Genomic DNA, 56,625 nt, shown 5'->3' on the forward strand with positions numbered 1-56,625 from the left:
TCCAGCAGGATGGTGGAGGTGTTGCGGGCGATCCGGCGCGCGAAGGCGTCCGGGAGGCCCAGCTCGTGGTCGAAGGGGAGGACCGTGACCGAGTCCGCGCCGCCCACGCCCGCCGCCATGCAGGCCACGGTGGTGCGCAGCATGTTCACCCAGGGGTCGCGGCGGGTCATCATCACCGGCGAGGTCACCACGTGCTGGCGCTGCGCGCCTGCGGCCGGGGCACCCGAGGCTTCGGCGATACGGGCCCACAGGCGGCGGGCCGCGCGGAGCTTGCAGATGGTGAGGAACTGGTCGGCGGTGGCCGCGTAACGGAACTCGATCTGGCCCAGCGCCGCCTCGACGCCCAGACCGGCCTCGGTGAGGGCGCGCAGGTAGGCGACGCCCGTGGCCAGGGACAGACCCAGCTCCTCGGCCGCACTGCCGCCCGCCTCGTGGTACGGCAACGCGTCCACGGTCAGGGCTCGCACGTGCGGGTAGTCCGCGACGGCCTTGGCCAGCTCCACGGCTTCCGCGAGGTCGAGCGCTTCGCCGGTACGGGCCTCGTGCGCCAGCGGGTCCGCGCCCAGCGACGCGTGTACGGCGTCCGCGGCGATGCCGCGCTCGGCGTACAGGGCCAGCAGCGCCCGGCCCGCGTCGGCGTACTCGGCTCCGGCGTCGAGGGAGACGGGGGCGAGGTCGAGGTAGACGCCGTCCAGGGCGCGGGCCAGGCCCTCGACCGGGACACCGCCCTGGCCGACGGCCAGCCAGAGCGAGGTGACCCCGTTCTCCAGGTCGGCCAGGACCGCCTCGTTGACCCGTACGGGGTCGGTGCCGAGGTGGCGCTGGCGGACGTCCCAGCCGGACGCCGCGTTCCCCTCCGCTCTGCCCCCGCGCACGAAGGGGGCGAAACCGGGGTAGCCGGAGAGCCCCGAGGGGCCGGTGGAGCCGTCGGCGTCCGTTGCGGGCGCGGTGTACAGCGGGCGGGTGGTGAGCCCGTCCTCGAGCTTGGTGGACAACGCTTCTTCCGCGGCCTCGCCGGAGGCTTCCTTGCCCGACTTGCGCAGCACGCCCTCTACCAGGCGCTGCCACTGCTCATGCGTCGCGTCAGGGAACTCGGCGGCCAAGGAGAGCCCGTCGTCAGGCAGGACCGTCATGGCTCGAATGCTAGGGGGGCGTTTGTGAACGACCAATAACTACTGGATGTGATCTCCCCCTCTCAATTGAGGTGGGAGGGGTCACGAAAGAGCGGACCGTCTCGGCTGCCCCGAAGAGTACGGCGGGCCCCGCGCGCGGGGCCCCGATGCGGTCGGGGGTGCCGGGGGTGCCTCTGCCTTGTGGTCGGTGCGGCTCAAAGACCCGGGGCTCAGCCCCGGACCCCGCGCCTCGAAGCCGGCCGGTCCGGAGCTGACCGGGGTGGGGGAACGGCCCCACGCAGCGGGAGGGCGCGGCCGTGGCGGGCGCATTGCGGGGGCGTGAAATCCAGCCACGGTTTTCGGCCGCCCCGAGGGGGGCCGTCGGGTGGGTGCGGGAAGGGAAAGGCCTGGTCACGGGGGATGGGCGGGGTGAGGTGCGGGTTTGTGACGGCGTCGGGGATGTGGGTTGACCGGGGGCGGGGGCGCTGACACGCTCCGGGACATGTCCGCGAACGAACTCCTCGCCCCGCGGCTCCACACCCCCGGCTCCTGTACCGCGCCGGGTGCGTGTCCGGGCCGCTGTAGCGCCCCGCGTCAGGCCTGAGCTCCGAACGGGGCCCTCGCCCCGCACGAGGCTCGAGCTCCGCAGGGAGCCCGCGCCCCCGCGAGGCCTGAGTCCTGGACGGGATCCGAGCCCCCGCGTGAGGCCTGACCCGGCATGGACCCGCACCCCGCGTGAGGCCCGAGGTTCGCAAGGGACCGCGCCCCGCGTAGGGCTCAAGTCCCGCAAGGAGCCGCGCCAGCGTCGGGCTTGAGCCCCGCACGGACCTGCGCCCCCGAGTGAGGCCTGAGCCCCGCACGGGACCGGCCCCGCACGGGACCCGCCTCCCGTCGGGCCTGAGCCCCGGCACAGGACTCGCCCTGCGTGAGGCCAGAGCCCCACGGGCCCCCGCGTCGGGCCTGAGCCCCGTACGGCCCCCCGCATGGGACCGGCCCGTACGGATCCGGGCCCCTTCGTTCGGCCGGGCCGGGCCCGTGAGCCCGGGGCCGTCACCGCCCCGAGGACCCGCGTCACCGTACCCGCGTCACCGTTCCGCGTACCCCTCTAGCCCTCTTCCTTCCGCTGCGGAAACAACCGCCGCAGCCCTGTCCAGGGAGCCCCCATGACCACTGCCACTGCCCCCACCTCGACCACCGTCACCCGGATCGGCGGCCGCATCGGCGCCGAGATCGGCGGCGTCAAGCTCGGCGGAGACCTCTCCGACGCGACCGTCGCCGAGATCCGGGCCGCGCTCCTCGCCCACAAGGTCGTCTTCTTCCGCGGCCAGGACCACCTCGACGAGGCGGGCCACGAGGCCTTCGCCCAGCTGCTCGGCGCACCCGTCGCGCATCCCACCGTCCCCTCCGCGGACGGCCGTTACGCCCTCGGCATCGACTCGCACCACGGCGCCCGCGCCAATCAGTGGCACACCGACGTCACCTTCGTTCCCGCCTACCCCGCCTTCTCCATCCTGCGCGCCGTCACCGTCCCTCCGTACGGCGGCAACACCCTCTGGGCCAACACGGCCACCGCCTACAGCAACCTCCCGGAGCCCCTGCGCACCCTCGCCGACGGTCTGCGCGCCCTGCACTCCAACGAGTACGACTACGCCGCCCTCAAGCCCGACGCCGTGCCCGAGGCTCTGGCGCAGTACCGGGAGGTGTTCACCTCGACCAAGTTCCTCACCGAGCACCCGGTGGTCCGCGTCCACCCCGAGACCGGCGAACGGACCCTGCTGCTCGGCAACTTCGTCCAGCGCATCGACGGTCTCACCGGCCGGGACTCCCGGGCCGTCCTCGACCTGTTCCAGGCCCACATCGAGAGCCCCGAGAACACCGTCCGCTGGCAGTGGCGGGCCGGCGACGTCGCCATCTGGGACAACCGGGCCACCCAGCACTACGGAGTGGACGACTCCGACGACCACGAGCGCACCCTGCGCCGCGTGACGGTGGACGGCGACGTCCCGGTCGGCCCCGACGGCCGGCCCTCGCGGCTGATCACCCCGGAGGCGGTCCCGGACCCGGCCTTCGGCATCGCCTCCGGCGCTTCCACCACCGTCTGACCGTCCCGCAAGGAGCCCCTCCCGTGCCCAGTCTTCTCGCCATCACCGGCAGCCCCTCCGCCCACTCCCGTACCGCCGTGGTGGCCGACCACGTGCTGCGCCGCCTGGCCCACTCCGGCTTCGGGACCGCACACCTCTCCGTACGCGAACTGCCCGCCGCCGACCTGCTCGCCGCCCGCCGCGGTGAGCCGGAGATCCGCCGGGCGCTCGAAGCCGTCGCCGAGGCGGACGGCCTGGTCATCGCGACCCCGGTCTACAAGGCCTCGTACACCGGTCTCCTCAAGGCCTTCCTCGATCTGCTCCCGCAGGACGGGCTGGCCGGCAAGACGATCCTGCCGCTGGCCACCGGCGGCAGCCTCGCCCACGTGCTGACCATCGACTACGCCCTGCGCCCCGTCCTCTCGGCCCTCGGCGCCCGGCACGTCACCGCCGGCCGGTTCGTCCTCGACTCCACCGTCGAGCGGGGCAACGGCCCCGACCGGCTGCGGCCCGAGGCGGAGCTGGACCTCTACCAGGCCGTGGACGAGTTCGCCGACGCCCTGCGCTCCGTCCCCGCCGGCGCGCTCGCCGCCGCCCCGTAACCCGCATCCCGCAACCCGCACCGACAAGGAACCGTCATGGCCGCAGCCTTCACCTCGACCTCCACCTCCCGTCGCCAGTTCCTCACCCTGCTCGGCATCTCGGCGGCCGCGGTGAGCTGCGGCACGGCCACCGCCAACGGCGGCGGTTCGGGCTCCGGCTCGGGCTCGCAGATCAAGACCCTGAAGTACCAGGGAGCGGTCGGCTCCGTCTCGCTCCCCGAACTCGCCGCCGACCTCGGCTACCTCGAGGACCTCAAGCTCGAATGGGTCGGCAACACCATCAGCGGCCCGCAGGACATCCAGTCCGCCGCCACCGGCCAGACCCACTTCGGCAGCGCCTTCAACGGCGCCGTCATCAAGCTCGCCGCCGGCAACGCCCCGATCAAGGCCGTCATCTCCTCCTACGGATCCGACCAGTACTCCTACGGCGGCTACTTCGTCCTGGAGGACAGCCCGATCCGCTCCGCCCGCGACCTGATCGGCAAGAAGGTCGGCATGAACACCCTGGGCGCGCACTACCAGGCCCTGCTCGACCTCTACCTGAGCCGCAACGGCCTCTCCAAGGCGGACGCGGGCAAGGTCGAGCCCCTGGTGGTGCCCCCCGTCAACACCGAACAGGCCCTGCGCCAGAAGCAGGTCGAAGTCGGGGTGCTCACCGGGATCCTGCGCGACAAGGCCCTGGCCACCGGCGGCATCCGCCCGCTGTTCACGGACGTCGAGCTGCTGGGTCCGTTCAGCGCGGGCACCTACATCATGACCGAGCGCTTCATCAAGCAGAACCCGGACACCGTGCGGACCTTCACGACCGGCGTCGCCAAGGCCATCGAGTGGTCCCGTACGACCCCGCGCGAGGAGGCCGTCGCGCGGATGACGGAGATCGTGAAGGAGCGCGGGCGCAACGAGGACACCGCCGCCCTGCAGTACTGGCACTCCTACGGGATCGCCGAGCACGGCGGCCGGATTCCCGACAAGTCCTTCCAGCTGTGGCTCGACTGGCTCGGCGAGCGCGGCGAGATCAAGAAGGGCCAGTTCAAGCCCTCCGACCTCTACACCAACGAGTTCAACGGTTTCGGAAAGGGCTGACCGGACATGGCGAAGATCGTGTTCGAGGGGGTGGGCAAGACCTTCCCGGCCAAGAACAAGAACCGGGGCAGGGAGGAGTTCACCGCCCTCGACGGCATCGACCTGGAGATCGAGGCGGGTGAGTTCGTGGTCGTCGTGGGCCCCAGCGGCTGCGGCAAGTCCACCCTCCTGGATCTCCTCGGCGGCCTGTCCCGGCCGACGTCGGGGCGGATCCTGCTCGACGGCAAGCCGATCACCGGGCCGGGTCTGGACCGGGGCATCGTCTTCCAGCAGTACGCGCTGCTGCCGTGGCGGACGGCGCTCGGCAACGTCGCATTCGGCCTGGAGGCCACCGGCGTACCGAGGCGCGAACGAGCCGATCGGGCAAGGGAGTTCCTCGATCTGGTCGGACTGGGCGGATTCGAGGACCGGCACCCGCACGAGCTGTCCGGTGGCATGCGCCAGCGCGTCGCCATCGCCCGCTCGCTGGCGTACGACCCGGACGTGCTGCTGATGGACGAGCCGTTCGCCGCGCTCGACGCGCAGACCCGCGAGTCCCTCCAGGACGAACTGCGCCGCATCTGGCAGCGCACCGGCAAGACCGTCGTCTTCATCACGCACGGCATCGAGGAGGCGGTCTACCTCGGCCAGAGGGTCGCCGTCATGACCTCCCGCCCGGGACGCGTCAAGGAGATCGTCCCCGTCTCCTTCGGTGAGCGCAGTGCCGGTCTGCAGGGCGAGGAGCTGCGCTCCAGCCCGGAGTTCGCCCGCTACCGCCACGAGGTCTGGACCCTGCTCCACGACGAGGTGGCCCGCGCCCAGCAACTGGAGAAGGAGGAGGCCACCGTATGAGCACCGGAACCGACACCACCGTCGCCACTGCCGCTGCAGAAGCGCCCGTCGAAGCCCCCGTGCCGGAGACCGCCGTACGGGCCCCGGCCGACGCGGTACGCGACGCCGCGCCCCCGGCGGCCTCCGATGCAGGGGAGAGCCCCCGTCCGGCCCGGGCTGCAGCCCGGCAGCCCCTCCGGGCCGTGGGCCGGTGGCTGCGGGCCGCCGCCCTGCGTTCGGCGGCCGTCCTCGCCCTGCTCGCCGTATGGGAGTGCGCACCCCGGCTCGGCCTGGTCGACGCCACCTTCCTGCCGCCCTTCAGCGTCGTGGCGCAGGCATGGTGGGATCTCGTGGGCAACGGTCAGCTCGCCGAGCACACCTCGGCCAGTCTCACCCGCTCCTTCGGCGGCTTCGGGATCGCCGTGGTCGTCGCGGTCCCGCTCGGCCTGCTCATCGGCTGGTACAGGCCGGTCGCCGCACTGCTCGGCCCGCTGCTGGAGCTGTTCCGCAACACCGCGGCCCTCGCCCTGCTGCCGGTCTTCGTGCTCCTGCTCGGCATCGGCGAGACGTCGAAGATCTCGATCGTCGTCTACGCCTGCGTGTGGCCGATCCTCCTGAACACCATCAGCGCCGTCGGCAACGCCGACCCCACCCTCGTCAGGCTGGCCCGCTCGATGGACCTGTCCACCCCGCGGCTCTTCCAGAAGGTGATCCTCCCCGCCTCGGTGCCGGTCATCTTCACCGGGATCCGGCTCGCCGGCGCCGTCTCCATCCTCGTCCTCGTCGCCGCCGAGATGATCGGCGCGAAGGCGGGTCTCGGGTACCTGATCAACGCCTCACAGTTCAACTTCGCGATCCCGCAGATGTACGCGGGGATCATCACCATCTCCGCCATCGGCGTGGCCTTCAACCAGCTGCTGGTCACCGTCGAACGCCGCCTCAGCCTCTGGCGCGTCCCGGCCGCCTGACGGCGTTCGCCTCCCGGTGGGGGCGGCGGCGGACCGGAGCGCTGCCCGCGGCCCCGGCCTCCCGCTCCGAGGCCGGGCCCGCGGCCCGCCCACCGCCCTGCCCGTCCACCCGGCTCCCGCCGGTCACCCGTGCCCGCCACGCAGCTCGCCCCGTTACGCCTTCGAACCCCAGGACCGGACATGACCGCACCCCGCACCCTCCACCTCAACGCGTTCCTCATGAACGCCGGCCACCACGACGCCGCCTGGCGCCATCCCGACAGCACCCCCGAACGGGCCACCGACCTGCGGTACTTCCAGGAACTGGCCCGCACCGCCGAGCGCGGCAGGCTCGACTCGATCTTCTTCGCCGACGGGGTCGCCCTGTGGGGCAAGGCCCGCTACAACGCCCTCGGCGGATTCGAGCCGATCACCCTGCTCTCCGCGATCGCCGCCGTCACCGAGCACATCGGGCTCATCGCCACCGTCTCCACCACCTTCAACGAGCCGTACAACCTGGCCCGCAAGTTCGCCTCCCTCGACCACATCAGCGGCGGCCGCGCCGGCTGGAACATCGTCACCTCCGGCACCGTCGACGAGGCCCGCAACTTCAACCGGGACGAGCACCTCGAACACGCCCGGCGCTACGAGCGCGCCCGCGAGTTCCTCGACGTAGCCACCAAGCTCTGGGACAGCTGGGAGGACGACGCGATCGTCCTCGACAAGGAGCGCGGCATCTACGCCGACACCGACAAGCTCCACCCCGCCGCCCACCGCGGCGAGCACTTCGGCGTCGCCGGACCGCTCAACGTGCCGCGCTCCCCGCAGGGATACCCGCTCCTCGTGCAGGCGGGCTCCTCCGAGGACGGCAAGGAGTTCGCCGCCCAGTACGCGGAGGCCGTCTTCACCGCGCAGCAGACCCTCGCCGACGGCCAGACCTTCTACAAGGACCTCAAGTCCCGGCTCGCCCGCCACGGCCGCGCCGAGAGCGACCTGCTCGTGCTGCCCGGCATCGCCCCCGTCATCGGCTCCACCGAGGCGGAGGCGAAGGCCCTGGAGCAGCAGCTCACCGACCTCCAGATCCCCGAGTACGGGCTCGCCCAGCTCTCCGGGATGCTCGGCGTCGACCTCACCGGCCTGCCCCTCGACGGCCCGCTGCCCGATCTCCCCGAGGAGCGGGACATCAACGGCAACAAGAGCCGCTTCACCCTCGTCGCCGAGCTCGCCCGCCGCGACGGGCTGACCCTGCGCGAGCTGATCGCCCGCCTCGGTGCGGGCCGCGGCCACCGCACCTTCGCCGGCACCCCCGAGCAGATCGCCGACCAGCTCGAGGAGTGGTTCACGCAGGGCGCCGCCGACGGCTTCAACATCATGGCCCCGATCCTGCCGACCGGCCTGACCGACTTCGTCGACCACGTCGTGCCGATCCTCCAGCGCCGCGGCCTCTTCCGCACCGAGTACACCGGTAGCACCCTCCGGGAGAACTACGGCCTGCCGCGCCCCGCCAACCGGTACACGAGGGAGCCGGCATGAGCGGTCACCTGGCCGACGTCCTCGTCGTCGGCGGCGGGCCCGCCGCCACCTGGGCCGCCCTCAAGGCGGCCCGGGCCGGGGCCCGTGTGGTCCTCACCGACAAGGGCTACTGCGGTACCAGCGGCGCCACCGCCGCCGGCGGCACCGGCGTCTGGTACGTCCCGCCCGAGCCCGCCGCCCGCGAGGCGGCCATGGCCAGCCGCGAGGGCCTCGGCGGATACCTGGCCGACCGCCGCTGGATGACCCGGGTCCTCGACGAGACCTACGAACGGATCAACGAGCTGGCCGTCGACGGCCGCTACCCCTTCCCCACCGGCCCGGACGGCCAGCCGCTCCGGGGCGGCCTCCAAGGCCCCGAGTACATGCGGCGGATGCGCATCCGGATCCGCCGCGCCGGAGTGCGGATCCTGGACCACAGCCCGGTCACCGAACTGCTCACCGACGCGGACGGCGCCGTCGCCGGGGCCGCCGGGTACCGCCGCCAGGCCCGCGAGGCGTACCGGGTCCGGGCCGGCGCCGTGGTCCTCGCCACGGGCGGCTGCGCCTTCCTCAGCGGGGCACTCGGAACCAACACCAACACCGGCGACGGCGCGCTCTTCGCCGCCGAGGCCGGGGCGGAGCTCTCCGGGATGGAGTTCTCCAACTCCTACGGGATCGCCCCCGAGGGAACCTCCGTCACCAAGACGGCCTTCTACGCCTTCGCCACCTTCTACCAGGAGGACGGCAGCGTGCTGGAGGGCGCCGCCAGCCAGGGAGGCCGCTCGGTCATCGCCCGCGAACTCCTCACCGGGGCCCGGGTCTACGCCCGCCTCGACCGCGCGGACGAGCAGGCGCGGACGGCGATGCGGGTCGCCCAGCCGAACTTCTTCCTCACCTTCGACCGCCTCGGCATCGACCCCTTCACCGACCGGTTCTCCGTCACCCTGCTCGCCGAGGGCACCGTCCGTGGCACCGGCGGCATCCGGATCACCGACGACGGCTGCGCCACCGGAGTCCCCGGCCTGTACGCCGCCGGGGACGCGGCCACCCGCGAGGAGATCTGCGGCGGCTTCACCGGAGGCGGCAGCCACAACGCCGCCTGGGCCATCTCCTCGGGCAGCTGGGCGGGCCGGGCCGCGGCCCTGCACGCGCTCACCCTCGGACCGGAGCGGGCTGCCTCCCGCCGCGTGAGCGGCGCCGGGGGCGCGGGGTTGCGCCCGACGGGAACACCCGGACCCGCGGACGGGCACCGCGCGGCCGTGGAACTCGTACAGGAGGAGGTCCTGCCGTACGACAAGAACTACCTGCGCCGCGGCGACGTCCTGGCGGCGTCGCTGAGCTCCCTCGACACGGCCTGGACGCAGCTGCGGACCACGCCCCACGGCGAGGGCGCGGACCTGGTCAGGGCCCGGCAGGCGGCCGCGATGACGGCGCACGCGCGCTGGATGTACGCGGCGGCGCTCGCCCGGACGGAGTCCCGGGGCATGGCCCGGCGCCTTGACCACCCGGGGCAGGATCCGGCCCAGCACCACCGGATCACGGTCGGGGGCCTGGACCGGGTGTGGACGCGGGCGGCGGTGGCGGCGTGATCGAACTGGTCTCGGCGGAGCGCTGCATCGCCTGCGACAAGTGCGTGGAGGTCTGCCCGACGGACGTGTTCGAGCGCGGGCCCGGGGGGATCCCGGTCCTGGCCCGGCAGGAGGACTGCCAGACCTGCTTCCTGTGCGAGGCCAACTGCCCGGTGGACGCGCTGTTCGTGTCCCCGCTGACCCGGCCTGCACCGGAAGACCCTGCGGTACGGGACGAGGCCGGGCTGGTGCGCCGCGGCCTGCTCGGCAGCTACCGGCGCGAGATCGGCTGGGGTGAGGGCCGCACGCCCGGAGCGCTGCGGGCGATCGGGCCGTCCCTGGCACCGTCGTCGCCGCCGATCACGTCCTGAGCGCGCGAGGGGGCGGTCCGTTGCGGGCCGCCCCCTCGGCCGTGCGTCAGACCGTCAGGACGATCTTGCCGCGGGTGCGGCCCGCGGCGCTCAGCTCCCAGGCTTTGGCGGCCTCGGCGAGCGGCAGCGCGTGCTCCACATTGACCGTGAGCCTGCCGGCGTCGGCCAGCTCGGCCAGGAAGGTCAGGTCGGCCGTGTCGGGGCGCACCCACAGCTGGTGCGCGCCCTTGGCGGCGGCCTCGTAGTCGGCGATGGAGACGACCCGCTCGCGCTCCTTGACCAGCGACTGGAGGATCTCGACGGCGCCGTCCCCGTAGAAGTCCAGGCCCGCGTCGATGCCTTCGGGCGCCAGCTCGCGGATCCGGTCGGCCAGGCCCTCCCCGTACAGGACGGGCTCTGCGCCGAGCGAGCGCAGGTAGTCGTGGTTGTGCGCGCCCGCCGTGCCGATGACCCGCAGGCCGAGCGCGACGGCGATCTGCACGCCGAGGGAGCCGGTGCCGCCCGCTGCGGAGTGGATGACGACCGTCTCGCCCGCCTTGAGGCCCACCCGGGTGAGGGACTGGTAGGCCGTCAGACCGGCCAGCGGGATGCCGGCGGCCTGCTCGAAGCTCAGCTCGCGGGGCTTGTGCGCGAGGGTGCGGACCGGGGCGCTGACCAGTTCGGCGTAGGTGCCGAGCTCCACCCACTCCTTGCGGACGTAGCCGTACACCTCGTCGCCGACGGCGTAGTCGAAGGTGTCCGGGCCGATCGCCTCGACGACCCCGGCGACGTCCCAGCCGGGTATGACCGGGTAGCGGACCTCGAGGATCGGGTCGAGGTATCCGGCGGCGAGCTTCCAGTCCACCGGATTGACGCCGGCTGCCTTCACGCGGACGAGGACCTCGCCTGGTCCCACCTTGGGCTGCGGCACCTCAACGAGCGTCAGGGAGTCGGGAGTTCCGTATGCGCTGTAAGTAATCGCTTTCATGATCAGGTCCAACGGGCCGGTCCGTGGGGCTATTCCTCAGGCCGGCAGGGTGTTGCGGTGCGAGCGCCGCCGGGCCGCGCTGACGAGCGCCTGGATCTGCGCGCCGGACTGTTCGACGTGGTCGAGCGGGGAGGGGAAGGGCAGCCGCACGTCGTGGTGGCCGCGCCGTTCCTCCAGGCGCAGGGTGATCCCGTACCGGTCCAGGGCCACCGGCAGCGCGCGGACCATGCCGGCGGTGGGCAGCGGCCGGACCAGGCGCAGCAGCAGGGTGACGAGGTCGGGGTGGTCGTCCTGGAGGTGCGTGAGCATGCCCGCTTCGTAGGGGGCGAGCGGGTCGGGTACCGCCGCGTCCAGCTCGTCGAGGCCGGTGTACGCGACTCCGCGCGAGGTCTCCAGGACGGCCTGGCCGAATTCCATGCAGGTGGAGTCGGCGGACTCGTCGGAGTACGGGGTGAGGAGCCGGCCCCGCAGGGTGACGCGGGCGCGGACCCGGTCGCGTACGGGGGTGGGGGCGATGTCCGTGAACTCCAGCCGGATCGCGGGCCGGTGCCCGTGGCCGCCGTCCGGCCCGGCGGGGTGCAGGTGCAGGCGGCCCATCGGGTCGGAGCCGTCGAGGTGGCGGACCTCGCTGCGCAGGCCGTCGGTGACCACGGTCATGGAATGGGCGGCCGCCAGGACGGACCGGATCAGCTCGGCGTCGGTGGGGGCGCAGCGGGCACCGGACATGCGCATCGGGTCTCTCCATCCTCCGGGGAACTTAGGTTTGCCTAACCTAACCCATCCATCCTTTCGGGGGGTAGCCGGGGCGACTCGTGTCGGTGTTGGGCTGAACGGGTGAAACACGAGAGGATGGGGGGATGCACAAGAAGCCAACGGCCGAGGCGGCCCGGTGAGCAGGTACGACGTCACCGACGAGCAGTGGGAGGGGCTCGCGCAGGTGGTCCCCCTGCGCAGCCGCAACGAATGGCCCTCCCGGGTGGACCACCGCACGATCCCCACGGCGCCCGGCGCGTCGGCGGCGGAGCAGCGGCGCTTCGTGGTGATCCGGGTTCAGATCTTCGCGGACGCCCGGGAGGTGGCGGAGTACCTGATCGCGCAGATTCCGGTGCTGCTCGACCTCACCGGGGCGGACAGCGAAGTCGCCAAGCGGATCCTGGACTTCAGCAGCGGCGTGGTCTTCGGACTGGGCAGCGGAATGCACCGGGTGGACCGGAACGTCTTCCTGCTGGCGCCGGTCGGCACCGAGGTCGAGGGGATAGCGGCCGCGGCCGTCCCCCGATCGTAGGAAGGTCCGTACGAGGTAACGGTTCGCCGGGCCCACGGGGCACCCGGCGGCCCGTACCGTCCGCCGCATGGACGCCACCCTGCCCGCGGCAACGCCCCGCCCCACCCCCGTATCCCCGTTGTCCGACGCCCCGTCGCGCCCGGCCGAAGCACAGCCGTCGGCCGGGCGCCGCACACCGCCCGCGTCCCCTGCGGACCCGGCGGTGCCGGCGGTGCCGACGGTGCCCGCGCAGCGACACCCGCGCGCCGTCATCACCGAACTGCGGCTCTCCGCCTTCGGCGTGCACCGGCGCGCGGTGTTCCCCACCGGGCCCGTCACCCTCTTCGCGGGACCCAGCGGCAGCGGGAAGTCCCAGCTCCTGGCGGCCTACGAGGCCCTCGCCGCGCTGGGTTCCGGGGTCACGCTGGAGGAGGCCTTCCCCGACGCCCGCGCCCGCATCCCCGACCGGGCCGTGCCCGACGCGGAACGGCGGCGCGGGTTCCGGCTCGGCTGTACGGTCGACGGCCCCGCCGGCCCGGTCCGGCTCGACCTCGCCGTGCAGGCCGAGCCCGCCCTGCGGATCGTCGGCGAACGCCTCTCCCAGGACGGGCAGATCCTGCTCGCCACCGCCCTGCGCGACCCCGGCCGGCGCTCGGTGCAGGCCGCCTGGCTGACCGGCGGCTCTGTCGGAGTCACCCGGGCCCCGCTCCCCGACGACCGGCTCGGCACCGCCCTGCTCCCGCTGCGCGTCGCCGGGTCCACCGCCGGGCAGCGGCAGGTGCTGGCCGCGGCCGAGCAGATGGTGGTGGCCCTGCGCTCGGTGTTCCCCTGCGACCCCGCCCCGGACCGGATGCGCGCCCCCGTCCCGCCCGGCGAGGGCAGGCTGCTGCGGGACTGCGCCAACCTCGCCGACGTGCTGCGCCGGACCCGCAACGAGTGCGGCACCCGCCACGCGCTGCTGACCGAGGCGGCCCGTACGGCCTGCTCGGGCGCCGTCGCGGGGCTGGACGTACGGGCCCCCGCGGGCGGCACACCCGTCACCGCGGTGCTGGACCGCGGCCCCGGCCGGCCCGCCACGGAACTGGCCCGCCTCGGCTCCGGCGAACTCCGCTTCCTCGCGCTGGCGCTCGTCCTGCTCACCGGACCGGGCGTGCTCGCCGTGGAACCGGCCGCCGAACTGCCCTCCGCACGGCAGGTGCTGACCGTGCTGGCCGACGACTTCGACCGCGGCCTCGACCGCCGGCAGAGCGCGGAGCTGCTGCGCCTGGCCCTGCTCTCCTGCGGCCGCGGACACATCCGGCTGGCGGCGGCGGTCGGGGAGGCGACGGCCGACGCCGCCCGCCGCCTCCCGGGCGTCGCGGTGGTGGACCTGCAGGCCTGACCCCGCCCGTCGCGGGCGGGGGATACGTTGGTGCCCCCGGCCGAGGCCTGGGGACGCTCAAGGAGGCTGGGATGGACGACACGCACGACGCCGGCGAGCGGCGGTCCGGGGAGCCGGGGCCCGAGGGGCCGGGGCCTGCGGGGTCAAGGCCCGAGGAGCGGCTGGACCGGCTGCAGCGCCGGCTCGCGGACTTCGCGGCCGCGCGCGGCTGGGAGCCGTACCACACGCCCAAGAACCTGGCGGTGGCGCTGAGCGTCGAGGCGTCCGAACTGGTCGAGATCTTCCAGTGGCTGACGCCGGAACAGTCCGCGAAGGTCATGGAGGAACCGGAATCCGCCCACCGCGTGGCCGATGAGGTGGCCGACGTGCTCGCGTACCTGCTGCAGTTCTGTGAGGTCCTGGGGGTGGATGTGCTGGATGCGCTCGCCGCGAAGATCGAGAGGAACGAGCTCCGTTTCCCCGCGGCGGGCCCTACGGCACCAAATTGTCACTCTTCGGAGTGATGGGGTCATCCACAATCACGTTTCTGTCCACATTTTCCGAATACCCCTGGCTTTACTGGCCGGTTGCCCTCACTCTGGGTAGTGGCGAGAACGGCGGGATGTCGTGCGGACGGGGGACGGCATATGGATGCGGTACGGCTCATCGCGGCCGGCCGGCACGCGCTGGCACAGAGCGGGGCTGCGTGGGACATCGTGGGCGAGGCCTGGCAGGCACAGGCGCTCGCACAGGGCATAGGGGGCTACCTGGCGGCCACGGGGCCGCAGGAGCTGAGATCGGAGGCGCGGGGGCTGGGGGAAGCGGGAAGCAGAGGCTGCGGCGTGCTCGACAGAGCCGCCCTGCGTGGCGAGGGCATTGCGCCCGAACGTCCGCCGCGCGCAGCCCAGTTGAGCGAGGTGTCGGATGTCCGGCAGGCGCTGCTCGGGCTGCAGGCGCTGCTGGGCGAAGTGGGCATAGCCCTGGTCGGGGTGGCCTGCGGGACGGACGACGAGACCCTGTACTGGCAGTGCATAGAGTCGATCGACGCGGCCGACGAATCGAGCGACCGGGTACGGGCGCTGCTGCGGCGCATGACGGTCCGCGAGCGGGGGTCCGCCTCGGGAGTGGCCTGACGGCCCGTCCGGCGACGGCGGCGGCCCGGCCTTGACGGCAGGGTCCCGTCGCGCGCGACGGGACCCGCACGGTCAGTACGCCCGGTGCACCGGGCGCTCGTTCTCGGAGCCGGCGGCCGGGGTGCGCTCCGTGGAGGACTGAAGGTCGGCGTCGAGCTGCGAGAGGTCGGCGTTCAGCGCCGCCATCAGCTCTTCCATCTGCTGGAGCAGGCCCTTCGGCGCACCGCCCTGGGCGGGTACCGCGGGCTCCTGGTGCGCATGGTCGTGCGCTGCCTGTCCGGTCTGTCCGGTGAGTCGATGGGGCTCCGGCACGGACTGGTGGGACATGGCGGCCTCCTCGGCCCTGGCCCCTTCCCGGGTGGAAGGGTGCGGTGGACGCACCTGCGGAGGGGCCGCCGGCGCGCGGGCCGGGCGGTCCGGCTCCCTCCGAGCAACGATCCCCGTCCTGGCTGGTCACTGGCGGGGCCGGGGACCGACACGTCCGGTTGACGAAGGTTCACCGTTCCTAGTGATGTTGGCCGTTGTCGGCTGAATCACATGAAACCGGACTGGTCCGGTGGCCCCGCGAACGGTCTTCGGGGTCTGGGAACAGCGCGAGTTGGTCACCTTGGCGCAGTCGAGTCTTGCCGCCTTGGTTCGGCGTGCTTGCTGTCCTGGGTGGGCTCGCGGCCTGCCGATCGCCACCGCGGCACCAAGGCGACGGTGCGGCGGAAGGTCTGGCCGCGTGTGCCGCGTCCCATGGTTGCGCGGCCGGTGGCACGGGCGTCGGCAAAGCCCAGGTTCTCGATCGCCGGACCCACGCAGCCGTTCGCCTGGGCGGGGTCGATCAGTGTGGTGATCGCGACGCCATGCGCCGGCGCGCGGGTGAGCACGTGCCACACACGGCACGGACAATGGAAGACGACCGCCGCACCCACACGCGGAACGAGGTAGCCCCGATGCCACGCGCGTCCGGCCCGCTCGCCGGAGCCCTGGAGCACAGGACCCTGCTCCTGGACGGCGGGCTGAGCAACCAGCTCACCGCCCAGGGCTGCGACCTGTCCGGCGGGCTCTGGTCGGGCCGGGTGCTCGTCGAGCGGCCGGACCAGGTGGAGGCCGCCCACACCGCGTACGCACGGGCCGGCGCCGAGGTGCTGATCACCGCCAGCTACCAGGTCGGGTACGAGGCCTTCGCCGCCCGCGGCCACGACCGCGCGCAGACCTCCGCCCTGCTGCGCCGCAGCGTCGGCCTGGCGGCCCGCGCCGCAGAGGCGGCCGGGCACGAGGTGTGGGTGGCCGCCTCGGTGGGCCCGTACGGGGCGGTGCTGGCGGACGGCTCCGAGTACCGGGGGCGGTACGGGCTGAGCGTGCGCGAGCTCGTCGCCTTCCACCAGCCCCGCGTCGAAGCCCTCCTCGAGGCGGGCCCGGACGTCCTCGCGCTGGAGACCATCCCCGATCCGGACGAGGCCGAGGCCCTGCTGACCGTCCTGGCCCGGACGGGGGCACCGGCCTGGCTGAGCTACACCGTCGCCGAGGGCCGAACCCGCTCCGGCACCCCGCTCCCCGAGGCGTTCGCCCTCGCCGCGGGCTCCCCGCAGGTCATCGCCCTCGGCGTCAACTGCTGCGATCCGGCAGACGTCCTGCCCGCCCTCGAGGCCGCAGCCGCCACCACCGGCAAACCCCTGCTGGCCTACCCCAACGACGGCTCCGTCTGGGACGCAGCCGCCGCCACCTGGCACCCGCCCGGCACCGAGACGCCCTGGCCCACCGCCGCCTGGCGCCACACCGGAGCCCGCCTCATCGGCGGCTGCTGCCGCGTCGGCCCGGACCGGATCGCGGAGTTGGGCGCCGACGTCCTGGGCTATTGACGCCAGCGGTTCGGGGTAGGTCCCTTGCAGGTGTACGTACGACCGTTGTACGTGCCGATGGCTCCGGCCGGGGAACAGAAGGCGCCGGGGTGGACGGTTCCGACGCTGCCGCCCCCACCGCTCGACCCGCTTCCACCGCTCGACCCGCTTCCGCCGCTGCTGCTGGACCCGCCCGTGGCGGACCCGCCGCCGGTATCAGCGTTGTCCTGTGTCGGTTCGGGGGCGGGCGCCGGCTTCGGGTGCAGGATGGCGCCCTTCTCGGCCGGGCACGCCGTGCCGGGCGCGACGAGGTGGACGGTTGTCGCAGCGGACTTCGCCACGAGGGTCACGCCGCCCTCGGGGCCCTGGAAGCACACGAGCCAACTCGCGTGGTCGGCAGGAAGCTTCACGTCGTCGTACGCGCTGACGGCGGTCAGCTCGGTGTCGACGAGGTCTTCCACGGCCTTCTCCGCCTCGGCGAACGACTTGCCGACGACCGCGGGCATCGCGGGGTCCGGGGTGCGCGTCGGCGTCGGTGACGGCGTCGCCGAGGGGGTCGGGCTCGCGCTCGCCGACGGCGGCTGCGAGGCGGTGACCGCGGCCGGAGCCTTGGCGTCGCCGGCCTTCTCCTGCGGCGGGTCCGACAGGAGGATCACCAGGAACCACAGCCCCGACAGGACCGTGGCGACGATCTTCTTCTTCTGGTCCCACGTACTCGTCCAGGCCAGTGCGATACCCGCCGGAGGGAAGAGGACGAGGGCGGTGATGATCAGCGCCGGGTGCTGCCACCAGCGACGTATCGGCTGCTGCGGCATGTAGGAATGCGGAGGCGGGTACACGGGCGCTCCTGGTTGCACGAAGGATGAACGTTGTACAAGCCCGAGCAGGATGTCAAAGAGTGACCGTTCGTGTACGGGAAATGAGAGTCCCCGTCGCAGCAGCTCCGGTGCGTAAAACACGTTGGTCCGGTCGGAGCCGGCGACAGATACTCGCTCGTGTGTTCCTGACGATCTCCACCACCGGTACCCCTGAACGACCCGCGACCGACCTGGGCTTCCTGCTGCACAAGCATCCCGGCAGGACGCAGGCGTTCTCCACCTCCCACGGCACTGCCCACGTCTTCTATCCCGAGGCCACGGCCGAGCGGTGCACGGCGGCCCTGCTGCTGGAGGTGGATCCCGTCGCGCTCGTGCGGCGCGGGCAGGGCAAGGGGCGGGGCGGGGCTCCCGATGCGGCGCTCGCGCAGTACGTCAACGACCGCCCGTACGCCGCCTCCTCGCTGCTCGCCGTCGCGCTCAGCGGGGTGTTCCGCAGCGCCCTGAAGGGCCAGTGCACCGCGCGCCCCGAGCTGCCCGAGGAGCGGAGGCCGCTGCGCGTGGAGATTCCCGTGCTGCCCGCACGCGGCGGCGCGGCGCTCGTGCACCGGCTGTTCGACCCGCTGGGCTGGGACCTCGTGGACGTGGAGCCCGTACCGCTCGACGAGCAGTTCCCCGAGTGGGGGGACTCCCGGTACGTGCGCCTCGTACTGGAAGGCGAGCTCAGGCTCGCCGACGCCCTGCGGCAGCTGTACGTGCTGCTGCCCGTCCTCGACGACGCCAAGCACTACTGGATCGCCCCCGACGAGGTCGACAAGCTGCTGCGCGCCGGAGACGGATGGCTCGCCTCCCACCCCGAGCACGGGCTGATCAGCTCCCGCTACCTGGCCCGCCACAAGCGGCTGACCCAGGACGCGCTGGAGCGCCTGGAGCTGGTGCGCCTCGCCGAGGCCGACGGCAGCGAGGTCGAGGAGATCGACAACGCCGTCGACGACGAGGTCGCGGAGCGGTCCGTGCCGCTCGCCGTGCAGCGGCGGGAGGCGATCCTCGCCGCCCTGCGGGGCGCGGGCGCCGCACGCGTGCTCGACCTCGGCTGCGGGCAGGGGCAGTTGGTGCAGGCCCTCCTCAAGGAGGTGTCGTTCACCGAGATCGTCGGCATGGACGTGTCCGTGCGGGCCCTCAACATGGCGGCCAAGCGGCTGCGGCTGGAGCGGATGGGGGAGCGGCAGAGCTCGCGCGTCACGCTCCTGCAGGGTTCGCTCGCCTACACCGACAAGCGGCTGGCCGGCTACGACGCGGCCGTGCTCAGCGAGGTCATCGAGCACCTGGACCTCGAGCGGCTGCCCGCCCTGGAGTACGCGGTGTTCGGCTCGGCCCGCCCCCGGACCGTGCTCGTGACCACACCGAACGTCGAGTACAACGTCCGCTGGGAGACGCTGCCCGCCGGGCAGGTCCGCCACGGCGACCACCGCTTCGAGTGGACCCGCGCGGAGTTCCGCGCCTGGGCCGACGGCGTCGCGAGCCGGTACGGGTACGGCGTCGAGTTCGTCGCCGTCGGCGACGACGACCCCGAGGTCGGGCCGCCGACCCAGATGGCCGTCTTCACCCAGGCCGACACCGACACCGACTCCGACAGCACCACCACCGACATCACCACCACCGAGACCCCGAAGGAGGGCGAGGCAGCATGACCACCGAGATCGACACCGATACCGACATCGAGGCCGGCACCGGCACCGGGAAGCACCGTGTACTTCCCGTCACCGATCTGTCCCTCGTCGTCCTGATCGGGGCCACCGGATCGGGCAAGTCCACCTTCGCCCGCAAGCACTTCAAGCCGACCGAGGTCATCTCCTCCGACTACTGCCGGGGGCTCGTCTCCGACGACGAGAACGACCAGAGCGCCAGCCGGGACGCCTTCGACGTCCTGCACTTCATCGCCGGCAAGAGGCTCGCCGCGGGGCGCCTGACCGTCGTCGACGCGACGAGCGTCCAGGCCGACGCCCGCCGCAGCCTGGTCCAGCTCGCCCGCGAGCACGACGTACTGCCCATCGCCATCGTGCTCGACATGCCCGAACAGGTCTGTGCCGAGCGCAACGCCGCCCGCCCCGACCGGGCCGGACTTCCCCGTGCCGTCATCCAGCGCCACCGCCGCGACCTGCGGCGCTCCCTGCGCGGTCTGGAGCGCGAGGGATTCCGCAAGGTGCACGTGCTGCGCTCCGTGGAGGAGGCCGAGAGCGCCGAGGTGGTGCTCGAGAAGCGCTTCAACGACCTCACCCACCTCACCGGCCCCTTCGACATCGTCGGTGACATCCACGGCTGCTCCTCCGAGCTGGAGACCCTCCTCGCCAAGCTCGGCTACGAGGACGGGGTCCACCCCGAGGGCCGCACCGCCGTCTTCGTCGGCGACCTCGTCGACCGGGGCCCCGACAGCCCGGGCGTCCTGCGCCGCGTGATGGGGATGGTGAAGTCCGGCAACGCCCTGTGCGTGCCCGGGAACCACGAGAACAAGCTCGGCCGGTACCTCAAGGGCTCCAAGGTCCAGCGGACCCACGGGCTCGCCGAGACCATCGAGCAGCTGGAGCAGGAACCGGAGGAGTTCGTCCGCGAGGTACGGGAGTTCATCCGCGGCCTCGTCAGCCACTACGTGCTCGACGGCGGCAGGCTGGTGGTCTGCCACGCGGGCCTGCCCGAGAAGTACCACGGCCGCACCTCCGGCCGGGTCCGCTCGCACGCCCTGTACGGGGAGACCACCGGCGAGACGGACGAGTTCGGGCTGCCCGTGCGCTACCCGTGGGCCGAGGACTACCGCGGCAAGGCCGTCGTGGTCTACGGCCACACCCCGGTCCCGAACACCGCGTGGATCAACAACACGATCTGCCTGGACACCGGCGCGGTCTTCGGCGGGAAGATGACCGCCCTGCGCTGGCCCGAGCGCGAACTGGTCGACGTACCGGCCGAGAAGGTCTGGTACGAGCCGGTCAGGCCGCTCGCCGCCGAGGCGCCCGGCGGTGCTGCGTCGGATTCGTCACGCGGCGTCCGCCCGCTCGACCTGGCCGACGTGCAGGGGCGCAGGGTCGTCGAGACCCGGCACCTGGGCAACGTCAACGTGCGCGAGGAGAACGCGGCCGCGGCCCTGGAGGTCATGAGCCGTTTCGCGGTGGACCCGCGCCTCGTGCCGTACCTGCCGCCGACCATGGCGCCGACCGAGACGTCCAGGGAAGAGGGGTACCTCGAGCACCCCGCCGAGGCCTTCGCCCAGTACCGCAAGGACGGCATCGCCCAGGTCGTGTGCGAGGAGAAGCACATGGGCTCCCGCGCCACCGTCCTGGTCTGCAAGGACGCCGACGCGGCCCGCGAGCGCTTCGGCGTCGGGGGCACCTCCCACGCCGAAGGCTGTGGGGGAGGGCCCACCGGCTCCGTCTACACCCGCACCGGGCGGCCGTTCTTCAAGGACCCGGAGGTCACCGAGGAGGTCCTGACCCGGCTCCGCTCGGCCGTCACCGATGCCGGCCTCTGGGAGGAGCTCGGCACGGACTGGCTGCTGATCGACGGGGAACTGCTGCCCTGGTCGCTGAAGTCCACCGGTCTGCTGCGCAACCAGTACGCCGCCGTGGGCGCGGCCTCCGGCGCCGTCTTCCCGAGTGCGCTCGCCGCCCTCGAGGCGGCCGCCGCCCGGGGCGTCGACACCGGGGAGCTGCTGGAGCGCCAGCGCGGCCGGGCCGCCGACGCGGCGGCCTTCACCGAGGCGTACCGGCGCTACTGCTGGACCACCGACGGGCTGGACGGCGTACGTTTCGCGCCCTTCCAGCTGCTGGCGGCGGCCGGGCGTTCGCTGGCCGCCGTACCCCACGACGAGCAGCTGTTCTGGCTGGACCGGCTGGTCGCCGCGGACGAGGCGGCGGGCACGGGGCTGCTGCGCCGCACCGGCCGGATCCTCGTGGACACCGCGGACGAGGCTTCCGTACGGGCCGGCACCGACTGGTGGCTGGAGCTGACGGCCGCAGGCGGCGAGGGCATGGTGGTCAAGCCGCTCCAGGCCTACGCCCGGGACGCCAAGGGCCGCCTCGTGCAGCCCGGCGTCAAGGTGCGCGGCCGCGAGTACCTGCGGATCATCTACGGCCCGGAGTACACCCGTCCGGACCAGCTGGAGAGGCTGCGCCAGCGCTTCCTCGGGCACAAGCGCTCGCTCGCCCTGCGCGAGTACGCGCTCGGTCTGGAGGCACTGGACCGGCTGGCCGCCGAGGAGCCGCTGTGGCGGGTGCACGAGGCCGTCTTCGCGGTGCTCGCCCTGGAGTCGGAGCCGGTCGACCCCCGGCTCTGACACCGGAGCACCGCAGGCACGTTCCGAAGGCACCTGCCGGCGGCCGCCCGGGGCGTCAAGCCGCGACCTCCGGGCGGCCGCTCTTTAGGTCGTATGGGGGAACTTTCGTCGAGAACGCCGGGAAACCACCCGGCGGGATCGTTCATCCAGGGCAGCGGAATGTCCGCGACCTTGGAAGGACGGAACGTCACCTATGAAGATGACCGCGCGCGGAAGCATTGCGGCGCTCATGACCTGTATGGCCGCGGCCGGCGCTGCCACCCCGGCCGTCGCCGACTCGGTGCCGGTCGGCGTCCCCCTGGACGCCGTCAGGACCACGCTGGGCGTGGACACCCCGCGCGTGGCCACCGGGATCCCGGTGCCGGTCGTCGGAGCGCCCGAGACGCCGGTCCAGCACGTGGGGGACATGCTTCCGACCCCGCTGCTCCCGACGGTCCCGCTCAGCACCGAGCTCGGCCGGACCCTCGTCTCCACGCCGGTTCCGAACGTGCTGGGCGACCCGGCGACGGACGGCGAGGGGTCCCTGACGGCCCCCGACACGGACATGCGCGCCCACACCCCCGGTGCGGTCGTCGGCTCCCCGCTGACCATGCCGAACGCCGCGAACTACGGTCTGCCGGACGTCACGCTGCCCAAGTTGGGCGTGGTCGCCCCGGAGCTCGTGGGCGCGCCGACGGCGCTGCTCGGTCTCACCCCGGTCCGCTGAGCCGACGCCGGGTCAAAGCCGCCCCGTCTGGGAACGTGTACGGCATGGGATTCCATGTCGACTCCGAGACCGGGCGGCTTCGCCGCGTCATCCTCCACCGGCCCGACCTGGAGCTGAAGCGGCTCACACCGAGCAACAAGGACGCGCTCCTCTTCGACGACGTGCTGTGGGTGCGCCGGGCCCGGCAGGAGCACGACGGCTTCGCGGACGTGCTGCGCGACCGGGGTGTGGCCGTCCACCTCTTCGAGGACCTGCTGGTCGAAGCGCTGGACATCCCGGAGGCGAGGCATCTCGTACTGGACCGGGTCTTCGACGAGAAGGAGTACGGGCCGCTCGCCACCGACCACCTGCGGGCGGACTTCGACGGGCTGTCCTCGGCCGAGCTGGCGGAGGCGCTGGTCGGCGGGATGACCAAGCGCGAGTACCTGGAACGGCACGCGGAGCCGCTGTCGGTGCGCTTCCACGCGCTGGACCTGGACGGCTTCCTGCTGGGGCCGCTGCCCAACCACCTCTTCACCCGGGACACCTCGGCCTGGATCTACGACGGGGTGTCCATCAACGCGATGCGCTGGCCGGCCCGGCAGCGCGAGACCGTGCACTTCGAGGCGATCTACCGCCACCACCCGCTGTTCACCTCCTCCGGGGCCTTCCACTACTGGTCGCAGGGGCAGGCGGACTACCCCTCGACGATCGAGGGCGGCGACGTCCTGGTCATCGGCAACGGCGCGGTGCTGATCGGGATGAGCGAGCGGACCACCCCGCAGGCGGTGGAGATGCTGGCGCGGGGCCTGTTCGCCGCCGGTTCGGCGCGCAGCATCGTGGCCCTCGACATGCCGAAGCGGCGGGCCTTCATGCACCTGGACACCGTGATGACCATGGTCGATGGAGATACGTTCACTCAGTACGCGGGGCTCGGCATGCTCCGCTCGTACACGATCGAGCCGGGCGACGGTCCGGGCGAGCTGAAGGTGACCGACCATCCGGCCGAGCACATGCACCGGGCGATCGCGGCGGCCCTCGGCCTCGATTCCATCCGGGTGCTGACGGCGACCCAGGACGTGCACTCGGCGGAGCGCGAGCAGTGGGACGACGGGTGCAACGTGCTGGCCGTGGAGCCGGGGGTGGTGGTCGCGTACGAGCGGAACGTGACGACCAACACCCACCTGCGCAAGGAGGGCATCGAGGTCATCGAGATCCCGGGCAGCGAGCTGGGCCGCGGCCGAGGGGGGCCGCGCTGCATGAGCTGCCCGGTCGAGCGGGACGCGGTGGCCTGAGCGGGCCCGCCCGGCGGCTGCACGACTCGGTGAGGCGGCGATCACGTTTCTGTATATCAATACAGAGGATCGTATAGACTTCCAACATCCCCTGTCACCGTGACGCTGGAGCGATCCCCATGGCCACCGACCTCACCGGCCGCAGTTTCCTCAAGGAGCTCGACTTCACCGCCGCCGAGTTCCGCGGTCTGGTCGAGCTCGCCGCCGACCTGAAGGCGGCCAAGAAGGCCGGGATCGAGCAGCGCCAGCTCCAGGGCAGGAACATCTGCCTGATCTTCGAGAAGACCTCGACGCGCACCCGCTGCGCCTTCGAGGTCGCCGCCGCCGACCAGGGCGCCCACACCACCTACCTGGACCCCTCGGGTTCCCAGATGGGGCACAAGGAGTCGGTCCGGGACACCGCCCGGGTGCTGGGCCGGATGTTCGACGCGATCGAGTACCGGGGCGACAGTCAGGACACCGTGGAGGAGCTCGCCGCCTTCGCCGGCGTACCCGTCTTCAACGGCCTCACCGACGACTGGCACCCCACCCAGATGCTGGCCGACGTCCTCACCATGACCGAGCACAGCACCAAGCCGCTGGAGCGTATCTCCTTCGCCTACCTCGGCGACGCCCGCTTCAACATGGGCAACTCGTACCTGGTGACGGGTGCACTGCTGGGCATGGACGTGCGGATCGTCGCGCCGAAGGCCTACTGGCCGACCGAGCCGGTGGTGGCCGAGGCGCGCAGGCTGGCCGCGGAGAGCGGTGCGCGGATCACCCTGACCGAGGAGATCGCGGAGGGGGTCGCCCAGGCCGACTTCGTCCTGACGGACATCTGGGTGTCGATGGGCGAGCCCAAGGAGGTCTGGGACGAGCGGATCGCCGCCCTGTCCCCGTACGCCGTCACCACGGACGTGCTGCGGGCCACCGGGAATCCGGACGTGAAGTTCATGCACTGCCTGCCGGCCTTCCACGACCTCGGGACCAAGGTGGCCCGGGAGATCCACGAGAGCCACGGGCTGGAATCGCTCGAGGTGACGGACGAGGTGTTCGAGTCGGAGCACTCCATCGTCTTCGACGAGGCCGAGAACCGGCTGCACACCATCAAGGCCGTACTCGTGGCCACGATGGCCAAGCCGAAGCCTGCCGCCTGACCGGGATGCTGCGCCCGGTCGGAAACCTGGCGCATGGTCATACGCGCGCGGGCGGGGTGAACCACACCGCCTTGCCGCGCGCGGTACGGCGGTGACCGCAGGCGGAGCTGAGGGCGCGGATCAGCAGCAGGCCGCGGCCGTGCTCCTGCCAGGGGTCGGGGTGGTGGTCGTCCCGGCGCGCCGTCAGATCGCCGGGCGGTCGCGTGTCGTGTCGCGTTTCTATGACGGCAGTCAGGATCCGGTGATACCGTCGGGAGGGTGAGCCCCTTCACCGGTTCCACAGCAGCGACCGAACGGTGGCACCACCTCCGGCTGACCCGGCAGGACGGCGTCGCCACCGTCACCTTCGACCGTCCCGAGAAGCTGAACGCGCTCACCTTCGGCGCCTACGCCGACCTGCGCGATCTGCTCGCCGAACTCTCCCGCGACCGTTCCGTGCGCGCCCTCGTGCTCGGCGGAGAGGGACGCGGCTTCTGCTCCGGCGGAGACGTGGACGAGATCATCGGCGCCACCCTCGCCATGGACACCGCCCAGCTCCTCGACTTCAACCGGATGACCGGTCAGGTCGTGCGCGCCATCCGCGAATGCCCCTTCCCGGTGATCGCCGCCGTGCACGGGGTGGCCGCCGGGGCCGGAGCCGTCCTCGCGCTCGCCGCGGACTTCCGCATCGCCGACCCCACCGCCCGCTTCGCCTTCCTCTTCACCCGCGTCGGCCTCTCCGGCGGGGACATGGGCGCCGCCTACCTGCTGCCCCGGGTCGTCGGCCTCGGCCACGCCACCCGGCTGCTGATGCTCGGAGAGCCCGTACGCGCCGCCGAGGCCGAGCGGATCGGCCTGCTCAGCGAGCTCACCGAAGAGGGCAAGTCCCTCGTACGGGCGGGCGAGCTCGCGCTGCACCTGGCCTCGGGCCCCGTACTCGCCTACGCACAGACCAAGGCCCTGCTCACCGCCGAACTCGACATGCCGCTCGCCGCGTCGGTGGAGCTGGACGCCGCCACCCAGGCCCTGCTGATGAACGGCAGGGACTACGCCGAGTTCCACGCCGCCTTCACCGGGAAGCGGCCGCCGCAGTGGCAGGGGAGGTAGCCGCCATGCGGGTGGCCGTCGTCGGCGGGGGCCCCGGCGGCCTCTACGCGGCCGCGCTGCTGGCCCGGCAGGGGCACACCGTCGAGCTCTGGGAGCGGGGCGCCCCCGACGACACCTTCGGCTTCGGCGTGGTGCTCTCCGACGAGACCCTCGGGGGCATCGAGCGGGCGGACACCGTCGTCCACGCCGCCCTCGGCGCGGAGTTCGTGCGCTGGGACGACGTGGACGTCGTGCACCGGGGCCGGCTCCTGACCTCCGGCGGCCACGGCTTCGCCGCCATCGGCCGGCGCCGGCTCCTGGAGATCCTGCACGAACGCTGTGCGGGGCTCGGCGTCCGGCTCCGGTTCCGGACGCAGGCCCCCGACCCCGCCGCGCTCTCCGCCTCGTACGACCTGGTGGTCGCGGCCGACGGGGTGCACAGCGCCGTCCGCGAGGCCGGGGCGGCGCACTACCGGCCGTCCGTGACGCCGGGGCGCTGCCGCTACATCTGGCTCGCCGCCGACTTCGCCTTCGAGGCCTTCCGCTTCGAGATCGCCGAGACCGAGCACGGGGTCGTGCAGCTGCACGCCTACCCCTACTCGGCCGACTCCTCCACGGTCATCGTCGAGATGCGCGAAGAGGTGTGGCGGGCGGCCGGCTTCGACCTGTGCGACGAGACCGAGTCCGCCGCCCGCTGCGCCAAGACCTTCAGCGAGGCCCTGCAGGGGCGGCCGCTGCGCGGGAACCGCTCCGCGTGGACGCAGTTCCGCACCGTCGTCAACGAGCACTGGTCGCACGGCAACGTGGTCCTGCTCGGCGACGCGGCGCACACCGCGCACTTCTCCATCGGCTCCGGCACCAAACTCGCCGTGGAGGACGCCCTCGCCCTCGCCGAAGCGGTGCGCGCCCACCCCGGCGTACCGGACGCCCTCGCCGCCTACGAGGCCGAGCGGCGCCCCGCCGTCGCCAGCACCCAGCGCGCGGCCGCCGCCAGCATGCGCTGGTTCGAGGAGATCGAGGGGTACGTCGGCCAGCCCGCCCGGCAGTTCGCCTTCAACCTCCTCACCCGCAGCCGCCGCGTCACCCACGACAACCTGCGGCTGCGCGACGAGCGGTTCACCCGGGCCGTGGAACGGGACTTCGGCTGCCCGGACGAGGACACCCCGCCGATGTTCACCCCGCTGCGGCTGCGGGGCCTGACCCTGCGCAACCGGGTCGTGGTCTCCCCGATGGACATGTACTCGGCCGACGGGGGCGTGCCGGGGGACTTCCACCTCGTCCACCTCGGCGCCCGCGCCCTCGGCGGCGCGGGGCTGGTGATGACCGAGATGGTCTGCGTCAGCGAGGAGGGCCGCATCACCCCCGGCTGCGCCGGCCTGTGGACCCAGGAGCAGGCCACCGCCTGGAAGCGCATCGCCGACTTCGTCCACACCTCCGCCCCCGGCACCGCCCTCGGCGTCCAGCTCGGGCACGCCGGCCGCAAGGGCTCGACCCGGCTCATGTGGGAGGGCATGGACGACCCCCTCCCCGAGGGCAACTGGCCTCTGGTCGCCGCCTCCGCGCTGCCGTACCGGCCGGGCGTCTCGGCCGTCCCGCGCGCCCTCGCCGAAGCGGACCTGGCGGCGCTGCGCTCGGAGTTCGCGGCCGCCGCGGTCCGCGCCGCCGACAGCGGCTTCGACCTGCTGGAACTGCACTGCGCCCACGGCTACCTGCTCTCCGGGTTCCTCTCGCCCCTCACCAACCGCCGCGACGACGCCTACGGCGGGCCGCTGGAGAACCGGCTGCGCTTCCCGCTCGAGGTCTTCGACGCGGTCCGCGCCGTCTGGCCCGGGGACCGCCCGATGACCGTCCGCCTCTCCGCCACCGACTGGGCGCCCGGCGGCACCACGCCCGAGGAGGCGGTGCGGATCGCGGCCGCCTTCGTGGAGCACGGAGCCGACGCGATCGACGTGTCCACCGGGCAGGTGGTCGCGGACGAGACCCCCGAGTACGGGCGCTCGTACCAGACCCCGTACGCCGACCGGATCCGCAACTCCCTCGGCGTCCCCGTCATCGCCGTCGGCGCCATCTCCTCCTGGGACGACGTCAACTCCCTGCTCCTGGCGGGCCGCGCCGACCTCTGCGCGCTGGGCCGCCCCCACCTCTACGACCCGCACTGGACCCTGCACGCAGCTGCCGACCAGTCCTACGAGGGCCCGGCCGCACCCTGGCCCGCCCCCTACCGGGCGGGCAGCCGCAAACCGCCTACCGGCCGGGGTTGAGGCACTCGTGGCACAGGCACGGCCGGGGGTGGTGCCAGTCGAGCCAGCGCTCGGAGCGCAGCGCCCCGGCGTGGCGCTCCATGTACGGAGCCGCCTGCGCCGCGTCCGCCTCGCCCGTAGCGCCCCAGAAGTGGGACCACTCGGTGGCCCGGAGCACGGCCGGGCTGCGGACGAACTTCGTGCGGAACGTGTGCAGATGGCGGGTGTGGACGTACCCCTCGACGTAACGCGGTGAGTTCCGGGGCCGGCCCACGACCCTGCACACGTCCCGGCCGTCCGCGAAACCGTAGACGTACAGCTTGGCGCCGCCCTTGAAGGTCTTCGTGCCCGGGCGCTGTCCCTGGCCGCCCTCACCGCAGCGGCGCCACTCCACCACGTTCGCCACCAGCATCCAGAGCGGTTCCAGCGGTTCCAGCGGTTCCACCGGTTCGTCCGGCTCGGCGGGCGTGCTCATGCCGCGACCACCTCGGCCCGGTCCTCGACGGGCGTGTAGCCCAGGCGCAGGTAGACGCCGTTGCTCGTCGGGTTGGCCAGGTCCGTGAAGAGCAGCACCTCGGAGGCGCCGGCCGCGTACGCCGCTTCGCTCGCCGCGTGCGTGACCCCGGCGGCGTAGCCGCGGCCACGGACCGCGGGCGGGGTGTAGACCGACCCGATGCGGGCGGCGGAGCCGATCGGGCGGCTGAAGGAAGCGAGTGAGACGGGCACCCCGGCATCCTCCCAGAGCAGGACCCCGCCGTACGAGAGCCGGTCGCGCAGGCCGGCTTCGGAGCCGGTGCCCGGCTGGCCCAGCTCCTCGTCGAAGGCCGCGACCCACTCCAGCAGCAGCGGAAGGTCCTCCTCGGTGGCGGGCCTGGACCGCCCGGCTGGGGCGGGATCCGGGTCGACGAGCCCGGCCAGCCGGTAGAGGCGGTTCTCCTCGGCGAGGCGGGACGGCCGTCCCCACGCCGCCGCCAGCGTGTCCGTGTCACGGCGCCGGGCGCTGATGCCGTCCACCCCGGCGAGCAGCGGCTCGGTCGTCAGGGCGGACCCGAGCGCGAGCACCGCCTCCTCGGGCAGCGCGCCGAGCTGCAGCGGATGGGGCGGCGTGCACAGCAGGGCCCCGGAGACCGCCCCGTCGGCCCCGGTCCACCAGCCGAAGACCGGATCGGCCTCTCCGTAGGCGTGCGGCCCGCGCCGTTCCAGCGCGTCGGCGACGGTGAGCAGGAGGGTGTTGGAGACGGGCTGCGCGGCCACCGCCGGGCCCGCCGCGGCGAGGTAGGCGTCGAGGTCTGGGCTGAAGGTCCAAGTCATGGCACATCCTGGCGGGCCGCGCGGACCGCGTGCACCCGGATTTCCGCGCCCCGCGCGCCGCCGGACCTCCTCACGCGGGCACCCGGAGTCCCCCGGCCCGCGCGCACCCGGTGCTCCTCATGCGGGCAGCCAACCCGGCCACCACGGCGGCACGTTGTCCGGCCCGCACTTCGCCAGGTCCCCGGGGTACCCGGCGAGGGTGCCGCGCACGGCGAAGTACAGCACCGTCAGACCGGCCAGCACGACCAGGACCGTGCCCAGCTGCAGTGCCACGGGCTGCCGGTCCAGGAGGAAGGCCACGAGCAGGGCCACCACGCCGAAGACCACGGCCAGCGGCAGGAGCGTGAGCGACAGCTCCATGCGGCCGCCCGCATCCGCGCCGGCGTGGCAGTACTCGCGGGAGCGGGAGGCCAGGGTGATGGCCGCGAAGCCCGCCGCGGAGCCGACGAGCCCGGCCGGGCCCAGCGTGAGGCAGCGCTTCCTGAAGGAGGGCTTCTTCGGGGCGGGGCGCGCAGCGCGTGGCGTCATACCTGCTCGACGTCTCACGGCCCCTCACGGTTGCGCGAACAGCGCGCTCCGCTCCCACAGGCGTGCGTGCAGTTCGGCGAAGACGGCCGCGGCGCGGTCGCCCGGCCAGTCCGCCGGAAGCAGGTCGCGGGGCAGGCCCGGGTCCGCGTACGGGAGCCGGCGCCAGCTGTCCAGGGCCGGCAGGTAGCCGCGGTAGGCCTCCTCCGGGGTCGGCTCCGGCCCCGACCGGAGGGCGCGCAGGGCGGGTCCGTGCCGGTCGAGGAACTCCTCGTGCTGCTTGGCCAGGGCCGCCAGGTCCCACCAGCGGGCCACTGCCTCCGCCGTCGGGGCGAAACCGAGGTGGGCGCCGCGGAACAGCTCCACGTACGGCGTCAGCCGCAGCCGCTCCAGCGCGTGCGCGGTCTCCTCCGCGAGCCGGGCCGGGGCGATCCACACGCCCGGCGCCACCGAGCCGAAACCGAGCCGGGCCAGCCGCGAGCGCAGCAGGTGCCGCTTGCTCCGCTCCTGCTCAGGGACGGAGAACACCGCCACCAGCCACTCGTCGGAGGTCTCCGGGCTGCCGTAGATGCGCCGGTCCCCGTCGTCCAGCAGCTGCTGCGCCTCCTCGGAGAGCCCGTAAGCGGCCGAGCCGTCCGCGGCGCGCTCGGGCAGCAGGAAGCCGCGCCGCTTCAGCCGGGACACCGACGAGCGGACCGACGGGGCGTCCACGCCGGCCGCGCCCAGCAGGCGGATCAGCGCGGACACCGGGACCGGCCCCTCGAAGGCCCGCCCGTAGGCGCCGTAGAACGTGACGATCAGAGATCGCGGGGTGTGCTGCTCGGCCACGGGTTCATGCTAGATCGCGCAGCCGGAAGCGTTGCAGCTTGCCGGTGCCGGTCCGGGGCAGCTCGGAGAGGAAGACGAAGGCGCGCGGGCACTTGTGCGGGGCCAGCTCGGCCCGCATGAAGGCGCGCAACGCCTCCTCGGTCAGGGTGGCGCCCTGGCGCGGCACGGTGTACGCCACCACGATCTGCCCGCGTCGCTCGTCCGGGCGTCCCACCACGGCGGCCTCGGCCACGTCCGGGTGGCGCAGCAGGGCCTCCTCCACCTCCGGGCCGGCGATGTTGTAGCCCGACGAGATGATCATGTCGTCGGCGCGGGCGACGTAGCGGAAGTAGCCGTCCGGGTCGCGGACGTAGGTGTCCCCGGTCAGGTTCCAGCCGTCCCGTACGTACTCGGCCTGGCGCGGGTCGGCCAGGTAGCGGCAGCCCACCGGGCCGCGCACGGCCAGCAGCCCCGGCTCGTCGTCCGGGACGGGCCGGCCGGACTCGTCCACCACCCGCGCCTGCCAGCCCGGGACCACCCGGCCGGTGGTCCCGGGCCGGACGTCCCCGTCGGCGGCCGAGATGAAGATGTGCAGCAGCTCGGTCGCCCCGATGCCGTTGATGATCCGCAGGCCCGTGCGCTCGTACCAGGCCTGCCAGGTCGCGGCGGGCAGGTTCTCCCCGGCCGAGACGCAGCGTCGCAGCGCCGAGAGGTCGTACATGCCCACGTGGTACGGGCCCAGCGCGTCCAGCATCGCCCGGTAGGCGGTGGGCGCCGTGAACAGCACCGTCACCCGGTGCTCGGCGAGCGCGGGCAGCAGCCGGCGCGGCACCGCGTCCTCCAGCAGCAGCGCGCTGGCGCCGGCCCGCAGCGGGAAGACGACCAGCCCACCGAGGCCGAAGGTGAAGCCGAGCGGCGGGCTGCCCGCGAAGACGTCGTCGGGGTGCGGGCGCAGCACGCTCCGGGAGAAGGTGTCGGCCACGGCGAGCAGGTCCCGGTGGAAGTGCATGCAGCCCTTCGGCCGCCCCGTGGTGCCGGAGGTGAAGGCGATCAGGGCCACGTCGTCGGCGGAGGTCGGGGCGGCCTCGAAGGGTTCCGTGTGTCTCTCGGCCAGCCGGAGCAGGTCGTCCTCGGCCCCGCCCCCGTACGCGGTGATCCGCAGCCCCGGAACCTCCGCCTTGACCAGGTCGTCCAGCACGCCCGCGTGGCACAGCGCGAACTGCACCCGGGCCATCGAGCACACCGTGGCCAGCTCCTGCGCGCGCTGTTGCGGCAGTACGGTCACCGCCACCGCGCCCGCCTTCATCACCGCGAGCCAGCAGGCGGCGAGCCAGGGGCCGGTGGGCCCGCGCAGCAGCACCCGGTTGCCGGGGACGACGCCGAGGTCGGCGGTGAGCACGTGGGCGAGCCGGTCCACGCGCTCGCGCAGGTCCCCGTACGTCCACACCTCGCCCGAACCGCTGCGGAAGGCGGGCCGGCCGGGGGCCTCGGGCCCGAACCGGGCGATGGTGGCGTCGAGCAGTTCGGCCCCGCAGTTGAGGCGGTCGGGGTAGGCCAGTTCGGGCAGCTCGAAGAGGAGTTCCGGCCACGCGTCCGCGGGTGGCAGGTGGTCGCGGGCAAAAGTGTCGGTGTGAGCGGATGGCTTCAGGTCCAAGGCGGGTTCGCCCCCTTGCGACGGTCCCGGGTGGGGTGGAGCGGGCCGTGCGGTCACCGTGACGAGCGTATCGTGATGGTGACGGCAGTCAACAGGACGCGATAGAAGCGGGGATGTTCGGATGAACGGATTCGCGCTCGGGGTGGACCAGGAGGAGTGGTGCGGGCAGTTGCGCGCACTGTCGGCCGAGCGGCTGCGGCCGCTGGCCGAGAAGGGGGAGCCGGGCCGGGTCAACCGGCCGCTGCTGGCCGCCCTGGGGGAGCTGGGCCTCCTGGAACGGGTGTTCACGGCGGGCGCGCTGGAGCTGTGCCTGCTCCGGGAGTCGCTCGCCTACGGTTGCACGGAGGCCGAGACGGCGCTCGCGCTCCAGGGGCTCGGGGCGTATCCCGTACTGCGGGCGGGCAGCGCCGGACAGCGCGAGCGGTGGCTGCCGCAGGTGCGCGCGGGCCGGGCGGTGGCCGCGTTCGCGCTGAGCGAGCCCGGTGCGGGCTCGGACGCGGCGGCGCTGGAGCTGGCGGCGGCCCCGGCCGCCGGGAGCGGCTGGGTGCTGAGCGGCGAGAAGCGCTGGATCTCCAACGCCCCGGAGGCCGATTTCTACACCGTGTTCGCCCGGACGGGTGAGGGGCCGGGGTCGAAGGGGGTCTCCGCCTTCCTGGTCCCCGCCGACCGGCCCGGACTGTCCGGCGAGGCCCTGGAGATGCTCTCCCCGCACCCCATCGGCGCCCTCGCCTTCGACGGGGTCCCGGTCGGCCCGGAGGACCTCCTCGGCGAACCCGGCCGGGGCTTCCGCGTCGCGATGGACACCCTGAACCTCTTCCGGCCCAGCGTCGGCGCCTTCGCGGTGGGCATGGCCCGGGCCGCACTGGACGCCACCCTCGCCCACACGGCGGGCCGCACCGCCTTCGGCGGGACGCTGAGCGACCTCCAGGCGGTCGCGCACCGGGTGGCGGAGATGGCCACCCGCACGGAGGCGGCCCGGCTGCTGGTGTACGCGGCGGCCGGGGCGCACGACGGGGGAGCGGGCGACGTACCGCGCCGGGCGGCGATGGCGAAGCTGCTGGCCACCGAGACGGCCCAGTACGTCGTGGACCACGCGGTCCAACTGCACGGCGCGGTCGCGCTCCAGCGGGGCCACCTGCTGGAACACCTCTACCGGGAGGTGCGGGCGCCGAGGATCTACGAGGGGGCGAGCGAGGTGCAGCGTTCGATCATCGCGAAGGAGCTCTACCGGGCGGTGGCGGCCGGATGACCCCGGAGCGGATCAACCCGGCGGAGCTCTCGCCGGCGACGGGCTTCTCCCACGCCGTGGTGGCGACCGGCTCACGGCTGGTGTTCCTGGCCGGCCAGACCGCGCTGGACGGCGGGGGCAAGGTGGTCGGGGAGGGCCTGGTCGAGCAGTTCGAAGTGGCGCTGGCCAACCTCCTGACGGCCCTGGCCGCGGCGGGCGGCTCCCCGGCGGACCTGGCCAGGGTCACGGTGTACGCGGTGGACGTGGCGGCGTACCGGGTGCACGCAGCCGAACTGGGCCGCATCTGGCGGCGGTTGGCGGGCCGCGACTACCCCGCGATGGCGGTCATCGGCGCGGTCCGCCTCTGGGACGAGCAGGCGCTGGTCGAACTCGACGGCTTCGCGGTCCTCCCGTAGCCCGCCCCGCACGAAGGCCCCGCCGACCGGACCGGCGGGGCCTTGCGTCGAATCACTGCGTCAGATCACTGCGTCGGACCTCTGCGTCAGTTCACGACCCTGACGGAATCGCAGCCCAGGAAGGTGTACACCGGCCCGCCGGGGGCGGCCCGGTACTTGCCCTTCAGACAGGCGCGGGTCGAGCCGAGGGTGAGCCCCGACTCGCTCGGCTTGAAGTGCATCACCAGGTCGGTGTCGCGGTCCCGGGTGCGCTCGTCCAGCTCGTAGGAGTCGGCGGGGTGACCGATGCCGTGCGTCTCCCTGGCTCCGGCGGGGGTGGCGGTGTTGAACAGCCGCTCCCGCAGGCCCCAGTAGGTCTGCGCCACGTCGATGGCCGTCGCGCTGAAGGGCAGCGGCAGGCCGTACTCGCCGGCCCGGGTGGTCAGCGCGGCCAGTGTGGCGTCGGTGTTGAGGTTGATGGAGTTAGGGAAGCCGCCGGGGCGGACGTTGATCGCGATCGGCACCACGCAGTCGATCTGGAACGAGGTGGAAGCGGTGTTGTTCGCCGGGTTCGGATCGACGTCCTCGGCGTTCTTCAACGCCAGCGTGGAGTCGAGCCGTACCCGCTTGAGACCGGGCGACGTGCACGCCAGCTGCGCGGTGTAGGCGGCCTTCTGCGGCGTGCCCACGCTCAGGGCCGTCTGCTGGACGGTCGCGGTCGCCGGGGTGACGGTCACGCCTGCGTCCGCGGTGGCCGTGGTGGTCAGCCGGGTGTCGATCGGGGTGGACGGCCCGGCATTGGCGACGGTCACCTCCAGCGAGGCCGAGCCGGGCTCGCCGATGAGCACCTCCAGCGGGCTGGTGGCACGGGTCCCGGTGATGCTCACGTCGGCCTTGGCGATGACCCTCGTGTCCGCGGAGGCGGTGTTGTCGGCCGGCTGCGCGTCCGGGCCGACGCGGTTGACCACGGTCGAGGTGGCGCTGATCGTCTTGGGTCCGCCGTTGCGGTAGACCAGGTCCGCGGGGACCCGGGCGCTGATCGTGTACTGCCTGCTCGCCCCTTGCGGCACCTCGCTCAGGTTGCAGGTGACGGTGCGGCCGGAGACCAGGCAGGGGCCGGTGGCGGACGCGTCGGTGACGTCGGCGGGCAGCTCGGTGGTGACCTGGGTGGAGGTGGAGGAGTTGGGGCCGTTGTTGGCCACGCCGACCGTCCAGGTCAGGCGCTCGCCCGCGGCGACCGGATCCGGCGCGTCGGCCATGGTCAGGGCGAGGTCGGTGGTGTTGTTCAGGGCCTGGATCTGCGCGGCCTCCTCGCTGCTCGGGAGGGGCGGGCCCTCGCTCACGGGCGGCGCGCTGCCGGGCCTCGGGAAGCGGTTCGGCATGTAGGCCTTGACCAGGCTCCAGTCGTCGTGGCCGGTGAGCTCGGGTCCGCTTGTCGTGGTGTTCTCGCAGTCGGGGACACCGATGTTCGTGCCGTCGTCGATGTTGACGATCTGGCGGGCGTCACCGTCGTCGCCGAAGCCCTTCGGGTTGTCGCCGTTCCAGTCGGGGTTCTCGTTCAGTGGGGTGGTGCGCCTCTTTCCCGCGCCGTCGGCGAAGACGAATTGGTTGGCGGTGTCGCGCGGGTCGAGCACCCGGCTCTCGTGGAGGTCGTCCTCCTTGAGCGGGTCCAGTGGGGCCTTGGAACGGCCCGGCAGGTCTGGGGCGGGCGGCCTGCCGTCCGTCGTGATGCGGGCCGGCGAGAAGTCGACGATCACCCCGCCACCCCGGCGTGGGATGCCGTTGGTGAGGTTGTAGTTCATGACGCTCACGTAGTTGGGTTTGCAGTTGTGCTTCTCGTTGCCGCCGTGGTCGAGCCCGAGGTTGTGGCCCAGCTCGTGCATGAGCCCCGCGGCCCTCGTGTCGTAGAGGACGATGTTGATTCCGCCGCCCCAGCCGCCGCCGTCGCAGCCGGTGTCGGGACCGGTGCCGTCCGTGTCGAGATCCTTGGTCGTGTAGAGGACGTAGTTGAACACCTTCGTGCGCAGGAGCTGATGATTGCGGGCCTTCGAGTCCGCGTACGCCTGGTCGAGGTTGCAGTTGCCCAGCGGGAACGCGATCTGATTGCCGCCGCCCAGGTTCTCGCCCACGATGCAGTCCGGGTCCTCGAAGTCCTTCTTGCCGTCCCCGTCGTCGTCGGTGCCGTTGTCGCAATTGGCCTTGAAGGCCTCGACGCCGATGTCGCGGAAGTAGCAGTCGTACTCCTCGGCGCCGTCCGTACCCTTCTCCCCGTCGTTGTCCACTCCGTCGGTGCAGGTGCCCTTGGGCGGCCCCTCCATGGCCTTCTTGTCCCACAGACCGCCCGAGTCGACGTGCAGGTTGATGCCGTCCCCGCCCTCGGGATTGGGCAGGGGGGCGAGCTCGAAGGCGTGCCGGACGGCCTCGACCTGCTCGTGCGTCGGTGCCTTGCCCTCCGAGTAGTCCATTTCCAGGAACACGTCCTTGTGCAACGGGTTGGCCCCGAAGGCCGGCAGGTCGACGGCCATCGAGTTGTCCGGGTTGCGCACGCCGAAGCGCTCGTACCGGTCGGCGATCCCGTCCCCGTCGGCGTCACTGTGACGGCTGGTGGTGATGGTCACGCCCACCTCGGCCCGCTTGCCGTCGCCGGCGTTGGGGAAGTTGGGGTCGCCGTCCCCGACGAAGCAGACCTGGCCCTGCGGGTTCCCCTGGCGGTCGTAGCACGGCGGGTCCGGAGGGATGAACCCGTACGCGAGCGAGTCGCCGGTCCAGGTGTCGTTGAGCGCGTTGTAGGTGAGGTTGAGGTCGATGTCCTGGTTCTGCGGGCTGATGTCCATCCGGTCACCCGCGAAGTTGGTGCCTCCGTCGTCGTCCTTGATCTGGATCCCGACCGGGAACGTGGTCTGGCCCTCGGCCAGGGTGACCCGCTCGGTGAAGACCCACGGATTCGGAATGGTGCTGGCGTGGAAGGCGTCGTCGGAGACGATCCGGCCGTGCAGCAGCCCGTGGTCCGCGATCCGCACCTCCGGAAAGAACTCGCCCTCCTCGTCGAGGCCGAAGTCCGGCACCTCGAACCGTTCGAACCAGTCCAGGCTGACCGTGACGTCGAAGGACACCGGCGGAGGATCGGCGGCATGCGCGGGCCCCGGCAGCCCGGGTGCCAGCCACAGGCCGGGTAGCAGCAGGCCGAGCGTTGCGGCGACCGCGGCCAGGCGTTGTCGGACGGGCGATCGGGCGGACCGTCGGGTGGACCGGCGGGTGGACCGGCGGGTGGAATTCGGCATTCTGCCTCCCACGTGCACGCGAAACCCCGCTCGGTGCACCCGAACAGGCGCGGGTGCAGAGCAAAGGGCTCATTTGCTCACGCATCGTGCCAGTCGTTCACGACGACCTTTCGGATGCCGAACGGGAGTTCCGCTCGAAGGAGTGAACGGGCGGTCTGCGGTGTGACGGCCCGGAGCCCTCGCTCCCTCCGCGCCCCGCCCACCGAGACGGTCTAGCCCTCCAGGAGTCGGCCCATCCACTCCTCGATGCCCGCCACCGTGCGGGGCAGCGCGCCCGACATCAGGTGGGCGCCGTCCGCCGTGATCACCAGGTCGTCCTCGATGCGGACGCCGATGCCGCGCAGTTCCGCCGGGAGGGTCTCGTCGTCCGGCTGGAGGTACAGGCCCGGCTCCACCGTCAGGACCTGGCCCTCCTCCAGGACGCCGTCCAGGTAGGTCTCCGAGCGGGCCTTCGCGCAGTCGTGGACGTCCAGGCCCAGCATGTGGCCGCTGCTGCACAGGGTGTAGCGCCGGTACAGGTCGCCCTCGGCGTGCTTGAGGACGCCCCAGTCGGCCAGGCCCTCCGCGATCACCCGCATGCCCGCCCGGTGGAAGTCGCGGAAGCTCGCGCCGGGGCGCAGCGCCGCGATCCCTGCGTCCTGGGCGGCCAGGACCAGTTCGTACACCTGCCGCTGGACGGGGGAGAAGCGGCCCGACAGGGGGAGGGTGCGGGTGATGTCCGCGGTGTACAGGGTGTCGGTCTCCACGCCCGCGTCCAGGAGCAGCAGTTCGTCCCCGTTCAGCCGGCCGTCGTTGCGGATCCAGTGGAGGACGCACGCGTGGGCGCCCGACGCCGCGATCGTCTCGTACCCCGTGCCGTTGCCCTCGGCCCGGGCGCGCAGGCCGAACACCCCCTCGATCCAGCGTTCCCCGCGCGGATGGGCCAGGGCGCGCGGCAGGGCCCGTACGACGTCCTCGAACCCGGCCGTCGTGTGGTCGACGGCCAGCTGGAGCTGCCCGACCTCCCAGGCGTCCTTCACCAGGCGCAGTTCCGACAGGGCGGCGGCGAGCGCGGTGTCGGAGGAGGCGTCGCGGCCCGCCGGTGAGCCCAGGGCGTCCAGGTGCGCGCAGCGCAGGCCGGTCAGGCGTTCCGCCTCGGCCAGGTCGGGCCGGCGGCCCACCCAGAACTCCCCGTACCGGCGGTCCCGGTAGAACTCCTCGGTGCCGTCAGAGCGCGAGGAGCGCGGCCGCAGGTACAGGACCGCCTCGTGTCCGTGCGGGCCCGAGGGCTCCATGACCAGGACGTGGCCCACCTGGTCCTCGCCGGTCAGGCCGGTCAGCCAGGCGTACGCGCTGTGCGGGCGGAAGCGGTGGTCGCAGTCGTTGGAGCGGACCTTCAGCTCGCCGGCCGGGACGATCAGCCGCTCGCCCGGGAAGAGCGCCGAGAGCCGGGCCCGGCGGGCGGGCGTGACGGCGTACGAGGGCACGCGCGCGGAGCCGGGCAGCGGGGAGGGGGCCCAGTCGCCCGCCATGAACCGGGACAACTCGGGTGACACGGGCAGGTCGTGGCTGCCGGTGTGGAGGCGGGAGGGGGTGTCGGTCACGAGGGCTCCCTCAAGAAGATGCGAACTGATGGGCGCACAGGTCTTGTCAGTGCAATTTCACATTACTATGTTACAGCTCACACCGCGGCACGTTAATCCCCGTCAAACGCCGTGTGACCCAGGGCAGTTCGCGCTGGGCATTCCACGCACCACCCCCCACGCACCACCCCCCACTTCTCCCCAAACAGGAGTCCTCGGTGTTCAAGCACAAAACCGTGCGTTCGACCCTTCTCGCCTCCGCCGTGACGGTCACCCTCCTCGCCTCCGCCGGCCAGGCCGTCACCCAGGCCGCGGACCGCGGGACCGCAGCCGTCGCGGGCGGCGCGGCGTCCGGCACCTTCACCGGCGGGGCCCCGGCCGCGAACCCGTTCGACGAGGTCGACCGCGTCGCCGACGCGAAGCGCGACGTCCCCGCCGACGCCTCGGCCCCCGGCGGGAAGGACCTCGCGGGGAAGGTCCCCGGGGCCGCCACGGCCGCCACCGCGCCTTCCGAGCGCAGCGAGAAGAGCCGCAAGGCCACCGCCCAGGCTGCCCCCACCGCCAAGAGCGTCGCCGCGGGCGTCCCCTGCACCCTCGACGGGATCACCAGCCTCGGCCCGGAGCAGTTCGCCGACTTCCTCGCGGACCAGGCCGTCACGGCCGACGGATGCCTGCGCGGGCTCATATGGACCTGGGACGCACGCCTGGCCCCGGTGATGTCGGACGCCCACGTCCAGGCCGTCTCCCGGCGGATATCCAGCCTGGCCGCCGGGCACGACGGCCGTAACTCCTCCCACCTGGAGGAGATGTTCACCTACCTGCACGCGGTCGCCTACCACGACTACTCGCGCTCCGAGATCGACGTCACCGACGCCCCGACCGTGGACGCCATGCGCCGGGCCATCGCCGACTTCGGGGGCGCAGCCCGCACCTTCGACGTGACCGCCTCCAACGCCCGGACCCTGCGCGAGGCCCTCTACGCGGGCAGTGCGCCCGGCCTGCGCCAGCACCAGCTGGGCCTCATCAAGAAGGTCCTGGCCACCATGGACCCGGCCCACCCGGCCACCAACCTCGACGCCGGCTGGGCGGGCGCCGCCCTGGCCGCCCTCTCCGTGAACTACCTGGGCGTCTACCCGGGCAACCAGGACGCCGCCTTCCACGCCGCCGTCGCCGCAGACCCGGCCTACCGGGCGACCTTCAAGGCCTTCTCGGCCTACACCCACCTCAGGGGCACGGGCAACGCCTGGGTGGCGCGCGACGCCCTCGGCGAGTACGGCCGCTTCGGCCAGGTCGCGGGTCTGCAGGAGCAGGTCGTCGCCGACCTCGGCGCGATGCTGGAGCCGGTGAAGAGCGGCCTCGGCACCGAGCCCTGGGCCAAGGTCGTCTCCTGGCTCAACTTCTACAACGCGTGCAAGCCGTACGGGGTCTGCAAGGAGGACATCGAGAAGCAGCTCTTCCCGAACACCTACACCTACGACAACGGCGCCATCAAGGTCCGCACCGCCCTCGACCGGGCCACCGTCGACCAGCTCTACTACGCGAGCAAGCAGGTCAAGACGCAGTACCACCGGGTCCTGGGCACCGACCAGCCGCTCGCCGGAGACCCCAACACGACCCTGAACATCGTGCTCTACGCCTCCCGCGCGGACTACGAGAACTACCACCCGATCCTGACGGGCTACGGCACCAACAACGGCGGCATCTACATCGAGAACGGCGCGACCTTCTACACCTACCAGCGCCGCGTCCCGCAGGACTCCTCCCTCACCCTGGAAGAGCTCTTCCGCCACGAGTACACGCACTACCTCAACGGCCGCTTCGCCGTCCCCGGCACCTTCGGCCAGGGGGACTGGTACCAGGGCGACCGCACCACCGCCATGGACGAGGGCACCGCCGAGTTCTTCGACGGCGCCACCCGCGACAACGGCATCGCCGTCCGCAAGTCCCTGGTCCGGGGCATCATCAACGACACCGCCGGCGGCGGCCCGCGCATGAGCGTCGACCAGCTCCTGCACGCCACCTACGACGGCGACGGCTTCCGCTTCTACAACTACGCGGGCACGTTCTTCGAGTTCCTCTGGACCGAGAAGCCCTCGCTGCTGCGCGAGATGTACACGTACATACGGAACAACGACGTGGCGGCGTACGACGCCTGGCGCCACCGGATGGGCTCGGACACCTACCTCCAGCGCGACTACGACCGCTTCCTGGACGCGCAGATCGCCAAGGTCGACCAGCTCTACGTGCCGAACACCGTCTTCACCCCGAACGAGCAGCTGCGCGACTCCGCGCTCGCCAACGTGAAGTCGGCCTTCGCCACGGCGACCTACAACACCCCGGACTGCGTGGAGAACGGGGAGCCGGGCAAGCGCCGCTTCACCTGTACCGGGCGCATCACCGCGAACCTGAAGAACTGGCGCAGCGACGACCAGAACTTCAAGGACATGTCCGAGACGGTCGACTACTTCATCCTCGACCGGGCGGGGGCGGCCTCCAACAACCTCGCCGACATGAACTGCTCCTTCGGTCCGCTGGAGATCTGGAGCAACAAGGTCGCGGGCACGTCGAGTTACAGCTGCGAGGGCCCGCTCCGCAGCTGATCCGCACCGGCCGCCCGGACCGGTCCCGCGCCCCGATGCGGGTGCGGGACCGGTCTGGGCAGCCACTGAAGAATGTGACATATTACTGTCGTGCTCAAGAGACACTCCCTGGACGCCGTGATCATCGGCGCCGGCGTCGTCGGAGCGGCCTGCGCCTACTACGCGGCCCGCGCCGGACTCTCCGTGGCGGTCGTCGACCGCGGCCCCGTCGCGGGCGGTACGACCGGCGCCGGCGAGGGCAACCTGCTCGTCTCCGACAAGGAGGCCGGCCCGGAGCTCGACCTGGCCCTGCTGTCCACCCGCCTCTGGCGCGAACTCGCGGCCGCCCTCCCCCGGGAGATCGAGTACGAGCCCAAGGGCGGCCTCGTGGTCGCCTCGGACCCGGCCGCGATGGACGCCCTGCGCACCTTCGCGGAAGGCCAGCGCAAGGCGGGCGTCGAGTCGGCCGAGGTACCCGCGGACGCGCTCCACGACCTGGAACCCCACCTCGCCCCGGGCCTGGCTGGCGGCTTCCACTACCCCCAGGACGCCCAGGTCCAGCCGGCCCAGGCGGCGGCCCGCCTGCTGGCCGCCTCCGGCGCCGAGGTCCACCTCGGCGAGGAGGTGACGGAGGTCCTGCTGGACGCCGCGGGCGCGGTACGGGGCGTCCGCACCCCGCGCCGCGACCTGCTCGCGCCGGCGGTCGTCAACGCGGCCGGGACCTGGGGCGGCCGCATCGCCGACCTCGCCGGGGTGGAGCTGCCGGTCCTCCCGCGCCGCGGCTTCGTCCTGGTGACCGAACCGCTGCCGAAGGTGGTCCGGCACAAGGTCTACGCCGCCGACTACATCGCGGACGTGGCCAGCGGCTCCGCCTCGCTCCAGTCCTCCGCGGTGGTGGAGGGCACCCCCTCCGGCCCGGTCCTCATCGGCGCCACCCGCGAACGCGTCGGCTTCGACCGCTCGCTCTCCCCGGAGGCCCTGCGCCGGCTCGCCTCCCAGGCGGCGGCCCTCTTCCCGGTCCTGGCGGACGTGCGCGTCCTGCGGACCTACCACGGCTTCCGCCCCTACCTCCCCGACCACCTCCCGGCGATCGGCCCGGACCCGCGCCGTCCCGGGCTGCTGCACGCCTGCGGGCACGAGGGCGCGGGCATCGGGCTGGCGCCGGCCACCGGGCTCCTCCTCGCCGCGGCCCTCACGGGGGCCGACCCCGTGCTGCCCCTCGCCCCGTTCCGCCCGGAGCGGTTCACGTGAGCCGGGCCGTGTGCGGGTGCCGCTGCGCGGAGCCGTTCCCCACCCCGCCCTTCCACCGTTCCCCGGGGCTCCGCCCCGGGCCCCGGTCCTCAAACGCCGGGCGGGCTGGAAGGACCGCGCCCCGGTCCTCAAACGCCGGACGGGCCGGGAGAACCGGGCTCCGCCCCGGACCTCGCGCCTCAATCGTCGGCGAGGCTGGATTCGAGAGGACGACCCCCTGATGCGCAGCCCCCGTTCCCTGGTCGGCGGTAGCCCGCAGGCCCAGTTCACCATCGGCTTCGACGGCCGGGAGCTCCCGGCCCAGGCCGGGCAGTCCATCGCCGCCGTGCTGTGGGCCGCCGGCATCCTCGCCTGGCGGACCACCCGCGACGGAGGCGCGCCGCGCGGCGCGTTCTGCGGGATCGGCAGCTGCTACGACTGCCTCGTCACCGTCAACGGCCGCCCGAACCAGCGCGCCTGCCTCGTCCCCGCCCGCGCGGGCGACACCGTCACCACCCAGGAGGGAACCGGCCATGCCGACCTCGCCGTCTGAGCCGGAACCCCTCGCGGGAGGCCCGGCCGCCGCCGGGCCCTGGCCGCGGGTCGACCTCGCCGTCGTCGGGGGCGGGCCCGCCGGGCTCGCGGCTGCCGTCACCGCCGCCGGGCTCGGCCTGCGGGTCGCGCTGCTCGACGCCGGGGAGCAGCCCGGCGGGCAGTACTACCGCCACCCGGCGCCCGGGCTCGGCGCCGCCCGCCCCGGGGCCCTGCACCACGGCTGGGCCGCCTTCGCCCGCCTCGATGCCGCCCTGCGCGCCCACGTCGCGGCCGGGCGGGTCACGTACCTCCCGCAGCACCACGTGTGGACCGTCGTCCCGGGAGAGGGAGGCGGGGAGTGGACCCTGCACGCCGTGGCCGGCCCTGAAGAGCGCGCCGCAGGCGTACGGGCCGCCGCCGTGCTCCTCGCCACCGGCGCCTACGAGCGCCAACTGCCCTTCCCCGGCTGGACCCTCCCCGGGGTCGTCGGGGCCGGCGGGGCCCAGGCCATGCTCAAGGCCGGGCTCGTGCTCCCCGGCAGGCGGGTGGTCGTCGCCGGGAGCGGCCCGCTGCTGCTCGCCGTGGCCGGGTCGCTCTCCGCCGCCGGGGCCACCGTTCCCGCGGTGGTGGAGGCGGGCGCGTACACCGCGTACGCCGGCCACCTCCCCGCCCTGCTGCGCAACCCCGGCAAGCTCGCCGAGGCCGCCGTCTTCGGCGGAGCCCTCGCCCGGCACCACGTCCGGCTCCTCACCCGGCACGCGGTGACCGAGGCGCACGGCACCGACCGGGTCGAGGCCGTCACCGTGACCCGGCTCGACCGGGACTGGCGTCCGCTGCCCGGCACCGCCCGCCGGATCCCCTGCGACGCCCTCGCCGTGGGCCACGGGCTCGTCCCCCAGCTGGAACTCGCCACCGGCCTCGGCTGCGCCACCCGCCGCAGCCCCGACGGCACGGTCGCCCTCGAGCTCGACGCCGAACAGCGGACCTCCGTCCCCGGCATCTGGTCGGCCGGCGAGACCGGCGGCATCGGCGGGGCGGGGCTCGCCCTGCTGGAGGGCGAACTGGCCGCGCACTCCATCGCGAACGCCGCGAACGCCGCGAACGCCGCGAACGCCGCGCACCCCATCGCGCCCGCCCCGCGCGGCGGCCGCGTGCCCCGCCTCGTCCGCGACCGCGCCCGGCTGCGCGCCTTCGCCGACGCGATGGCCGCCGCCCACCGCCCGGGCGGTGCCTGGACCGGCTGGCTCCCCGACGACGCCGTCGTGTGCCGCTGCGAGGAGGTCCCGGCCGGCCGGATCCGCGAGGCCGCGGACGAGCTCGGCGCGCGGGACGCCCGTACGGTCAAACTCCTCACCCGGGCCGGCATGGGCTGGTGCCAGGGCCGGATGTGCGGGCCCGCCGTGGCCGCCCTCGCGGGCGAGGAGCCCGCCCCCGACCGGCGCCCCTTCTCGTGCCCGGTCCCGCTGCGCCACCTCGCCGAACTTCCCGCCACCGACGGCTGATCCGGCCCCTCCGGGGCCTTGTGGCCGCCTCACACCCGCTAGTAAAATGTCACACACCACTCTAGGGAGCTCATCAATGACCCACGCGCACACCACCGCGTCCATCCCGTCCCGTACCCGCCCCTGGCACGGAATCATGGTCGCCACCGCGCTTCCCCTGCGCGAGGACCTCAGCGTCGACTACGACGCCTACGCCGAACACGTGGCCTGGCTGATCGCCAACGGCTGCGACGGCGTGGTCCCCAACGGCTCCCTCGGCGAGTACCAGACGCTCACTGATGACGAGCGGGCGCGCGTCGTCCGCACCGCGGTCGAGGCCGCGGGCGACGGCGCCCGCGTCATGCCCGGTGTCGCCGCCTACGGCAGTGCCGAAGCCCGCCGCTGGGCCGACCAGGCGGCGGAGGCCGGGGCCGGCTCCGTACTGCTCCTGCCGCCCAACGCCTTCCGGGCCGACGAGGCGACCGTGCGCGCCCACTACGCCGAGGTCGCCGGCGCCGGACTGCCCGTCGTCGCGTACAACAACCCGTACGACACCAAGGTGGACCTGACCCCGGCCGTGCTCGCCCGGCTGCACGCCGACGGCTCCATCGTCGCCGTCAAGGAGTTCAGCGGCGACGTGCGCCGCGCCTACGAGATCGCCGAGCTCGCCCCGGGCCTCGACCTGCTCATCGGCGCCGACGACGTCCTCCTCGAACTCGCCCTCGCCGGCGCGGTCGGCTGGATCGCCGGCTACCCCAACGCCCTGCCGAACTCCTGCGCCACCCTCTACCGGGCCGCGGTCGCCGGGGACCTCGACACCGCCCTGCCGCTCTACAAGTCCCTGCATTCCCTGCTGCGCTGGGACTCCAAGACCGAGTTCGTCCAGGCCATCAAGCTCTCCATGGACCTGGCGGGCCGCCCCGGGGGCGCCACCCGCCCGCCGCGCTTCCCGCTGACCGGCGAGATCGAGGCCGCCGTCCGCGCCGCCACCGAGAAGGCCCTCGCCGAGGGCCTCAACTAACACCCCGGGGGGACCCCATGCGTACGCGTCACATCTACCACGCGGTGGACTCGCACACCGAGGGCATGCCGACCCGGGTCATCACCGGCGGCGTCGGGGTGATCCCCGGCGCCACCATGGCCGAGAAGCGGCTCCACTTCATCGAGCACATGGACCACGTCCGCACCCTGCTCATGTACGAACCGCGCGGGCACTCCGCGATGAGCGGCGCCATCCTGCAGCCCCCCACCCGCCCCGACGCCGACTACGGCGTCGTGTACATCGAGGTGTCCGGCCTGCTCCCCATGTGCGGGCACGGCACCATCGGGGTCGCCACCGTCCTCGTCGAGACCGGCATGGTGCCGGTCGTCGAGCCGGTCACCACCGTCCGGCTCGACACCCCGGCCGGACTGGTGAGCGTCGACGTCCGCGTCGAGGACGGGGCGGCGACCGCCGTCACCCTCACCAACGTCCCCTCCTTCAGCGTCGGGCTCGACCTGAAGACCGACGTCCCGGGCTTCGGCACGGTCACCTACGACCTGGCCTACGGCGGCAACTTCTACGCCTTCGTCGAACTCGACGCCCTGGGCCTGCCCTTCGACCGGGCCCGCAAGGACGACCTGATCGCCGCCGGCCTCGCCGTCATGGACGCGATCAACGCGGGCGACGACCGGCCCGTCCACCCCGAGAACCCCTCCATCGCCGGCGTCAAGCACGTCTACCTCGCCGCCCCCGGCTCCGACGCCCGGCGCTCCCGGCACGCCATGGCCATCCACCCCGGCTGGTTCGACCGCTCGCCCTGCGGGACCGGCACCAGCGCGCGCATGGCCCAGCTGCACGCCCGCGGCCTCCTCGGCCTGGACACCGACTTCGTCAACGAGTCCTTCATCGGCACGGAGTTCACCGGCCGGCTCGTCGGGGAGACCACCGTCGGCGGCCTCCCCGCCGTGGTCCCCACCGTCACCGGCCGCGCCTGGATCACCGGAACCGCGCAGTACTTCCTCGACCCGACCGACCCCTTCCCCGGAGGCTTCCTCCTGTGATCACCGTCCGCACGGTGGACTACCACACCGCAGGCGAGCCCTTCCGCATCGTCGACACGTCCGCCGACGGCATGCCCCCGGTCCCCGGGGACACCGTCGCCGAACGCTGCGCCACCGCCATCGGCCCGGGAGGTTCCGGGACCGCTCCGCGCCGGGGCGCGCTGGACGACGTACGGCGGCTGCTCGTGCAGGAGCCGCGCGGACACGCCGGGATGTACGGCGGGTTCGTCGTCCCGGCCGACGACGACGGCGCCCACTTCGGGGTGCTGTTCTGGCACAAGGACGGCTACTCCACGGCCTGCGGCCACGGCACCATGGCCCTCGGGGCCTGGGCCGTGGACGCGGGCGTGGTCGCGGCCCCGGACCACGGGGACGCGACCGTCCGCATCGACGTGCCGTCCGGCCGGGTCACCGCCACCGTGCGCCGCGACGGCGGCCGCACCACCGGCGTCACCTTCCGCAACGTCCCGGCCCGGGTCACCGCCCGCAAGGTGCCCGTCGCCACCACCCTCGGACTCGCCGAGGTGGACATCGCGCACGCCGGGGCCTGCTACGCGTCGGTCCGCGCCCGGGACCTCGGCCTGGAGGTCACCCGGGCCGCACTGCCCGACCTGGTACGGGCCGGACAGGAGATCCGGGCCGCGCTGGCCACCCACCCGGCGACCTGGCACCCCGACGGCCCGCTGCTGTCCGGGGTGTACGGGGTGATCCTCCACGAGGAGCTGCCCGACACCCCCTTCGGGCCGCACCAGCGCAACGTCACCGTCTTCGCCGACGGGCAGATCGACCGCTCGCCCTGCGGCTCCGGCACCTCGACGCGGCTCGCGCTGCTCGCCGAGGACGGGCGGCTCGCGGCGGGCGAGGACCTGCTGAACGAGTCGGTCACGGGCACGGTGTTCACCGGTCGCGTGCTGCCCGGCGGGGTCACCGAGGTCACCGGCACCGCCTACCGCACCGGCGAGCACGCCTTCACGGTCGATCCGCACGACCCGCTGGGGACGGGGTTCCTCCTGTGAGCGGACCGGATGCGGGCGGGCCCGCCGTGGCGGGGCCGGCCACGGGCGGCATCCTGCAGCTGGGCGCCGCCGACATGGCGCGGCTGCTGACCCCGGCCGCGGCCGCCGACGCCCTGGCCGCCGTCCTGCTCGGCGGCCTCGACCCGGAGAGCTGCCCGCAGCGCACGGCGCTCGCCGTGCCCGGCGGGGGCGAACTCCTGCTGATGCCCGCCGCGTCCGCCCCGTACGCCGGGGTGAAGATAGCCGGGGTGGCGCCGGGGAACCCGGCCCGCGGGCTGCCCCGGATCACCGGGTCCTACCTGCTGCTGGACGGGCCGACGCTGAACCCGCTCGCCCTGCTCGACGGCGCGGCCCTCACCGCGCTGCGCACCCCGGCCGTCTCCGCCCTGGCGCTGCGCCGGCTGGCCCCGGCCGGGAGGCCGCTGCGGCTGGTGCTCTTCGGCTCCGGACCGCAGGCGTACGGGCACCTGGAAGCGACCCTCGCGGTGCGGGAGTTGGCGGAGGTGGTGGTCGTCGCCCGCGATCCCGGGGGTGCGGACCGGCTCGTCGCGCACGCCCGCCGCCTCGGGCCCGAGGCGCGTACCGGCACCGCGAAGGACGTGGCCGACGCCGATCTGGTCGTCTGCTGCACCACCGCCCGCGAACCCCTCTTCGACGGGAGCATGGTCCGACCGGGAGCCGTCGTCGTCGCCGTCGGCTCGCACGAGCCGACGGCGCGGGAGACGGACACCGCCCTCGTGCGACGGGCGGCGGTGTACGTGGAGTCGCGCGCGGCCGCCCTGCGCGAGGCGGGGGACCTCCTGGTCCCGGAGGCGGAGGGGGCGATCGGGCCCGGTCACATCACCGGCACCCTCGCCGACCTGGTCGCCGGACGGATGCCGCCCGGCGGGCCGCAGAGTTGTCCACAGCTCTTCAAGAGCGTGGGCATGGCCTGGGAGGATCTTGCCGTGGCGGTCGCGTTGTTCGAGGCCGCAGGGGCAAGCGGCGCAACGTGACATTGTACGCTGTTCCTCTGCCCATCGAGGGTGTACGGGCCATCGGAGGAAAAGCAATGGGTGACCTCAAGCAGCACAGTCTCATCAAGGCCCAGGAGCGGCTGCGCGACCAGGTCGGCCACGCCCTCCGGGCGGCCCTGATAGCGGGTGAACTGCGCCCGGGCAGCGTCTACTCCGCCCCCGGTCTCGCGGCCGAGCTCGGGGTCTCGGCCACCCCCGTGCGCGAGGCGATGCTCGACCTGGCCCGTGAGGGCCTGGTGGAGCCGGTGCGCAACAAGGGGTTCCGGATCACCGAGGTCAGCGAGCGCGACCTGGACCAGTACACCGAGCTGCGCACGATGATCGAAGTGCCCACCATCGGCCGGATCACGAAGACGGCCACGGCCGAGCAGCTGGAGGAGCTGCGCCCCATCGCCGAGGAGATCGTCACCAGTGCGCGCGAGCACAACCTCATCGGCTACCTGGAGGCGGACCGCCGCTTCCACCTGACCCTGCTCGGCCTCGCGGGCAACGACCGCCTCGTTGAGACGGTCGGCGACCTGCGCAAGCGGTCCCGGCTGTACGGTCTGACCGGCCTGGACGAGGCCGGCAAGCTGGTCTCCTCGGCCGAGGAGCACATCGAGCTGCTCGACCTGATGATCAGTGGCGACGCGAAGGCGGCGGAGGAGTGCATGGCCCGCCACCTCGGCCACGTCCGCTCCCTCTGGGCCCAGGGCCGCGACGAGCCCGTGGGCCGCACCCCCGGCGGCCTCGGCGGCACCGCAAAGAGCTGACCCCGGCACCTCCGCAGCCCCTCACGCAGGGCCCGGACCTCCTCGGTCCGGGCCCAACGTGCGTTCTGGGCAAGGGGTTTGGACACGGCTGGATAACGACGTTGCCAGCCTCTTGTCAGTGCAATTTCACATTACTATGTTACCGGTCACATCGTAGAGCGCGGCCCTTCCCTGGAGTGACCATGACCAAGCGCACCCAACTCGCCCTCGCCACCGCCCTGGTGGCAGCACTCGCACTCGGCGCCTCGGGCTGCTCCGACACCAAGAAGGGCCCGGCGGGGGCGGGGGCGTCGAACCCCGCCGCCGCCAACGACGGGAAGACCATCGGCGGAACCCCGGTCAAGGGCGGCACCCTCACCGTCCTGTCCAACCAGGACTTCTCCCACCTCGACCCGGCCCGCAACTGGACGATGCCGACGATGGACTTCGGCACCCGCCTGCTCTACCGCACGCTCGTCACCTTCAAGGCGGAGCCCGGCAAGGGGGGCAGCGAGCTGGTCCCCGACCTCGCCACCGACCTCGGGACCCCGTCCAACGGGGGCAAGACCTGGACCTTCACCCTGAAGGAGGGGCTGAAGTACGAGGACGGCTCGCCGATCAAGGCCCAGGACGTCAAGTACAACGTCGAGCGCTCCTTCGCCCCCGACCTGACAGGCGGCCCCGACTACGCCGCCCAGTACCTGGCCGGCACCGAGGGCTACAAGGGCCCCCTCCAGGGGCAGCACCTCGACTCGATCAAGACCCCCGACGACCGCACGATCGTCTTCGAACTCAAGCGCCCCGTCGCCGAGTTCTCCCAGACCGCCACGCTCCCCACCTTCGCGCCCGTCCCGCAGTCCCAGGAGAAGGGCACCCAGTACGACGCCCGCCCGTTCTCGTCCGGCCCGTACAAGATCGAGACGTACGACCGCGACAAGAAGCTCGTGCTCGTCCGCAACGAGCACTGGGACCCGAAGACCGACACCGTCCGCAAGGCCTACCCGGACAAGTTCGTGGTCGTCATGGGCCTCAAGGGCGGCCAGATCGACGACCGGATCATCGCCGGCGAGGGCGCCGACGCCTCCGCCATCGAGTACGCCAACATGCGCCCCGAGAGCGCCCCCAAGGTGCTGCCCAAGCCCGAGATCAAGGGCCGCCTGCTCGCCGAGTCCCAGGGCTGTACGGTCATGCTCCACCTGAACAACTCCCGCGCCCCCTTCAACGACCCCAAGGTGCGCGAGGCCATGCAGTACGCCGTCGACAAGGAAGCGATCATCACCGCGGCCGGCGGGCCCGCCCTCAACGAGGTCGCCACCGCCTACCTGCCCCAGGCGCTCTCCGGCGGCAAGCAGGCCGACACCCTGAAGATCGCCCCGGCCGGCGACCCGGCCAAGGCGAAGGAACTCCTCAAGGCCGCCGGCAAGGAGAACCTCAAGGTCTCCCTCGCGGTCTCCACCGGCGACAAGGGCCGGGCGGAGGCCATCCAGCAGGGCCTGTCCCGGGCCGGCATCGAGGTCGTCATCGACACGATCGACCCCGGCGCGTACTACGACGCCATCGGCGACCTCTCCACGACCCCCGACATGACGTACACCGGCTGGTGCCCCGACTACCCCTCCGGCTCCACCTGGATCCCGTTCGTCTTCGACGGACGCACCATCAAGGACAAGGGGAACCAGGGCAACTACGCCCAGTTCCGTGACGAGGCGACCATGAAGCGGATCGACGAGATCAACGCGATGGCCGATGCCAAGCAGGCCAACCAGGCCTGGATCGACCTCGACGCCGAGCTCATGAAGAAGTCCCCGTCCATCCCGATCCTCAGCGAGCGCAAGCCGCTCCTCGTCGGCCCGAACATCGCGGGCGCCTACGGCCACCCCGTGTGGACCGGCACGATCGACTACGGGTCGGTCGGCCTGAAGGACCCGTCGAAGAGCCAGGGCTGAGGAAACCGGAGCCCTCGACCATGACCACCACCGCACCGGTCCCGGAAGACCGGGCAGCCCCCGACCAGGCGGGCCCCCCGCCCCCGGCCCCCGCCCCCGATGCCGCCACCGACCGGCCCGCGGCCGCGGCAGCTGCCGCGGCCGGGAGCAGTCCCTGGCAGCTCGCCCGGCGGGAGCTGGGCCGGCGGCCCGCCGTCCGGGTCAGCCTCGGCGTCGTCCTCCTCTTCGTCCTGATGGCCCTGGCCGCCCCCTGGCTGGGCGCGCTCGGCGGCTGGTCCCCCGAGGAGTTCGACAAGACCGCCATCGACCCCTACCTCGGCGGCCAGCCCCTCGGCTCCCTCGGCGGGATCAGCCCCGAGCACTGGCTCGGGGTCGAACCCGTCACCGGACGCGACCTGTTCGCCCGCGTCGTCCACGGCGCCCAGGTCTCCCTCCTCATCGCCTTCGCGGCCACCGCCATCGTGGTGGTCGCGGGCACCGCCGCCGGAATCGCCGCCGGCTACTTCGGCGGCCGCACCGACACGGTCCTGTCCCGGCTCATGGACCTGACCATGTCCTTCCCCTCGCTCATCTTCATGATCGCGATGCTGTCGGTGGCCAAGGACGTCAACCGGCTCGTGCTGATGACCTCCGTCATCGGGCTCTTCGGCTGGCCCGGCATCGCCCGCGTCGTCCGCGGCCAGACCCTCTCCCTCCGGCACCGCGAGTACGTCGACGCCGCCCGCGTCGGCGGCGCCGGCTCCTGGCGGATCCTGACCCGCGACATCCTCCCGGGCGTCTCGGGCCCCGTCATCGCCTACACCACCCTGCTCATCCCCGGCATGATCAGCACCGAGGCGGCGCTGAGCTACCTGGGCGTGGGCGTGCGCCCGCCCACCCCCTCCTGGGGCCAGATGATCGCCGAGTCCGTGGCCTTCTACGAGACCGACCCCATGTACTTCGTCATCCCGAGCGTGTTCCTCTTCCTCGCCGTGCTCGCCTTCACCCTGCTCGGCGACGCCCTGCGCGACATCCTCGACCCGAGGGGCGGCCGCAGTTGATCCTCTACCTCGCCCGCCGGCTGCTCGCCCTCGCCGGGGTGCTGCTCGCGATCGCCGCCGTCACCTTCCTCATCTTCTACGTCCTGCCCTCCGACCCGGCCGCGGCCGCCTGCGGCAAGACCTGCAGTGCCGAGCGGGTGGCCGACGTCCGCGCGTACCTGGGGCTCGACCAGCCCCTGTGGCGGCAGTTCGGTGACTTCCTCACCGGGATCTTCACCGGCCGCACGCTCGGCTCCGGCCAGTACGCCGTCGAGTGCGACTTCCCCTGCCTGGGGTACTCGTACGAGAACTCCCTGCCCGTCTGGGACCTGCTCATGGACCGGCTCCCGGTCTCCGCGTCCCTCGCCGTCGGCGCCGCCGCGCTCTGGCTGGTCCTCGGACTCGGCGCCGGGGTCACCGCCGCCCTGCGCAAGGACACCGCCACCGACAAGGCCCTGATGGTGGGCGCGGTCGCCGCCGCCTCCCTGCCCGTCTACTTCACCTCCGTGATGCTGATCTACGGGGTGATCCGCATCGCGGGCCTCCTGCCCTACCCCTCCTACCAGGCCTTCACCGACGACCCGCTCGCCTGGGCGGCCAACCTGCTGCTGCCGTGGACCGCGCTCGCCCTGCTCTACGCGGCCATGTACGCACGCCAGAGCCGCGGTTCGATGATCGAGGCGATGGCCGAGCCGTACATCCGCACCGCCCGCGCCAAGGGCATGCCCGAGCGCACGGTCGTCGTCAAACACGGGCTGCGTTCCGGGATGACCCCGATCCTGACCATCTTCGGCATGGACCTCGGCGGGCTGCTCGCCGGAGCCGTCATCACCGAGTCCATCTTCGGACTCCCCGGCATCGGGCGGCTGTTCTACGGGGCGCTCGTCAACTCAGACCAGCCCGTGGTCCTCGGCGTCACGCTGCTCGCCGCCTTCTTCATCGTCGTCGCCAACCTCGTCGTCGACCTCCTGTACGCCGTCATCGACCCGAGAGTGAGGTACTGATGGCCGCCCTCCTCGAAGTCCGCGACCTGAGCGTCACCTTCACCACCCCGCGCGGGACCGTGCGCGCCGTCGACTCCCTCGGATTCACCGTCGAGGCGGGCCGCACCCTCGGCATCGTCGGCGAGTCCGGGTCCGGGAAGTCGGTCACCTCGCTGGCCGTCATGGGCCTGCACCGGGGCGCCGTAGAGGTCGGCGGCTCCGTCGCGCTCGACGGACGGGAGCTGACCGGCCTGTCCGAGCGGGAGCTCTCCCGGATCCGCGGCCGCAGGATGGCCATGATCTTCCAGGACCCGCTGTCCAGCCTGCACCCGTACTACACCGTCGGCGAACAGATCGCCGAGCACTTCCGGGTCCACTTCAAGGCCGGCCGGGCCGCCGCCCGCAAGCGGGCCGTCGACATGCTCGGCGAGGTGGGCATCCCGGAGCCGGCCCGCCGGGCGGGGGAGTACCCGCACCAGTTCTCCGGCGGCATGCGCCAGCGCGCCATGATCGCCATGGCCCTGGCCTGCGAGCCCGACCTGCTCATCGCCGACGAGCCGACCACCGCCCTGGACGTCACCGTGCAGGCGCAGATCCTGGAGCTGATCGCCCGGCTCCAGCAGGAGCGCGGCCTCGGCGTCGTGATGATCACCCACGATCTGGGCGTCGTCGCCCGCGTCGCCCACGAGGTACTGGTCATGTACGGCGGCCGGGCCGCCGAACAGGCACCGGTCGACGCCCTCTTCGCCGAACCCGCCCACCCCTACACGCGGGGCCTGCTCGACTCGCTGCCCCGCCTCGACACCGCCGACGACGTCCCGCTGCCGTCCATCCCCGGCTCCCCGCCGTCCCTGCTCCACCCGGCGCCGGGCTGCGCCTTCGCCCCCCGCTGCGCGGTGGCCGCCGCGGCCCCGGCCGGGGATGCGGGCCGCTGCACCGGCGAGCGGCCCGAACTGCACCCGTACGGCTCGCCGGACCGGCTGGCGGCCTGCCACTTCCCCGGCGCGGTGCCCGCTGTCGCCGTCCCTGCCCCGGAGGTGTCCCGATGACGGCCCCGGCCACCCGCACCCAGCCCGCCGCGGAGCGTGAGGGGCCGCAGTCCGGGCCGCTGCTGAGCGTCCGCGACCTCACCATGACCTTCCCCGGGAAGCGGTCCGTGACCGGGCGCCGGGGGGCGCCCGTGCACGCCGTCGACGGGGTCTCCTTCGACCTGGAGGAGGGCCGGACCCTCGGCCTGGTCGGCGAGTCGGGCTGCGGCAAGTCCACCACCGGGCGGATGCTCGTGCGGCTGCTGGAACCCACCTCCGGCAGCGTCGAGTTCGAGGGCCGGGACATCAGCCGGCTCTCGCAGAGCGCCCTGCGGCCGGTGCGCAAGCACATCCAGATGGTCTTCCAGGACCCGCACTCCTCCCTGAACCCGCGCCAGACCGTGGCCAGGATCATCTCCGACCCGCTGCTGGTCCAGGGCTGGAGCGCGGGCGACGCCCGCCGCCGCGCCGCCGAGCTCATGGACCTGGTCGGCCTGATCCCCGAGCACATCGACCGCTACCCGCACGAGTTCTCCGGCGGCCAGGCCCAGCGCATCGGCATCGCCCGCTCGCTGGCCACCAGCCCCCGCCTCGTCATCGCCGACGAGCCGGTCTCCGCACTCGACGTCTCCGTCCAGGCGCAGATCGTCAACCTGATGGAACGGCTGCGCACGGAACTGGGCCTCGCCTACGTGTTCATCGCGCACGACCTCTCGGTCGTCAAGCGGGTCAGCGACCGGGTCGCCGTCATGTACCTCGGCAGGATCGTCGAGATCGGGGACAAGAAGTCCCTCTACGAGAACCCCCAGCACCCGTACACCAGGGCGCTGCTGTCCGCCGTGCCGCTGCCCGACCCGGCGGCGGAACGGCGGCGGGAGCGGATCGTGCTGCTCGGCGACCCGCCGAGCCCGGCCGCTCCACCCCCGGGCTGCACCTTCCACCCGCGCTGCCCCAAGGCGCAGGAGGTCTGCCGCACCGAGCGGCCGCTGCTGCAGCTCACCGCCTCCCGGGAGGTGGCGTGTCACTTCCCCGGTGACTGACGGGGATCTTGGGGAAGGGGAAGGGCCCCGGGGACGACGACGTCTCCGGGGCCCTTCCGCGTGCTCCGGGGCGGGGCCGGCTCAGACCAGCTCGCGCCGGAAGAACTCCAGCTCCAGCGCCATCAGCTTCTCGCGGGTGCCGCCCGGGGTCATGTGGGTGACGCCCGGGAGGGCCAGCAGCTGGTGGGGGCGGCCCGCGTCCGTCAGGGCCCGGGACAGGCGCAGGGTGTGGGAGGGGTGGACGTTGTCGTCGGCCAGGCCCGTGGCGAGGAGCAGCGGCCGGGTCAGCTTCGGCGCGTCCGGGATCAGGGAGTCCCGCTCGTACACCTCCGGGTGCTCCTGGGGCAGGCCCAGGTAGCGCTCGGTGTACGCGGTGTCGTAGTGGCGGAAGTCGGTGGGCGCGGCCCCGGCCGCCGCCGCGTGGAAGACGTCCGGGCGGCGCAGCACGGCCATGGCCGCGAGGTAGCCGCCGTACGACCAGCCGCGGATGCCGACCCGGCCGAGGTCGAGGTCCGGGTGCCGGGCGCCGAGCGCGTGCAGGGCCGCGACCTGGTCCTCCAGGGTCACCTCGGAGAAGCCGCGGTACATGGCGTGCGTGTGGGCGGGGGAGACGTACGCGGTCCCGCGGTTGTCGACGGTCACCACGGCGAAGCCCTGGTCGGCCCACCACTGGCGGGCCTGCCAGCGGCGCGGCTCGGAGCTGACGTCCTGCGCGCCGGGGCCGCCGTAGCTGTCCATCAGTACGGGCAGCCGCCGGCCGGGGACATGGCCGCGGGGGAGGACCAGCGCGGTGGGCACGCCGTGCTCGGTGACCCTTTCCAGGAGCGGGACCACCCGGTGGGGCAGCGGCTGGGACAGGTCTGCGGGGGTGAACTCGCGCCCGTCCGCGGTGCGCACCGTACGCCGGATCCCGTCCGCGTCGGCCGAGGTCAGCAGCAGGGTCCCGGCCGAGGCGAGGACGGAGTGCACCCCGGGCCCGTCGGCGAGCGGGGTCCGCTTTCCGGTCACGGGGTCGAGCAG

At 73.1% G+C, this 56,625-nt stretch carries 50 protein-coding genes and 1 pseudogene (1 of these 51 only partly in view); 36 read left to right on the top strand and 15 right to left on the bottom strand.

From position 1 onward, the window contains the following. Positions 1-1,133, bottom strand: a 1,133-nt coding sequence (locus tag ACIGFK_RS25970; protein ID WP_400053747.1) for a methylmalonyl-CoA mutase family protein, incomplete at its 3' end; no start/stop codon positions are given. A gap of 1,142 nt (positions 1,134-2,275) precedes the next feature. On the opposite strand from ACIGFK_RS25970, the gene ACIGFK_RS25975 reads away from it, so the two are divergent. The 8 genes from ACIGFK_RS25975 to ACIGFK_RS26010 all read left to right on the top strand — a co-directional run bounded on the left by ACIGFK_RS25975 (position 2,276) and on the right by ACIGFK_RS26010 (position 10,086). Further along, a complete protein-coding gene (locus ACIGFK_RS25975) occupies positions 2,276-3,214 on the top strand; it encodes a TauD/TfdA dioxygenase family protein (protein ID WP_400053748.1) in 939 nt (312 codons plus the stop codon). Between the two features lie 23 nt (positions 3,215-3,237). Beyond that, positions 3,238-3,795, top strand: coding sequence for an NADPH-dependent FMN reductase (gene ssuE / locus ACIGFK_RS25980; RefSeq protein ID WP_376657985.1), 558 nt, complete (start codon positions 3,238-3,240; stop codon positions 3,793-3,795). 36 nt (positions 3,796-3,831) lie between these two features. Next, entirely contained in the window at positions 3,832-4,878 is a 1,047-nt protein-coding gene (locus tag ACIGFK_RS25985; protein ID WP_400053751.1) for an ABC transporter substrate-binding protein, read from the top strand. Positions 4,879-4,884: 6 nt separating this feature from the next. After that, positions 4,885-5,709, top strand: a complete 825-nt coding sequence (locus tag ACIGFK_RS25990; protein WP_376657987.1) for an ABC transporter ATP-binding protein — start codon at positions 4,885-4,887, stop codon at positions 5,707-5,709. Further along, positions 5,706-6,656, top strand: coding sequence for an ABC transporter permease (locus ACIGFK_RS25995; protein WP_386466404.1), 951 nt, complete (start codon positions 5,706-5,708; stop codon positions 6,654-6,656). Before ACIGFK_RS25990 ends, ACIGFK_RS25995 begins: the two co-directional genes overlap by 4 nt. 180 nt (positions 6,657-6,836) lie before the next feature. Further along, the gene (locus ACIGFK_RS26000) at positions 6,837-8,168 is read left to right on the top strand and encodes an LLM class flavin-dependent oxidoreductase (protein ID WP_386466406.1); all 1,332 of its coding nucleotides are present in this window, start codon (positions 6,837-6,839) and stop codon (positions 8,166-8,168) included. Further along, a complete protein-coding gene (locus tag ACIGFK_RS26005; RefSeq protein WP_400053754.1) occupies positions 8,165-9,736 on the top strand; it encodes an FAD-dependent oxidoreductase in 1,572 nt (523 codons plus the stop codon). Before ACIGFK_RS26000 ends, ACIGFK_RS26005 begins: the two co-directional genes overlap by 4 nt. After that, positions 9,733-10,086: a 4Fe-4S binding protein gene (locus ACIGFK_RS26010; protein WP_376657991.1), complete on the top strand. Its 354-nt coding sequence runs from the start codon at positions 9,733-9,735 to the stop codon at positions 10,084-10,086. The genes ACIGFK_RS26005 and ACIGFK_RS26010 overlap by 4 nt, the downstream gene beginning before the upstream one ends. A 46-nt stretch (positions 10,087-10,132) precedes the next feature. Here the strand turns inward: ACIGFK_RS26010 and ACIGFK_RS26015 are convergent, their stop codons facing one another. Continuing rightward, positions 10,133-11,053, bottom strand: coding sequence for an NADP-dependent oxidoreductase (locus tag ACIGFK_RS26015; RefSeq protein ID WP_386466409.1), 921 nt, complete (start codon positions 11,051-11,053; stop codon positions 10,133-10,135). A 36-nt stretch (positions 11,054-11,089) separates the two neighbouring features. Continuing rightward, positions 11,090-11,785, bottom strand: a complete 696-nt coding sequence (locus tag ACIGFK_RS26020; protein ID WP_400053756.1) for a DUF2470 domain-containing protein — start codon at positions 11,783-11,785, stop codon at positions 11,090-11,092. Between the two features lie 157 nt (positions 11,786-11,942). Between ACIGFK_RS26020 and ACIGFK_RS26025 the strand changes: the two genes are divergently transcribed. The 4 genes from ACIGFK_RS26025 to ACIGFK_RS26040 all read left to right on the top strand — a co-directional run bounded on the left by ACIGFK_RS26025 (position 11,943) and on the right by ACIGFK_RS26040 (position 14,810). Continuing rightward, on the top strand, positions 11,943-12,338 hold the full coding sequence (locus tag ACIGFK_RS26025) for a cell division protein SepF (RefSeq protein ID WP_030012729.1): 396 nt from the start codon (positions 11,943-11,945) through the stop codon (positions 12,336-12,338). A 67-nt stretch (positions 12,339-12,405) separates the two neighbouring features. After that, positions 12,406-13,698, top strand: coding sequence for an AAA family ATPase (locus ACIGFK_RS26030; protein WP_376657994.1), 1,293 nt, complete (start codon positions 12,406-12,408; stop codon positions 13,696-13,698). A gap of 71 nt (positions 13,699-13,769) precedes the next feature. After that, complete coding sequence (locus tag ACIGFK_RS26035) at positions 13,770-14,201, top strand: nucleotide pyrophosphohydrolase (protein WP_386466415.1); 432 nt, start codon at positions 13,770-13,772, stop codon at positions 14,199-14,201. Positions 14,202-14,324: 123 nt separating this feature from the next. Then, entirely contained in the window at positions 14,325-14,810 is a 486-nt protein-coding gene (locus tag ACIGFK_RS26040; RefSeq protein ID WP_376657995.1) for a DUF6099 family protein, read from the top strand. Between the two features lie 72 nt (positions 14,811-14,882). On the opposite strand, the gene ACIGFK_RS26045 is transcribed toward ACIGFK_RS26040, so the two are convergent. Continuing rightward, positions 14,883-15,137 carry a hypothetical protein gene (locus ACIGFK_RS26045; RefSeq protein ID WP_400053758.1) on the bottom strand — a complete coding sequence of 85 codons (255 nt, stop codon included), beginning with the start codon at positions 15,135-15,137 and terminating at the stop codon, positions 14,883-14,885. A 275-nt stretch (positions 15,138-15,412) separates the two neighbouring features. Then, positions 15,413-15,682, bottom strand: coding sequence for a hypothetical protein (locus tag ACIGFK_RS26050; RefSeq protein ID WP_400053760.1), 270 nt, complete (start codon positions 15,680-15,682; stop codon positions 15,413-15,415). 66 nt (positions 15,683-15,748) lie between these two features. Between ACIGFK_RS26050 and mmuM the strand changes: the two genes are divergently transcribed. Next, positions 15,749-16,657: a homocysteine S-methyltransferase gene (gene mmuM, locus ACIGFK_RS26055; RefSeq protein WP_400053762.1), complete on the top strand. Its 909-nt coding sequence runs from the start codon at positions 15,749-15,751 to the stop codon at positions 16,655-16,657. Here mmuM and ACIGFK_RS26060 read toward each other — a convergent pair. Further along, a complete protein-coding gene (locus ACIGFK_RS26060; protein ID WP_400053764.1) occupies positions 16,651-17,475 on the bottom strand; it encodes a hypothetical protein in 825 nt (274 codons plus the stop codon). The genes mmuM and ACIGFK_RS26060 overlap by 7 nt on opposite strands. 158 nt (positions 17,476-17,633) lie before the next feature. Here ACIGFK_RS26060 and ACIGFK_RS26065 point away from each other — a divergent pair, with 158 nt between their 5' ends. The 5 genes from ACIGFK_RS26065 (at position 17,634) to argF (ending at position 24,891) form a co-directional block, all read left to right on the top strand. Beyond that, positions 17,634-19,142, top strand: coding sequence for a 3' terminal RNA ribose 2'-O-methyltransferase Hen1 (locus ACIGFK_RS26065; protein ID WP_400053766.1), 1,509 nt, complete (start codon positions 17,634-17,636; stop codon positions 19,140-19,142). Beyond that, positions 19,139-21,775 carry a polynucleotide kinase-phosphatase gene (locus tag ACIGFK_RS26070; protein WP_400053768.1) on the top strand — a complete coding sequence of 879 codons (2,637 nt, stop codon included), beginning with the start codon at positions 19,139-19,141 and terminating at the stop codon, positions 21,773-21,775. Before ACIGFK_RS26065 ends, ACIGFK_RS26070 begins: the two co-directional genes overlap by 4 nt. A gap of 199 nt (positions 21,776-21,974) precedes the next feature. Beyond that, a complete protein-coding gene (locus ACIGFK_RS26075; protein WP_376658002.1) occupies positions 21,975-22,481 on the top strand; it encodes a hypothetical protein in 507 nt (168 codons plus the stop codon). Positions 22,482-22,525: 44 nt separating this feature from the next. Beyond that, on the top strand, positions 22,526-23,755 hold the full coding sequence (locus tag ACIGFK_RS26080; RefSeq protein ID WP_376658003.1) for an arginine deiminase: 1,230 nt from the start codon (positions 22,526-22,528) through the stop codon (positions 23,753-23,755). 119 nt (positions 23,756-23,874) lie between these two features. Then, positions 23,875-24,891 (top strand): ornithine carbamoyltransferase, encoded by a 1,017-nt coding sequence (argF, locus tag ACIGFK_RS26085; RefSeq protein WP_376658004.1) that lies wholly within the window; start codon positions 23,875-23,877, stop codon positions 24,889-24,891. Between the two features lie 37 nt (positions 24,892-24,928). Here argF and ACIGFK_RS26090 read toward each other — a convergent pair. Then, a pseudogene (locus ACIGFK_RS26090) lies at positions 24,929-25,102 on the bottom strand (ATP-binding protein); the annotation flags it as partial. Positions 25,103-25,149: 47 nt separating this feature from the next. Here ACIGFK_RS26090 and ACIGFK_RS26095 point away from each other — a divergent pair. After that, the gene (locus ACIGFK_RS26095) at positions 25,150-25,977 is read left to right on the top strand and encodes an enoyl-CoA hydratase family protein (protein WP_400053770.1); all 828 of its coding nucleotides are present in this window, start codon (positions 25,150-25,152) and stop codon (positions 25,975-25,977) included. A 5-nt stretch (positions 25,978-25,982) separates the two neighbouring features. After that, positions 25,983-28,217 (top strand): bifunctional salicylyl-CoA 5-hydroxylase/oxidoreductase, encoded by a 2,235-nt coding sequence (locus ACIGFK_RS26100; RefSeq protein WP_376658015.1) that lies wholly within the window; start codon positions 25,983-25,985, stop codon positions 28,215-28,217. Here ACIGFK_RS26100 and ACIGFK_RS26105 read toward each other — a convergent pair. The 5 genes from ACIGFK_RS26105 to ACIGFK_RS26125 form a co-directional block, all read right to left on the bottom strand. Next, positions 28,201-28,671 carry a hypothetical protein gene (locus tag ACIGFK_RS26105; protein ID WP_376658006.1) on the bottom strand — a complete coding sequence of 157 codons (471 nt, stop codon included), beginning with the start codon at positions 28,669-28,671 and terminating at the stop codon, positions 28,201-28,203. The genes ACIGFK_RS26100 and ACIGFK_RS26105 overlap by 17 nt on opposite strands. Then, positions 28,668-29,507, bottom strand: a complete 840-nt coding sequence (locus tag ACIGFK_RS26110) for a GNAT family N-acetyltransferase (RefSeq protein WP_376658007.1) — start codon at positions 29,505-29,507, stop codon at positions 28,668-28,670. The genes ACIGFK_RS26105 and ACIGFK_RS26110 overlap by 4 nt, the downstream gene beginning before the upstream one ends. Positions 29,508-29,624: 117 nt before the next feature. Beyond that, positions 29,625-30,035, bottom strand: a complete 411-nt coding sequence (locus ACIGFK_RS26115; protein ID WP_376658008.1) for a hypothetical protein — start codon at positions 30,033-30,035, stop codon at positions 29,625-29,627. Between the two features lie 24 nt (positions 30,036-30,059). Beyond that, positions 30,060-30,860: a PaaX family transcriptional regulator C-terminal domain-containing protein gene (locus tag ACIGFK_RS26120; RefSeq protein ID WP_376658009.1), complete on the bottom strand. Its 801-nt coding sequence runs from the start codon at positions 30,858-30,860 to the stop codon at positions 30,060-30,062. Positions 30,861-30,864: 4 nt separating this feature from the next. Continuing rightward, positions 30,865-32,493, bottom strand: a complete 1,629-nt coding sequence (locus tag ACIGFK_RS26125) for an AMP-binding protein (protein ID WP_400053774.1) — start codon at positions 32,491-32,493, stop codon at positions 30,865-30,867. Positions 32,494-32,614: 121 nt separating this feature from the next. Between ACIGFK_RS26125 and ACIGFK_RS26130 the strand changes: the two genes are divergently transcribed. Then, complete coding sequence (locus ACIGFK_RS26130; RefSeq protein WP_400053776.1) at positions 32,615-33,742, top strand: acyl-CoA dehydrogenase family protein; 1,128 nt, start codon at positions 32,615-32,617, stop codon at positions 33,740-33,742. Then, positions 33,739-34,137: a RidA family protein gene (locus ACIGFK_RS26135; protein WP_376658012.1), complete on the top strand. Its 399-nt coding sequence runs from the start codon at positions 33,739-33,741 to the stop codon at positions 34,135-34,137. Before ACIGFK_RS26130 ends, ACIGFK_RS26135 begins: the two co-directional genes overlap by 4 nt. An 86-nt stretch (positions 34,138-34,223) precedes the next feature. On the opposite strand, the gene ACIGFK_RS26140 is transcribed toward ACIGFK_RS26135, so the two are convergent. Further along, a complete protein-coding gene (locus ACIGFK_RS26140) occupies positions 34,224-37,229 on the bottom strand; it encodes a hypothetical protein (protein ID WP_376658013.1) in 3,006 nt (1,001 codons plus the stop codon). Positions 37,230-37,609: 380 nt separating this feature from the next. Then, the gene (locus ACIGFK_RS26145; RefSeq protein ID WP_400053778.1) at positions 37,610-38,980 is read right to left on the bottom strand and encodes an aminopeptidase P family protein; all 1,371 of its coding nucleotides are present in this window, start codon (positions 38,978-38,980) and stop codon (positions 37,610-37,612) included. 197 nt (positions 38,981-39,177) lie between these two features. Between ACIGFK_RS26145 and ACIGFK_RS26150 the strand changes: the two genes are divergently transcribed. From ACIGFK_RS26150 to ACIGFK_RS26215, 14 genes are all read left to right on the top strand, one after another. Then, the gene (locus ACIGFK_RS26150; RefSeq protein WP_400053780.1) at positions 39,178-41,559 is read left to right on the top strand and encodes a collagenase; all 2,382 of its coding nucleotides are present in this window, start codon (positions 39,178-39,180) and stop codon (positions 41,557-41,559) included. A gap of 90 nt (positions 41,560-41,649) precedes the next feature. Beyond that, on the top strand, positions 41,650-42,789 hold the full coding sequence (locus tag ACIGFK_RS26155; RefSeq protein ID WP_400053782.1) for an NAD(P)/FAD-dependent oxidoreductase: 1,140 nt from the start codon (positions 41,650-41,652) through the stop codon (positions 42,787-42,789). 220 nt (positions 42,790-43,009) lie between these two features. Then, positions 43,010-43,321, top strand: a complete 312-nt coding sequence (locus ACIGFK_RS26160) for a (2Fe-2S)-binding protein (RefSeq protein WP_376662172.1) — start codon at positions 43,010-43,012, stop codon at positions 43,319-43,321. After that, the gene (locus tag ACIGFK_RS26165) at positions 43,302-44,804 is read left to right on the top strand and encodes an NAD(P)/FAD-dependent oxidoreductase (RefSeq protein ID WP_400053784.1); all 1,503 of its coding nucleotides are present in this window, start codon (positions 43,302-43,304) and stop codon (positions 44,802-44,804) included. The genes ACIGFK_RS26160 and ACIGFK_RS26165 overlap by 20 nt, the downstream gene beginning before the upstream one ends. 76 nt (positions 44,805-44,880) lie before the next feature. After that, positions 44,881-45,804, top strand: coding sequence for a dihydrodipicolinate synthase family protein (locus tag ACIGFK_RS26170; RefSeq protein ID WP_376662174.1), 924 nt, complete (start codon positions 44,881-44,883; stop codon positions 45,802-45,804). Between the two features lie 17 nt (positions 45,805-45,821). After that, the gene (locus ACIGFK_RS26175; RefSeq protein WP_376662175.1) at positions 45,822-46,826 is read left to right on the top strand and encodes a proline racemase family protein; all 1,005 of its coding nucleotides are present in this window, start codon (positions 45,822-45,824) and stop codon (positions 46,824-46,826) included. Beyond that, on the top strand, positions 46,823-47,842 hold the full coding sequence (locus ACIGFK_RS26180; RefSeq protein ID WP_400053787.1) for a proline racemase family protein: 1,020 nt from the start codon (positions 46,823-46,825) through the stop codon (positions 47,840-47,842). The genes ACIGFK_RS26175 and ACIGFK_RS26180 overlap by 4 nt, the downstream gene beginning before the upstream one ends. A 74-nt stretch (positions 47,843-47,916) precedes the next feature. Next, a complete protein-coding gene (locus ACIGFK_RS26185) occupies positions 47,917-48,837 on the top strand; it encodes an ornithine cyclodeaminase family protein (protein ID WP_386466534.1) in 921 nt (306 codons plus the stop codon). 56 nt (positions 48,838-48,893) lie between these two features. Then, positions 48,894-49,610, top strand: a complete 717-nt coding sequence (locus tag ACIGFK_RS26190; RefSeq protein ID WP_376662403.1) for a GntR family transcriptional regulator — start codon at positions 48,894-48,896, stop codon at positions 49,608-49,610. A gap of 182 nt (positions 49,611-49,792) precedes the next feature. Beyond that, the gene (locus ACIGFK_RS26195) at positions 49,793-51,535 is read left to right on the top strand and encodes an ABC transporter substrate-binding protein (RefSeq protein WP_376662402.1); all 1,743 of its coding nucleotides are present in this window, start codon (positions 49,793-49,795) and stop codon (positions 51,533-51,535) included. Between the two features lie 20 nt (positions 51,536-51,555). Then, complete coding sequence (locus ACIGFK_RS26200; protein WP_386466438.1) at positions 51,556-52,575, top strand: ABC transporter permease; 1,020 nt, start codon at positions 51,556-51,558, stop codon at positions 52,573-52,575. Then, the gene (locus ACIGFK_RS26205; RefSeq protein ID WP_376658509.1) at positions 52,572-53,558 is read left to right on the top strand and encodes an ABC transporter permease; all 987 of its coding nucleotides are present in this window, start codon (positions 52,572-52,574) and stop codon (positions 53,556-53,558) included. Before ACIGFK_RS26200 ends, ACIGFK_RS26205 begins: the two co-directional genes overlap by 4 nt. After that, the gene (locus ACIGFK_RS26210) at positions 53,558-54,586 is read left to right on the top strand and encodes an ABC transporter ATP-binding protein (RefSeq protein ID WP_376658510.1); all 1,029 of its coding nucleotides are present in this window, start codon (positions 53,558-53,560) and stop codon (positions 54,584-54,586) included. Before ACIGFK_RS26205 ends, ACIGFK_RS26210 begins: the two co-directional genes overlap by 1 nt. Further along, positions 54,583-55,605 (top strand): ABC transporter ATP-binding protein, encoded by a 1,023-nt coding sequence (locus ACIGFK_RS26215; RefSeq protein ID WP_400053791.1) that lies wholly within the window; start codon positions 54,583-54,585, stop codon positions 55,603-55,605. Before ACIGFK_RS26210 ends, ACIGFK_RS26215 begins: the two co-directional genes overlap by 4 nt. A gap of 81 nt (positions 55,606-55,686) precedes the next feature. Here the strand turns inward: ACIGFK_RS26215 and ACIGFK_RS26220 are convergent, their stop codons facing one another. Beyond that, positions 55,687-56,625 carry the 3' end of a prolyl oligopeptidase family serine peptidase gene (locus ACIGFK_RS26220; RefSeq protein ID WP_386466441.1) on the bottom strand. 1,119 nt of this gene lie beyond the right edge of the window, so 939 of the gene's 2,058 nt are visible here — the last part of the coding sequence; its start codon lies beyond the right edge, outside the window; its stop codon occupies positions 55,687-55,689.

Origin of the sequence: Streptomyces sp. NPDC085524, from assembly GCF_044541755.1 — a bacterium.
GTDB lineage: Bacteria > Actinomycetota > Actinomycetes > Streptomycetales > Streptomycetaceae > Streptomyces.

What these genes read in the sequence shown, in the direction of transcription:
- ACIGFK_RS26195 (WP_376662402.1), top strand. Translation starts at nt 49,793, where the DNA reads ATGACCAAGCGCACCCAACTCGCCCTCGCCACCGCCCTGGTGGCAGCA.
- ACIGFK_RS26210 (WP_376658510.1), top strand. Translation starts at nt 53,558, where the DNA reads ATGGCCGCCCTCCTCGAAGTCCGCGACCTGAGCGTCACCTTCACCACC.
- ACIGFK_RS26115 (WP_376658008.1), bottom strand. Translation starts at nt 30,035, where the DNA reads ATGACGCCACGCGCTGCGCGCCCCGCCCCGAAGAAGCCCTCCTTCAGG.
- ACIGFK_RS26135 (WP_376658012.1), top strand. Translation starts at nt 33,739, where the DNA reads ATGACCCCGGAGCGGATCAACCCGGCGGAGCTCTCGCCGGCGACGGGC.
- ACIGFK_RS25995 (WP_386466404.1), top strand. Translation starts at nt 5,706, where the DNA reads ATGAGCACCGGAACCGACACCACCGTCGCCACTGCCGCTGCAGAAGCG.
- ACIGFK_RS26080 (WP_376658003.1), top strand. Translation starts at nt 22,526, where the DNA reads ATGGGATTCCATGTCGACTCCGAGACCGGGCGGCTTCGCCGCGTCATC.
- ACIGFK_RS26160 (WP_376662172.1), top strand. Translation starts at nt 43,010, where the DNA reads ATGCGCAGCCCCCGTTCCCTGGTCGGCGGTAGCCCGCAGGCCCAGTTC.
- ACIGFK_RS26105 (WP_376658006.1), bottom strand. Translation starts at nt 28,671, where the DNA reads ATGAGCACGCCCGCCGAGCCGGACGAACCGGTGGAACCGCTGGAACCG.
- ACIGFK_RS25985 (WP_400053751.1), top strand. Translation starts at nt 3,832, where the DNA reads ATGGCCGCAGCCTTCACCTCGACCTCCACCTCCCGTCGCCAGTTCCTC.
- ACIGFK_RS26130 (WP_400053776.1), top strand. Translation starts at nt 32,615, where the DNA reads ATGAACGGATTCGCGCTCGGGGTGGACCAGGAGGAGTGGTGCGGGCAG.
- ACIGFK_RS26005 (WP_400053754.1), top strand. Translation starts at nt 8,165, where the DNA reads ATGAGCGGTCACCTGGCCGACGTCCTCGTCGTCGGCGGCGGGCCCGCC.
- ACIGFK_RS26045 (WP_400053758.1), bottom strand. Translation starts at nt 15,137, where the DNA reads ATGTCCCACCAGTCCGTGCCGGAGCCCCATCGACTCACCGGACAGACC.
- ACIGFK_RS26075 (WP_376658002.1), top strand. Translation starts at nt 21,975, where the DNA reads ATGACCGCGCGCGGAAGCATTGCGGCGCTCATGACCTGTATGGCCGCG.
- ACIGFK_RS26175 (WP_376662175.1), top strand. Translation starts at nt 45,822, where the DNA reads ATGCGTACGCGTCACATCTACCACGCGGTGGACTCGCACACCGAGGGC.
- ACIGFK_RS26200 (WP_386466438.1), top strand. Translation starts at nt 51,556, where the DNA reads ATGACCACCACCGCACCGGTCCCGGAAGACCGGGCAGCCCCCGACCAG.
- ACIGFK_RS26165 (WP_400053784.1), top strand. Translation starts at nt 43,302, where the DNA reads ATGCCGACCTCGCCGTCTGAGCCGGAACCCCTCGCGGGAGGCCCGGCC.
- ACIGFK_RS26110 (WP_376658007.1), bottom strand. Translation starts at nt 29,507, where the DNA reads ATGACTTGGACCTTCAGCCCAGACCTCGACGCCTACCTCGCCGCGGCG.
- argF (WP_376658004.1), top strand. Translation starts at nt 23,875, where the DNA reads ATGGCCACCGACCTCACCGGCCGCAGTTTCCTCAAGGAGCTCGACTTC.
- ACIGFK_RS26100 (WP_376658015.1), top strand. Translation starts at nt 25,983, where the DNA reads ATGCGGGTGGCCGTCGTCGGCGGGGGCCCCGGCGGCCTCTACGCGGCC.
- mmuM (WP_400053762.1), top strand. Translation starts at nt 15,749, where the DNA reads ATGCCACGCGCGTCCGGCCCGCTCGCCGGAGCCCTGGAGCACAGGACC.
- ACIGFK_RS26040 (WP_376657995.1), top strand. Translation starts at nt 14,325, where the DNA reads ATGGATGCGGTACGGCTCATCGCGGCCGGCCGGCACGCGCTGGCACAG.
- ACIGFK_RS26170 (WP_376662174.1), top strand. Translation starts at nt 44,881, where the DNA reads ATGACCCACGCGCACACCACCGCGTCCATCCCGTCCCGTACCCGCCCC.
- ACIGFK_RS26015 (WP_386466409.1), bottom strand. Translation starts at nt 11,053, where the DNA reads ATGAAAGCGATTACTTACAGCGCATACGGAACTCCCGACTCCCTGACG.
- ACIGFK_RS26185 (WP_386466534.1), top strand. Translation starts at nt 47,917, where the DNA reads ATGGCGCGGCTGCTGACCCCGGCCGCGGCCGCCGACGCCCTGGCCGCC.
- ACIGFK_RS26020 (WP_400053756.1), bottom strand. Translation starts at nt 11,785, where the DNA reads ATGCGCATGTCCGGTGCCCGCTGCGCCCCCACCGACGCCGAGCTGATC.
- ACIGFK_RS26030 (WP_376657994.1), top strand. Translation starts at nt 12,406, where the DNA reads ATGGACGCCACCCTGCCCGCGGCAACGCCCCGCCCCACCCCCGTATCC.
- ACIGFK_RS26035 (WP_386466415.1), top strand. Translation starts at nt 13,770, where the DNA reads ATGGACGACACGCACGACGCCGGCGAGCGGCGGTCCGGGGAGCCGGGG.
- ACIGFK_RS25990 (WP_376657987.1), top strand. Translation starts at nt 4,885, where the DNA reads ATGGCGAAGATCGTGTTCGAGGGGGTGGGCAAGACCTTCCCGGCCAAG.
- ACIGFK_RS26070 (WP_400053768.1), top strand. Translation starts at nt 19,139, where the DNA reads ATGACCACCGAGATCGACACCGATACCGACATCGAGGCCGGCACCGGC.
- ACIGFK_RS26000 (WP_386466406.1), top strand. Translation starts at nt 6,837, where the DNA reads ATGACCGCACCCCGCACCCTCCACCTCAACGCGTTCCTCATGAACGCC.
- ACIGFK_RS25975 (WP_400053748.1), top strand. Translation starts at nt 2,276, where the DNA reads ATGACCACTGCCACTGCCCCCACCTCGACCACCGTCACCCGGATCGGC.
- ACIGFK_RS26190 (WP_376662403.1), top strand. Translation starts at nt 48,894, where the DNA reads ATGGGTGACCTCAAGCAGCACAGTCTCATCAAGGCCCAGGAGCGGCTG.
- ACIGFK_RS26215 (WP_400053791.1), top strand. Translation starts at nt 54,583, where the DNA reads ATGACGGCCCCGGCCACCCGCACCCAGCCCGCCGCGGAGCGTGAGGGG.